The sequence below is a fragment of the Rhodococcus sp. 05-2254-6 genome (assembly GCF_002258565.1).
In the GTDB taxonomy this organism is placed as follows: domain Bacteria; phylum Actinomycetota; class Actinomycetes; order Mycobacteriales; family Mycobacteriaceae; genus Rhodococcoides.
In genome coordinates this window covers 57,187-108,257 of record NZ_NOZF01000159.1, presented here as the reverse complement: position 1 = coordinate 108,257, position 51,071 = coordinate 57,187, and the positions used below count along the sequence as shown (strand labels likewise).

The 51,071-nt window shown below is 65.8% G+C and carries 48 protein-coding genes, 1 tRNA gene and 1 pseudogene (1 of these 50 running past the window's edge); 18 read left to right on the top strand and 32 right to left on the bottom strand.

Features of this window, described 5'->3' with window-relative positions; all coding sequences use genetic code 11:
* Positions 1-143: 143 nt before the first annotated feature.
* From CH256_RS22535 to CH256_RS22525, 3 genes are read left to right on the top strand one after another with little or no spacing between them, the layout of a single operon-like run.
* Entirely contained in the window at positions 144-1,271 is a 1,128-nt protein-coding gene (locus CH256_RS22535; RefSeq protein ID WP_094670596.1) for a LolA family protein, read from the top strand.
* On the top strand, positions 1,268-2,230 hold the full coding sequence (locus tag CH256_RS22530; protein ID WP_094670595.1) for an ABC transporter ATP-binding protein: 963 nt from the start codon (positions 1,268-1,270) through the stop codon (positions 2,228-2,230). The genes CH256_RS22535 and CH256_RS22530 overlap by 4 nt, the downstream gene beginning before the upstream one ends.
* Positions 2,227-3,039 (top strand): ABC transporter permease, encoded by an 813-nt coding sequence (locus tag CH256_RS22525; protein ID WP_068054172.1) that lies wholly within the window; start codon positions 2,227-2,229, stop codon positions 3,037-3,039. The genes CH256_RS22530 and CH256_RS22525 overlap by 4 nt, the downstream gene beginning before the upstream one ends.
* Here CH256_RS22525 and CH256_RS22520 read toward each other — a convergent pair.
* The 8 genes and pseudogenes from CH256_RS22520 to CH256_RS22490 all read right to left on the bottom strand — a co-directional run bounded on the left by CH256_RS22520 (position 3,029) and on the right by CH256_RS22490 (position 10,511).
* Entirely contained in the window at positions 3,029-3,838 is an 810-nt protein-coding gene (locus tag CH256_RS22520) for an esterase/lipase family protein (RefSeq protein WP_094670594.1), read from the bottom strand. The genes CH256_RS22525 and CH256_RS22520 overlap by 11 nt on opposite strands.
* A gap of 21 nt (positions 3,839-3,859) precedes the next feature.
* On the bottom strand, positions 3,860-4,903 hold the full coding sequence (locus CH256_RS22515) for a zinc-binding dehydrogenase (protein ID WP_218829151.1): 1,044 nt from the start codon (positions 4,901-4,903) through the stop codon (positions 3,860-3,862).
* Positions 4,904-5,005: 102 nt separating this feature from the next.
* Positions 5,006-5,081, bottom strand: a tRNA-Thr gene (locus CH256_RS22510).
* 85 nt (positions 5,082-5,166) lie between these two features.
* Complete coding sequence (locus CH256_RS22505; RefSeq protein WP_373454862.1) at positions 5,167-6,303, bottom strand: DNA polymerase III subunit delta'; 1,137 nt, start codon at positions 6,301-6,303, stop codon at positions 5,167-5,169.
* Positions 6,300-6,338, bottom strand: a pseudogene (locus tag CH256_RS29040) (hypothetical protein). The gene CH256_RS22505 and the pseudogene CH256_RS29040 overlap by 4 nt, the downstream one beginning before the upstream one ends.
* Before the next feature lie 116 nt (positions 6,339-6,454).
* Positions 6,455-9,463, bottom strand: a complete 3,009-nt coding sequence (gene topA, locus CH256_RS22500; RefSeq protein ID WP_094670593.1) for a type I DNA topoisomerase — start codon at positions 9,461-9,463, stop codon at positions 6,455-6,457.
* Positions 9,464-9,572: 109 nt separating this feature from the next.
* Complete coding sequence (locus tag CH256_RS22495; protein ID WP_037187885.1) at positions 9,573-10,160, bottom strand: hypothetical protein; 588 nt, start codon at positions 10,158-10,160, stop codon at positions 9,573-9,575.
* A gap of 147 nt (positions 10,161-10,307) precedes the next feature.
* Complete coding sequence (locus CH256_RS22490; protein ID WP_005248460.1) at positions 10,308-10,511, bottom strand: cold-shock protein; 204 nt, start codon at positions 10,509-10,511, stop codon at positions 10,308-10,310.
* A gap of 391 nt (positions 10,512-10,902) precedes the next feature.
* On the opposite strand from CH256_RS22490, the gene CH256_RS22485 reads away from it, so the two are divergent.
* Positions 10,903-13,272 carry a DEAD/DEAH box helicase gene (locus CH256_RS22485; RefSeq protein ID WP_179272183.1) on the top strand — a complete coding sequence of 790 codons (2,370 nt, stop codon included), beginning with the start codon at positions 10,903-10,905 and terminating at the stop codon, positions 13,270-13,272.
* A gap of 266 nt (positions 13,273-13,538) precedes the next feature.
* Here CH256_RS22485 and CH256_RS22480 read toward each other — a convergent pair whose 3' ends face one another.
* On the bottom strand, positions 13,539-14,306 hold the full coding sequence (locus CH256_RS22480; protein WP_094670592.1) for a FadR/GntR family transcriptional regulator: 768 nt from the start codon (positions 14,304-14,306) through the stop codon (positions 13,539-13,541).
* Between the two features lie 157 nt (positions 14,307-14,463).
* Here CH256_RS22480 and CH256_RS22475 point away from each other — a divergent pair, with 157 nt between their 5' ends.
* Positions 14,464-16,113 carry an L-lactate permease gene (locus tag CH256_RS22475; protein WP_218829152.1) on the top strand — a complete coding sequence of 550 codons (1,650 nt, stop codon included), beginning with the start codon at positions 14,464-14,466 and terminating at the stop codon, positions 16,111-16,113.
* 52 nt (positions 16,114-16,165) lie between these two features.
* The gene (locus CH256_RS22470) at positions 16,166-17,428 is read left to right on the top strand and encodes an alpha-hydroxy acid oxidase (protein WP_094670590.1); all 1,263 of its coding nucleotides are present in this window, start codon (positions 16,166-16,168) and stop codon (positions 17,426-17,428) included.
* 180 nt (positions 17,429-17,608) lie between these two features.
* Here CH256_RS22470 and CH256_RS22465 read toward each other — a convergent pair whose 3' ends face one another.
* The 7 genes from CH256_RS22465 to ssd all read right to left on the bottom strand — a co-directional run bounded on the left by CH256_RS22465 (position 17,609) and on the right by ssd (position 22,214).
* Entirely contained in the window at positions 17,609-17,974 is a 366-nt protein-coding gene (locus CH256_RS22465) for an Rv3654c family TadE-like protein (RefSeq protein WP_094670589.1), read from the bottom strand.
* Positions 17,971-18,282, bottom strand: coding sequence for a TadE family type IV pilus minor pilin (locus CH256_RS22460; protein ID WP_068054152.1), 312 nt, complete (start codon positions 18,280-18,282; stop codon positions 17,971-17,973). Before CH256_RS22460 ends, CH256_RS22465 begins: the two co-directional genes overlap by 4 nt.
* Positions 18,283-18,305: 23 nt before the next feature.
* Positions 18,306-18,509: a DUF4244 domain-containing protein gene (locus CH256_RS22455; RefSeq protein ID WP_068054150.1), complete on the bottom strand. Its 204-nt coding sequence runs from the start codon at positions 18,507-18,509 to the stop codon at positions 18,306-18,308.
* Between the two features lie 63 nt (positions 18,510-18,572).
* A complete protein-coding gene (locus CH256_RS22450; RefSeq protein WP_256989514.1) occupies positions 18,573-19,145 on the bottom strand; it encodes a type II secretion system F family protein in 573 nt (190 codons plus the stop codon).
* Complete coding sequence (locus CH256_RS22445) at positions 19,142-19,921, bottom strand: type II secretion system F family protein (RefSeq protein WP_094670587.1); 780 nt, start codon at positions 19,919-19,921, stop codon at positions 19,142-19,144. Before CH256_RS22445 ends, CH256_RS22450 begins: the two co-directional genes overlap by 4 nt.
* Positions 19,918-21,102 (bottom strand): TadA family conjugal transfer-associated ATPase, encoded by a 1,185-nt coding sequence (locus tag CH256_RS22440; RefSeq protein ID WP_094670608.1) that lies wholly within the window; start codon positions 21,100-21,102, stop codon positions 19,918-19,920. Before CH256_RS22440 ends, CH256_RS22445 begins: the two co-directional genes overlap by 4 nt.
* Positions 21,099-22,214: a septum site-determining protein Ssd gene (ssd, locus tag CH256_RS22435; RefSeq protein ID WP_094670586.1), complete on the bottom strand. Its 1,116-nt coding sequence runs from the start codon at positions 22,212-22,214 to the stop codon at positions 21,099-21,101. Before ssd ends, CH256_RS22440 begins: the two co-directional genes overlap by 4 nt.
* Before the next feature lie 334 nt (positions 22,215-22,548).
* Between ssd and CH256_RS22430 the strand changes: the two genes are divergently transcribed.
* Complete coding sequence (locus tag CH256_RS22430) at positions 22,549-23,394, top strand: HAD family hydrolase (RefSeq protein WP_373454860.1); 846 nt, start codon at positions 22,549-22,551, stop codon at positions 23,392-23,394.
* Positions 23,395-23,791: 397 nt separating this feature from the next.
* Here the strand turns inward: CH256_RS22430 and CH256_RS22425 are convergent, their stop codons facing one another.
* From CH256_RS22425 to CH256_RS22405, 5 genes are all read right to left on the bottom strand, one after another.
* The gene (locus CH256_RS22425; protein WP_068054137.1) at positions 23,792-24,538 is read right to left on the bottom strand and encodes an oxidoreductase; all 747 of its coding nucleotides are present in this window, start codon (positions 24,536-24,538) and stop codon (positions 23,792-23,794) included.
* Positions 24,539-24,567: 29 nt separating this feature from the next.
* The gene (locus tag CH256_RS22420; RefSeq protein ID WP_094638622.1) at positions 24,568-26,241 is read right to left on the bottom strand and encodes an ABC transporter ATP-binding protein; all 1,674 of its coding nucleotides are present in this window, start codon (positions 26,239-26,241) and stop codon (positions 24,568-24,570) included.
* A 1-nt stretch (position 26,242) separates the two neighbouring features.
* The gene (locus CH256_RS22415; protein ID WP_094670585.1) at positions 26,243-27,181 is read right to left on the bottom strand and encodes an ABC transporter permease; all 939 of its coding nucleotides are present in this window, start codon (positions 27,179-27,181) and stop codon (positions 26,243-26,245) included.
* Positions 27,174-28,097 carry an ABC transporter permease gene (locus tag CH256_RS22410; RefSeq protein ID WP_094638620.1) on the bottom strand — a complete coding sequence of 308 codons (924 nt, stop codon included), beginning with the start codon at positions 28,095-28,097 and terminating at the stop codon, positions 27,174-27,176. The genes CH256_RS22415 and CH256_RS22410 overlap by 8 nt, the downstream gene beginning before the upstream one ends.
* A gap of 147 nt (positions 28,098-28,244) precedes the next feature.
* Entirely contained in the window at positions 28,245-29,867 is a 1,623-nt protein-coding gene (locus CH256_RS22405) for a peptide ABC transporter substrate-binding protein (RefSeq protein ID WP_094670584.1), read from the bottom strand.
* Positions 29,868-30,311: 444 nt separating this feature from the next.
* Here CH256_RS22405 and acs point away from each other — a divergent pair, with 444 nt between their 5' ends.
* Positions 30,312-32,282 carry an acetate--CoA ligase gene (gene acs / locus CH256_RS22400; protein WP_094670607.1) on the top strand — a complete coding sequence of 657 codons (1,971 nt, stop codon included), beginning with the start codon at positions 30,312-30,314 and terminating at the stop codon, positions 32,280-32,282.
* 67 nt (positions 32,283-32,349) lie between these two features.
* Here the strand turns inward: acs and CH256_RS22395 are convergent, their stop codons facing one another.
* The gene (locus CH256_RS22395) at positions 32,350-33,720 is read right to left on the bottom strand and encodes an MFS transporter (RefSeq protein WP_179272182.1); all 1,371 of its coding nucleotides are present in this window, start codon (positions 33,718-33,720) and stop codon (positions 32,350-32,352) included.
* 250 nt (positions 33,721-33,970) lie between these two features.
* Between CH256_RS22395 and CH256_RS22390 the strand changes: the two genes are divergently transcribed.
* Positions 33,971-34,465, top strand: a complete 495-nt coding sequence (locus CH256_RS22390) for a phage holin family protein (protein ID WP_068054119.1) — start codon at positions 33,971-33,973, stop codon at positions 34,463-34,465.
* A 22-nt stretch (positions 34,466-34,487) separates the two neighbouring features.
* Positions 34,488-35,420, top strand: coding sequence for an alpha/beta fold hydrolase (locus CH256_RS22385; protein ID WP_068054113.1), 933 nt, complete (start codon positions 34,488-34,490; stop codon positions 35,418-35,420).
* Positions 35,421-35,447: 27 nt separating this feature from the next.
* Here CH256_RS22385 and CH256_RS22380 read toward each other — a convergent pair whose 3' ends face one another.
* Positions 35,448-36,359: an NADP-dependent oxidoreductase gene (locus CH256_RS22380; protein ID WP_094670583.1), complete on the bottom strand. Its 912-nt coding sequence runs from the start codon at positions 36,357-36,359 to the stop codon at positions 35,448-35,450.
* Between the two features lie 99 nt (positions 36,360-36,458).
* On the opposite strand from CH256_RS22380, the gene CH256_RS22375 reads away from it, so the two are divergent.
* Positions 36,459-36,962 (top strand): MarR family winged helix-turn-helix transcriptional regulator, encoded by a 504-nt coding sequence (locus CH256_RS22375; RefSeq protein WP_217901101.1) that lies wholly within the window; start codon positions 36,459-36,461, stop codon positions 36,960-36,962.
* Here CH256_RS22375 and marP read toward each other — a convergent pair.
* Genes marP through nth form a run of 4 tightly spaced genes read right to left on the bottom strand, consistent with a single transcriptional unit; the run spans position 36,959 to position 40,201 of the window.
* A complete protein-coding gene (gene marP, locus CH256_RS22370; RefSeq protein WP_094670582.1) occupies positions 36,959-38,149 on the bottom strand; it encodes an acid resistance serine protease MarP in 1,191 nt (396 codons plus the stop codon). The two genes, CH256_RS22375 and marP, sit on opposite strands and share 4 nt — an antisense overlap.
* Positions 38,146-38,832, bottom strand: coding sequence for an NUDIX hydrolase (locus tag CH256_RS22365; RefSeq protein WP_094670605.1), 687 nt, complete (start codon positions 38,830-38,832; stop codon positions 38,146-38,148). The genes marP and CH256_RS22365 overlap by 4 nt, the downstream gene beginning before the upstream one ends.
* A 23-nt stretch (positions 38,833-38,855) precedes the next feature.
* The gene (locus CH256_RS22360; protein ID WP_094670604.1) at positions 38,856-39,464 is read right to left on the bottom strand and encodes a TlpA family protein disulfide reductase; all 609 of its coding nucleotides are present in this window, start codon (positions 39,462-39,464) and stop codon (positions 38,856-38,858) included.
* 50 nt (positions 39,465-39,514) lie between these two features.
* Positions 39,515-40,201 carry an endonuclease III gene (nth, locus tag CH256_RS22355; protein WP_256989516.1) on the bottom strand — a complete coding sequence of 229 codons (687 nt, stop codon included), beginning with the start codon at positions 40,199-40,201 and terminating at the stop codon, positions 39,515-39,517.
* 173 nt (positions 40,202-40,374) lie between these two features.
* Between nth and CH256_RS22350 the strand changes: the two genes are divergently transcribed.
* Positions 40,375-40,644 (top strand): hypothetical protein, encoded by a 270-nt coding sequence (locus CH256_RS22350; protein ID WP_068054099.1) that lies wholly within the window; start codon positions 40,375-40,377, stop codon positions 40,642-40,644.
* Positions 40,645-40,911: 267 nt separating this feature from the next.
* Positions 40,912-41,586, top strand: coding sequence for a Crp/Fnr family transcriptional regulator (locus CH256_RS22345; RefSeq protein WP_027494494.1), 675 nt, complete (start codon positions 40,912-40,914; stop codon positions 41,584-41,586).
* A gap of 27 nt (positions 41,587-41,613) precedes the next feature.
* Here the strand turns inward: CH256_RS22345 and CH256_RS22340 are convergent, their stop codons facing one another.
* Positions 41,614-42,405: an MBL fold metallo-hydrolase gene (locus CH256_RS22340; protein ID WP_094670603.1), complete on the bottom strand. Its 792-nt coding sequence runs from the start codon at positions 42,403-42,405 to the stop codon at positions 41,614-41,616.
* A gap of 58 nt (positions 42,406-42,463) precedes the next feature.
* Here CH256_RS22340 and CH256_RS22335 point away from each other — a divergent pair, with 58 nt between their 5' ends.
* Positions 42,464-43,318: a Gfo/Idh/MocA family protein gene (locus CH256_RS22335; RefSeq protein WP_094670580.1), complete on the top strand. Its 855-nt coding sequence runs from the start codon at positions 42,464-42,466 to the stop codon at positions 43,316-43,318.
* A 136-nt stretch (positions 43,319-43,454) separates the two neighbouring features.
* Here CH256_RS22335 and CH256_RS22330 read toward each other — a convergent pair whose 3' ends face one another.
* Together CH256_RS22330 and CH256_RS22325 are read right to left on the bottom strand one after the other, a co-directional pair.
* Positions 43,455-43,913, bottom strand: a complete 459-nt coding sequence (locus tag CH256_RS22330) for a RidA family protein (protein ID WP_068054093.1) — start codon at positions 43,911-43,913, stop codon at positions 43,455-43,457.
* Positions 43,914-43,919: 6 nt separating this feature from the next.
* The gene (locus tag CH256_RS22325; protein ID WP_094638696.1) at positions 43,920-44,087 is read right to left on the bottom strand and encodes a DUF4177 domain-containing protein; all 168 of its coding nucleotides are present in this window, start codon (positions 44,085-44,087) and stop codon (positions 43,920-43,922) included.
* Positions 44,088-44,144: 57 nt separating this feature from the next.
* Between CH256_RS22325 and CH256_RS22320 the strand changes: the two genes are divergently transcribed.
* The 3 genes from CH256_RS22320 to CH256_RS22310 are packed head-to-tail and all read left to right on the top strand — an operon-like array spanning position 44,145 to position 47,692.
* Positions 44,145-45,512 carry a wax ester/triacylglycerol synthase domain-containing protein gene (locus tag CH256_RS22320; RefSeq protein WP_179272181.1) on the top strand — a complete coding sequence of 456 codons (1,368 nt, stop codon included), beginning with the start codon at positions 44,145-44,147 and terminating at the stop codon, positions 45,510-45,512.
* A 45-nt stretch (positions 45,513-45,557) separates the two neighbouring features.
* A complete protein-coding gene (locus tag CH256_RS22315) occupies positions 45,558-46,565 on the top strand; it encodes an ArsA family ATPase (RefSeq protein ID WP_068054088.1) in 1,008 nt (335 codons plus the stop codon).
* Positions 46,562-47,692, top strand: a complete 1,131-nt coding sequence (locus CH256_RS22310; RefSeq protein WP_094670578.1) for an ArsA family ATPase — start codon at positions 46,562-46,564, stop codon at positions 47,690-47,692. The genes CH256_RS22315 and CH256_RS22310 overlap by 4 nt, the downstream gene beginning before the upstream one ends.
* A gap of 22 nt (positions 47,693-47,714) precedes the next feature.
* On the opposite strand, the gene CH256_RS22305 is transcribed toward CH256_RS22310, so the two are convergent.
* Complete coding sequence (locus tag CH256_RS22305; RefSeq protein ID WP_008712729.1) at positions 47,715-48,038, bottom strand: WhiB family transcriptional regulator; 324 nt, start codon at positions 48,036-48,038, stop codon at positions 47,715-47,717.
* A 294-nt stretch (positions 48,039-48,332) separates the two neighbouring features.
* Between CH256_RS22305 and CH256_RS22300 the strand changes: the two genes are divergently transcribed.
* Entirely contained in the window at positions 48,333-50,681 is a 2,349-nt protein-coding gene (locus CH256_RS22300) for a penicillin-binding protein (protein WP_094638699.1), read from the top strand.
* Between the two features lie 63 nt (positions 50,682-50,744).
* On the opposite strand, the gene CH256_RS22295 is transcribed toward CH256_RS22300, so the two are convergent.
* Positions 50,745-51,071 carry the 3' portion of a GatB/YqeY domain-containing protein gene (locus CH256_RS22295; RefSeq protein ID WP_094670577.1) on the bottom strand. Its footprint extends 138 nt past the window's final position, so 327 of the gene's 465 nt are visible here — the last part of the coding sequence; the start codon falls outside the window, past its right edge — the gene reads right to left on this strand; the stop codon is at positions 50,745-50,747.

Below are 51,071 nucleotides of genomic sequence, written 5' to 3'. Positions count from 1 at the left end.
GCGGCGGCAGCATTCGTTCAAGCCGCTGACCACACGGAAGTACTACCCCGGCCCACACTCCATCGAGCTCCAGATCAACGGTGTGAGTTACGGTCGCGCGGAGTTCTCGCTCGGGGGCTAGCGGCGAGCGTCGTGCAGCTCACATGCAGCACCTCGGGTACGTCCGTACGGTCGAAGAGGTGCGCAAGAAGTGGCGGTGGCTGGCGGTGGTGCTCGGCATCGCCGTGCTCGTCGCAACTCCCTCGGTGATCTCGCGCTTGCCCGTCGACCCGTCCGACATCGGCGCGACCGAACTGCTCGAACAGGTCATGTCCTCCACCGAGACGCCGTACTCGGGCTACGCCCAGGCGGTCGGCGGTGTCATCATTCCGGTGACCGAGGGGCTCGGCGGCCTGCCGGATCTGCTCGGCGACACCACCTCTCTGCGTGCCTGGTATCGCGCCCCGGACAGCTGGCGCGTCGACACCGTGCGTCTGGCCGGTGAGCGCGGTCTCTACCGGAGCCCGACGCGGCTGTGGAGATGGGACTACGAGCAGAACACGGCCGTGGTGACCCCGGTCCCCGAACCGAGCCTGCGCCTGCCACGCGAGGCCGACCTGCTCCCCCCGGAGCTGGGCCGGCGGTTGCTGAGCGAGGCGACCGCGGATGAGGTCACCCGGCTTCCGGCACGCCGGATCGCCGGTCGCGACGCCCCTGGCCTGAGGCTCGTCCCCAGCCAGCCGCAGAGCACCGTCACCGGAGTCGACGTCTGGGTCGACCCCGACAGCGGGCTCCCGCTGCAGGTCGACGTGCTGGGAGCCGGGGCCACCCGTCCGGTCGTCAGCACCGCGTTCCTCGACTTCTCCTCCGAGATTCCCGATGCCGACACCGTCCGTTTCGTTCCCCCGCCCGGTACCGACGTGCAGCAGCAGGACGGTGGCGACATCGCCTCGTTCGCCGACCGGCTCGACACCTCAGGCCTGCCGTCGACCCTGTCCGGCCTCGATCTGCGCCCCCGCGAAGGCCAGGGTTCGGTGGGAATCTACGGCCGCGGCGTGACCGAACTGTTCGCCGTTCCCCTGCCGCGACGCGCCGCGGGCGGACTCGTCGAACAGTTGCAGTCCGCCCCCGGGGCAATCGTCACCGACGACAGCGTCGCGGTGTCGATCGGACCACTCAACGTCCTCGTCACCGGACCCACCGACGACCGGCGTCGCTATCTGCTGTCCGGCACCGTCACCGCGGAGACCCTGACGACCGCCGCCCAACAGCTCGGAGGAGCAGCCACATGATCCGCACGACCGGCCTGACCAAGAGCTACGGATCGGTGCGGGCAGTCGACGGTGTCGACCTCGACGTGCGCGCCGGCGACATCTACGGCTTCGTGGGCGCAAACGGCTCCGGCAAGACGACGACCGTGCGCATGCTGCTCGGCCTGGTGCTGGCGACCTCCGGGCAGATACAGGTGCTCGGCGAGGAGATGCCCCGGCGACGCCGAAGCGTGCTGCCACGGGTGGGGGCGCTGATCGAGAACCCCGCCGCCTACCCCAACCTGTCCGGACGCAGAAACCTCACGCTGCTCGACGCGGCCGGTCCGGGTGGGTCCCGGCGGACCCGGAAAACCAGGGTCGGTGAAGCCCTCGAGCAGGTGGGCCTCGCCGGAGTGGGACGCAGACCGGTCAAGCAGTACTCGCTCGGCATGCGGCAGCGTCTCGGGCTGGCGGCGGCGCTGATGCGTACCCCCGAACTGCTGATCCTCGACGAGCCGACCAACGGACTCGACCCACAGGGAATCCTCGAGATTCGAGAGTTGCTGCTGGGCTTGCACTCTCAGGGCACCACGGTGTTCCTCTCCAGCCATCTGCTGGCCGAGGTGGAACAACTGTGCGACCGAGTGGGAGTGCTCGACCGAGGTCGACTCGTCCTACAGGACCAGCTGTCCTCGATGCAGCGGTCCACCGGCCGGGTGTCGGTGCGCACCGCCGATCCCGCCCACGCGGTCTCCGTGCTCTCCGGCGTCGACGGGGCCACGGTGCTCGAACGTGTGGGTCAGCAACTCGTCGTCGAGCACCGGGACCCAGCCGAGCTGAACCGGCTCCTCGTCGAGGGAGGTGTCCGGGTGAGTGAGCTGAGCGAGCAGCGGATGAGCCTCGAACAGTCCGTGCTTGCTGTCACCGGGGCCAGTTCCGACAGAGTCGACGCCCCCGGCGCACTTCGAGACAGCGCCACCCGGACCGAGGTGACCGCATGATCGGCGTCGAACTGCGCGCAATGCTGAGCCGACCCCGCACCTGGGTCGTCATCCTTCTGCTCAATCTGCTGCCGACCATCGTCGCGGGCCTCCTCGCCCTCACCGACGTCGGTCCGCGTCCCGGCGAAGGCCCCGCCTTCCTCTCTGCGGTGACCACCAACGGCCAGCTGTTTCCGCTCGCAGCTCTCGCCATCGTGCTCCCGCTGTTCCTGCCCGTCGCCGTGTCGGTGATCGCAGGCGATGCCGTCGCCGGGGAGGCCCAGGCCGGCACGCTGCGCTACCTGCTCGCCCGCCCGGTGGGACGAACCAAACTACTGGTGGCGAAGCTGGTCTCGGTTGCCGCCTTCGTGCTGCTGGCCGTCGTCGTCGTGGCCGTCATCGCATACTTCGTCGGCACGACGCTGTTCGACGTCACGACCCTGGGGGGCGTCTCCAGCGTGTCCGGCACAGTGCTGACCGACGAACAGGTCGCCACGCGCACCGTCATCGCCGTGCTCTACGTGACCATGTCCATGCTCGGAGTCGCCGCCATGGGCCTGTTCCTCTCGACCCTGACCGACTCCCCGCTCGCCGCGACATTGGGCGCGTTGGCGTTCCTCATCGCGAGCTCGCTGCTGCTGACGCTGGACGCCGCCGACGCCATCGCGCCGTACCTGCCGACGCGATACTGGTTGGCTTTCGTCGACCTGTTCCGCGACCCGGTGCCGACGCGGGACCTGATGCGCGGCGTCGGTGTGCAGGGCGTCTACGTCGTCGTTCTTCTCGGCGCGGCGTGGGCGAACTTCACCACCAAGGACATCACGAGCTGAGACGGCTGCAATCAGCTGCGCCGAGCTCGGTGGTGGAGTCGCCGTCCAACTGGGCAGAGACCATCGCACCGACCAGAGGATCGCGCGGCAGGTTCCCGTGATCGACGGTCGAGTCCGCGCACACGCTCTGAACGGGGATGTTGACCGCCCCGTCGAGTTCGGCCGACGTCGGCGGGGTCACCACCTGATCCAACTCGGTCCAGATCGACACCCACTGCGGCCCATCCGGGGTCTCGTCCCCGGAGTTCAGGGCGGCGAACACGGAACTGTCCGGGGCGAGCTGCTGACAAGCGGTGGCGCACTGGTCGGGCACGAACTGGGCCGCCAGCGCCGCCACCTGAGTGCCGTGGTGCGGGGAGCCGAGAGTGACGATGCGTCGGGCCTGCTCGGCACCGCCCAGGTCGGCGGCCCAGAGCCGGGCCACCACCCCACCGGCGGAATACCCGACGACGTCGACCGAAGTCGCTCCCGTCCGAGCCAGAGCCGCGTCGACGGCGTCGCGCAGGGTCTGCGCCTGCACGGTCAGATCGCCGACGCCACCGTCGGGCAGGGCCACCACTGTGGCGTCGCGACCGTCCTCCCGTAGTTCGGCGGCGAGCACCTCCAGCGAGTCGGTGGATCCGCCGAACCCGGGGATCAGCAGCACCGGGCCGGGAACGGACTGGTCGACGCTCGCGACGGGGTCGCTCGCGGGGCGTGATGCGACGAAGGCCGCCACAGCCGCGACGACCGCGACCAATACGAGGGCGAGCACGACATACAAGAGTCGACGGCGAGCCGGGGCGAGGGAGGCGAACACTCTGTCCAGTGTGCCTGCAGATCACGCCTGATCGCGGACCACCGGAGGAACGAGCACGAACTTCCCCACGTGGTCCCTCTCCAGGAAGCGCTGCTGGGCGGCCGCGATCTGCTCGAGCGGAAACGACTCGGCCAACAAAGGACGAATCTCACCGGCCTCGATGTACGACACGAGGTTCGGAAACACGTCCTCGTCCCACGCTGTACAGCCGAGGAGCGTCAGGTCGTTCAGGTACATCGTCCGTAGATCCAACGCGACGATGGGTCCTGCGATCGCACCCGAGGACACGTATGTTCCCCCACGAACGAGGACGTCGAGCAACGGACCGAAACCGTCGCCTGCGACGTTGTCGATCACCACATCGACGCTGTGCTTGCCGAGGGCGTCCACCACGTCGACATCGCGCCCGTAGACCTCGTGGACGCCGAGTTCGCGAAGCTGGTCGTGCTTGGCCCGGCTGGCGACGCCGATCACGCGGGCACCGCGCCGAGCGGCGAGTTGCACTGCGGCAGAACCGACTCCGCCCGACGCGCCGGTGATGAGCACTGTCGACCCTCGATGCACCCCCGCGCGAGCGATCATGTTCTCCGCCGTGCCGTAGGCACACGGAATCGTCGCCAACTCCGCATCGGTCCACCCACAGTCGACCGGAAAGATCTCGCTCGCCGGAACGACGACGAACTGCGCGAACGCGCCGTCCATGTCCGAACCCAACCACCGCGTCTCGCCCGACGAGAAGCCGTCGACGCGCATGCACGATCGAACCAGGACACGGCGGCCGACGATGGATTCGTCCGTCCCCGGACTCGCACACACGAGACCGCAGCAGTCCGTGCCCTGAATCAGCGGAAAAGGCGTCGCGTCGTTCCACCCGCCGTCCGCGTACCAGCCCACGCGTGTGTTGATTTCGGTGTTGTTCATCCCCGCGGCCAACACTCGAACGAGCACCTCCCCGGGGCCCGGCACGGGTATCGGCACCTCGGACACGACGAGGTTGTCGTACCCACCGTTGCCGGTGGTGACGATGGCTGTCATCAGATCACCGCGGGTGCTATCGGTTCGCATGAAGTCATCTTGCAGGACCGACGTCACGAACAGGCCGATGCAGCGCTGGATCGACAACCAAAAAGGCCCCCGACGCGCTGGTGCGTATCGAGGGCCTGCTGGTGGAGCCGCCTAAGAGAATCGAACTCTTGACCTTTTCATTACGAGTGAAATGCTCTACCGACTGAGCTAAGGCGGCGTGCCTTTCGGCGTTGGTGAGTCTAACGGAGCATCACGTCGAAACGAAAATCGCCCTCCCTCGAGCGGCGAGGCGGGCTCGGCCCCTAACGCAGCACGTCGCCCAGCGTCGCCACCATCGCATAGATCGCGAACTTGGGTTTTGCATTGACTGCCAACGACTCTCGGCATTCGAGGATCGCCTCGATACTTTTCAGCAGCGCCTCGGGAGACACCGCTTTTGCCATCCGTTCGACCTGCTCGGCCATGTCGGGGTGAGTGGCCGTAGCGGTCGATCCGTACGAGCGCGCGAGCGCATCTCGATACAGGCCCACCAGATCCATCAGCGCGCGATCGAGTGAATCACGCCCGGTTCTGGTGGCCCTCGACTTCTGCCGCTTCTCGAGGTCCTTGAGCACCCCGGCCGAGCCGCGCAGCGCACCCGCCGCACCCTTGCCGGTACCGCCCGCACCCAGAGCGGTCCGCAATTCCTCGGTCTCGGCCTCGTCGCGGGAGGCACTCATTTCCTTGGCCTCGTCCTCGGCGGCCTTCACCAACTCCTCGGCCGCGAGGTAAGCCTGATTGGGCCGAGCTGCAGCCGACGCCAGAGCCAGTGCGCGCTTACGACGCGCTCGGGCGTCCTCATCGGTGGCGAGGCGGCGCGCTCTGCCCACGTGGCCGCCGCTGATCGACGCGGCCCACTCTGCCGTCTCGGCGTCGAGCTTGTCGCGGGTCTGCAGCACCTGCGCGATCGCCGGCACCGTGGGCGTGACCAGCGAGACGTGCCGGCACCGCGAGCGCAGTGTCACCGAGATGTCCTGCGGATCGACCGACGGCGCGCACAGCAGGAACACCGTCTTGGCCGGCGGCTCCTCGACGACCTTGAGCAGCACGTTTCCGGCACCCTCGGTGAGCCGATCGGCGTCCTCGACCACCACCACCTGCCACAACCCAGTGCTGGGGCGACGCGAGGCGATGGAGACGATGTCTCGCATCTCCTTGGTGCTGATGCTCAATCCCTCGGGCACGACGCGTCGCACATCGCCGTGGGTACCGGCCATGGTCGTCGAGCACGCCTGGCAGTGCCCACACCCGGGAGTGCCCTCGGTGGTGCACTGCAATGCCGCAGCGAAGCACAGGGCAGCGATGGAACGACCCGATCCGGGTGGGCCGGTGAACAGCCACGAATGCGTCATCGCCGACGAGTCGACGCCTGTGCGAGCGGCTACCGCAGCGGCCGTCAGATCGGCCTCGACATCTTCCTGACCGACCAATCGATCGAACACACCCGCCATGCACGCAACCCTAGTGGTTGGGGCCGACAACCCGAACCCGCGAACTCGAAGTTGTGGATGGATACGGCACGGAAAACGTCCATAACTTCGAGCTCGGCGGTTACTCGGTGTCGGTCTTCTTCGCCGGGGCCTTCTTGGCCGGGGCCTTCTTCGCGGCAGTGGTCTTGGAGGCAGTGGCCTTGGTGGCCGTCTTCTTGGCAGCAGCTTTCTTTGCCGGAGCCTTCTTCGCTGCGGCCTTCTTGGCCGGAGCCTTCTTGGCGGCGGCCTTCTTCGCCGGTGCCTTCTTCTTCACCGGACCACGAGCGCGCCTGTCCGCCAACAACTCCGACGCACGATCGTCGGTGATCGACTCGACCTCGTCGTCCTTGCGCAGGCTGGCGTTGGTCTCGCCGTCGGTGACGTACGGCCCGAAGCGACCGTCCTTGATCACCATCGGCTTCTCACTGATCGGGTCGACGCCCAGCTCACGCAGCGGTGGCTTGGCTTCGCCTTGACGACCCCGACGCTTGGGCTCGGCGTAGATCTTCAACGCCTCTTCCAGGGTGACGGTGAACATCTGATCCTCGTCGGCGAGCGAGCGAGAGTCGGTGCCCTTCTTCAGGTACGGGCCGTATCGACCGTTCTGCGCGAGGATCTCTTCCTTGGACTCCGGATCGACTCCGACGACGCGGGGCAGCGAAAGCAGCTTGAGCGCATCCTCGAGCGTGATGGTCGCCAGGTCCATGGACTTGAGCAGAGAACCGGTGCGCGGCTTGGGGCCGGTTGCCTTCTTCGCAGCCGCCTTCTTGGCCGGAGCTTTCTTGGCCGCCGCCTTCTTCACCGCGGTCTTGACGCCACCGCCACCGTCACCGTCGTTGCCGGACGGCACCGGGACGATATCGGGCTCGGGGGGCGTGGGTTCGGGTTCCGGCTCGGGCAGGATTTCGGTGACGTAGGGACCGAAACGGCCTTCCTTCGCGACGATGTCGTGACCGGTCAGCGGATCGACACCCAGCTTGCGCCCCTCTTGCGGTGTGGCGAAAAGCTTTTCGGCGAAGTCGATCGTCAACTCGTCCGGCGGAAGATCGTCGGGCAGGTTGGCGCGCTGGCTGATCGGATCGCCGTCGGGATCATCGTCGTTCTTGACCATGCGCTCGAGATACGGACCGTAACGGCCCACGCGCACATGGATTTCGCGACCCTCGGAGTCGTCGAACAGACGGATGGAGTTGATGGTGCGGGCGTCGATCTCTTCGAGATTCTGGCCGACCATCTTCTTCAGTCCACCGGAGCGAGCCACCGAACCCTCGGCACCGGTGTCGCCGCCGAAGTAGAAGCTCTGCAGCCAATTGCCGCGTCGCTCACGGCCTCCCGCGATGGCGTCGAGGTCGTCCTCCATGCCTGCGGTGAAGTCGAAGTCCACCAGACGCCCGAAGTGAGCCTCCAGCAACGCAACCACCGAGAACGCCACCCACGACGGCACCAGTGCACTGCCGCGCTTGTAGACGTAACCGCGGTCGAGAATGGTCTTGATGATCGACGAATACGTCGACGGCCGACCGATGCCCAGCTCCTCGAGCGTCTTGATGAGCGACGCCTCGGTGAACCGCGCGGGCGGGTTGGTGGTGTGACCGTCGGGATCGAGCTGGGTGGCGGTGACGGCCTGGCCCTGAACCAGTGCGGGCAAACGGGATTCGGCATCGTCGGACTGTCCGCCGGCCTGATCGTCGACGCTCTCCACGTAGGCCTTGAGGAAGCCGGCGAACGTGATGGTGCGCCCCGAAGCGGAGAACGTGCACTCCTCGCCGGTTCCGGCCGTTCCGGTGATGCGCAGTGTCAGCGTGGTGCCGCGCACGTCGGCCATCTGCGACGCGACCGTGCGCTGCCAGATCAGCTCGTACAGGCGGAATTCGTCGGTCTGCAGGGCCGAGTGCAACTGACCGGGCGTCTGGAAGACATCACCGGACGGGCGGATGGCCTCGTGGGCCTCCTGCGCGTTCTTGACCTTGCGGGTGTACTGACGCGGCGACGGATGGACGTACTCCGGTCCGTAGAGCTCGGTCGCCTGGGTACGTGCCGCCGAGATCGCCGACGCGGACAGCGTCGTCGAGTCGGTACGCATATAGGTGATGTAGCCGTTCTCGTACAGTCGCTGCGCGACACGCATGGTGCGCTCGGAGCTGAAGCGCAACTTGCGGGCGGCTTCCTGCTGCAGCGTCGACGTCATGAACGGCGGGTACGGCTTGCGGGTGTACGGCTTGTCCTCCGCGGACGCGACCGTCAGGTCGACGCCTTCGAGAGCCTCGGCGAGGCGTCGGGCACGCGGTTCGTCGAGGACGGTCACCGCATCGGACTTGAGCTTGCCGTCGGCCCCGAAGTCGCGACCGGCGGCGACGCGATTGCCGTCGACATTGACCAGGCGGGCTCCGAAACTGCGCGGGGTGGCGTCGGCTCCGGCGTCGAGCGTGGCGGAGATGTCCCAGTACTCGGCACTGCGGAACGCCATCCGCTCGCGCTCGCGCTGGACGACGATGCGGGTGGCCACGGACTGCACTCGGCCTGCCGAGAGCTTCGGCATGACCTTCTTCCACAGCACCGGGCTGACCTCGTAGCCGTAGAGACGGTCGAGGATACGACGCGTCTCCTGGGCGTCGACCAGGTCTTGGTCCAGGTCGCGGGTATCGGCCGCTGCGGCGAGGATGGCCGGCTTGGTGATCTCGTGGAACACCATGCGTCGAACGGGGATCTTGGGGTTCAGGGTCTCGAGGAGATGCCAGGCGATGGCCTCACCCTCGCGGTCGGGGTCAGTGGCGAGATAGAGCTCGTCGGCATCCTTGAGCAGGCTCTTGAGCTCGGCGACCTTGCCCTTCTTCTCCGGCGAGACGACGTAGAGGGCCTCGAAGTCGTGGTCGACGTCCACGCCGAGACGCGCCCAGGGCTCACCCTTGTACTTCGCGGGAACATCCGCGGCACCGCGGGGAAGGTCGCGAATGTGGCCGACGGAGGCCTCGACGACGTAGTTGCTCCCGAGGTACGGGGCGATCTTCTTTGCCTTGGTCGGAGACTCGACGATGACCAGACGACGTGGCTCGGCGGAGCTGTCCCCCGTGCCGTTGTTACGTGCTGCCACCTTGCTGCCGAACCTTCCCTAGTGCGTTTTCACAGGCAGATTTGCCTGTCCCACTACTAACAGACTGACATACGTCGGCCAAATACTCGCAGATCAGTCACAGATCGTTCTACTCGGCGTGGGGCCAATTGGTACGTGCGTCCACGTTCTGTGGAGCCTCGCCGACGTTCTCGGTCAGTCGCAACAGCCGACGTCGACCGGTGATTCGGAGGCCAGGATTGGATCCGCGCGTGCCGATGAGCGTCGGCGCGATACCCGCGCGCATCAGTGACTGAGCCAGGACGGCGTGCGTCTCCGGCGCATGGGGATCGAGGCCGAGCACGTAGCGCTCCCCCTCGGCCTCGGGACGACCCGATGCGAGCACCCAGGCGCGCAGTTCACGGGAACCCGGTACCCAACCGGGCGGGACGGCCTTGACAGCGCCCTTGGTCCACAGAGACGCCAATGCAGACAGTTCGGGCACCGACGCGGTACGCACCAGTGGTCTGTCCTCTTCCGACCGACCGAGCTCCGGCGTCAGACCGCATTGCTCGATGAGTTCGGCGATGGCATCCGCGCGCCACTGCGCGTCGACCACGACGGAGATACGGGCCGCACCCGCCGAGGTGACGACATGCCCGGTGGCAGCCAGCAGCCCGCTGAGATCGGTCACCGCGGGCGGTAACGACTCGGCAGAGAAGAAGGACAGCTGGTTCACAGCATGGACATTAGGACATCGGCGTCCGCGCTCACGGCTTTCGACGCTCCCCGGTGGTTCGCCCGAACGAAACATCCCCCTTTCCCATCGCCTGTAGTAGGCCGATGGGAAAGGGGGATGAGTATCTCGACTCCGAAGAGAAGAGAATCAGACTGCGCGAACGCCCGTGGCCTGAGGACCCTTGGTGCCCTGTCCGACCTCGAACTCGACGCGCTGGTTCTCCTCGAGGGTGCGGAAGCCGCTGCCCTGGATCTCGGAGTAGTGAACGAAAACGTCAGCGGAGCCGTCTTCTGGTGCGATGAATCCAAAGCCCTTTTCGGCGTTGAACCACTTCACAGTTCCCTGTGCCATGCTTTTCCTTCTCTTTCTAACACCGGATTCGATGGAGCGCACTTTCGGTCCATCGGGCCGGTTCCGACCGCTGCACTTTCTACGAATCCCCCTCAGGATTCCCCCTGACGGACGAGCTCTTCCAGTACCGCGCCCGCAACATTAGATCCTGCGAGCGTAGAACGAACACAGAAGCTGCGACCGCGTCAAGTGAACCATGAACTCCGCGTTCGCAACAGTCGAAAGTCGACCGTTTTCGAACATTTTGTCCGTGTTGTAGAAACGGACAACATCCGACAAGCGAATTGCTGCTCCCACCAGGGCGCGAAGGAGCTGAGCAGGTCCCCGCTAGCATGGGGTTGTCGCGAACAGCCCGACGGCGCTTGTAGATCGAACGAATGCATGGAGGCCCGTGAGCGAGAAGAATCCGCTGGGCGGTGCGGAGGCCGGGAGCTACGGGCAGCGGTTGCTGGATCGAGTATTGGCGGGATCGCCTGCGAGCGAGAGCCCGTTGACCCACGTCGCCGAACTGCCGGCACGCGCCTCCCAGTTCTCCTCCTGGCCGTCGTGGGTGGGCCCGGAAGTGGTGCAGGTGATCACCTCTCGTGGGATCTCACAACCCTGGACGCATCAGGCAAGTGCGGCAACACTCGCCGCCGAGGGCAGTCATGTGGTGCTCTCGACCAGCACCGCGTCGGGTAAGTCGCTGGCGTATCAACTCCCCATCCTCACGACGCTGTCCGCCGACGCCCGGGCCACCGCGCTGTATCTGGCCCCCACCAAGGCCCTCGGTGCCGATCAGCTGCGCACCACGATCTCGATCACCGACGAGTTGCGTTCGGTGTCAGACGAACTCGCCGAGGTGTTCCCGAGTGCGTACGACGGCGATACACCGATCGAGATTCGTCAGTGGGCCCGCGCGAATGCGCGCTGGATCTTCACCAATCCCGACATGCTGCATCTCGGCATCCTCGGCTCGCATGAGCGGTGGTCGCGATTCCTCCGCAACCTCCGCTACGTGGTGGTGGACGAATGCCATTACTACCGTGGCGTTTTCGGATCCAATGTCGCGCTCGTGCTCCGCAGGCTACGACGCCTGTGCGCACGGTACGGAGCATCGCCGGTGTTCGTTCTCGCCAGCGCCACGACCTCCGAACCCGGACGCGCCGCAAGTCGACTCATCGGAGCGCCGTGCGCGGAAGTCACCGAAGACGGATCCCCGCACGGAGCCCGCACCGTCGCACTGTGGGAACCACCACTACTCAAAGAGATCACCGGCGAAAACGGAGCTCCGGTAAGGAAATCCGCAGGTGCGGAAGCGTCGCGCATCATGGCCGACCTACTGGTGGAGGGCGCGCGAACTCTGGCATTCGTGCGGTCCCGGCGCGGAGCCGAGGTGACCGCGCTGGGGACCCAGAGAATTCTCGCCGACGTCGATCCGCAATTGATACGACGCGTCGCCGCCTATCGCGCAGGGTATTTGGCCGAGGATCGGCGCAAACTCGAATCCGATCTGTCCGACGGCACGTTGCTCGGCGTCGCCACCACCAATGCGCTCGAACTGGGCGTCGACATCGCCGGTTTGGACGCGGTGATCGTCGCCGGCTTTCCCGGCACCGTCGCGTCGTTCTGGCAGCAGGGCGGCCGGGCCGGTCGACGCGGGGAGGGCTCGCTACTGGTGCTCGTTGCGCGCGACGATCCACTCGACACATATCTGGTGCATCACCCGGCGGCTCTGTTGGACAAGCCCGTCGAGGCGACCGTCACCGACCCCACCAACCCGTACATCCTGGCTCCGCAATTGCTCTGCGCTGCAGTCGAACTACCGATCACCCTCGTCGAGGCCGAGGAGCTGAGCGCGGAATCGGTGCTCGAGGAACTCGAACTGAAAGGCTATGTGCGCAAGCGTCCGCACGGGTGGTTCATCACTCCCGAGGGGCAGCAGTTGTCGCCGCACGGTGCGGTGAACATTCGCGGCGGCACCGGGGTGCAGGTGGCCATCGTCGACGGCGAGTCCGGTCGCATGCTCGGCACCGTCGACGGCGGCAGAGCGCCCGCCACCGCCCACCCGGGTGCCGTCCACATTCACCAGGGTGAGTCGTTCGTGGTCGACGACCTCGATCTCGATGCCGGCCTCGCACTGGTGCACGCCGAGCAGCCCGAGTGGAACACCTCGGCCCGCGAGATCACCGACATCTCGATCACCGCGGTGCACGAATCCGTCGACTACGGCGAAGTACGCGTCGCACTGGTGCAGGTCAACGTCACCCATCAGGTCGTCGGATATCTGCGACGCCTCCTCTCCGGCGAGGTACTCGACTCCATCGAACTCGACATGCCCGCACAGACACTCGACACCAGAGCCGTCATGTACACCATCACCCCGGAGTTGCTCGAGCACAGCGGAGTTCCGTACGAACGATTCCCCGGATCACTGCACGCGGCCGAGCACGCCGCCATCGGGCTGCTGCCCCTGGTGGCGACGTGCGATCGCTGGGACATCGGCGGAGTGTCGACGGCTCTGCACCCCGACACCGGCCTGCCTACAGTGTTCGTCTACGACGGATACGACGGCGGAGCAGGCTTCGCCGACCGCGGTCACGTGGCCATCGCCGATTGGCTCACGGCCACCAAAGACGCCATCGTCTCCTGCGAATGCCAGACTGGTTGCCCCTCCTGTGTGCAATCACCCAAATGCGGAAACGGCAACGATCCATTGGACAAAGACGGTGCTGTTCGAGTGTTGACGGCGGTACTGGCGGCCATCACTCGGGAGGGTTGAGTCCGGGGATTCCGATTCAGCGCCGGTCCAGTGATGGTCCAGCGCCGGTCCAGTGACGGTCCAGCGATGGGCGCAAACGCGCGCGCATTCGCTGAACGCGTGCAAAATCGGCTGCTGAACGGGGCTATATCGCGCGCACCTGACAAACGCGCGCGCATTCGCGGTCGCTGGGCGCAAGGCGCGAACTCACGGGCGTACAGCGGAATCCGTTACCTGCACAACGACATTCGTAGATCCGCGGGTACGCGAACCTGCGACAGCCGATGCTACGTCGGTTCCGGGCTGTTGCGAATGAACAGGGACGCAGCGGACGACCGGATGTGTTGTTCGGCCGACTTCATTGCGAGCTCTGCGTCACCGGCTTCGACGGCCGCCAGAATCTGCCGGTGTTCGGTATTCAGCTTGTCGGCCAACGAGTCCCAATCCTCGATCTCCAACAGCGCGGCGAGGATGGGCGCACGCATCGACTCCCGGATTGCTGCGGTGAGGGACGCGACGAAGTCGTTACCCGAGGCCTCGGCCAAGGCGATGTGAAAGTTCGTGTCGGCGTCGTTGAAGACCTCTCGGGTGACACCCCGCGCTGCCATGATTTCCACGGCGGCCCTCGCCTGCGCAAGCTTGTTCTGATCGGGGGCCACCGCGGCAAGGTGAACACTTGCCCGCTCGAGCGCAACTCGCGTGCTGATCAAGTCATCGATCCGAAAGTTGGTCAGCGCGACGTGCAGGCGAAGGAGACGTGTGAGTGCCGGCCGCGGCAGTGCCGCAACGAAGGTGCCGGCTCCGGGACCGGAACCCGGTGACGACCGCAGAATTCCACTGCTCTCGAGGACGCGCACGGCTTCACGGACCCCAGCCCGGCTGACGTCGAGCTGAGCTGCGAACTCCCGCTCGGGCGGCAGCGGATCCCCGACGCGGAGATCACCAGCCATGATGCGCTCCTCGATTGCGTCGATGACCAGCTCGTGCGCGCGGGCGCGCCGGACCGGCTTCCACGAAAGCGTTTCGTTATGCGTCCGTCCAGCGTCGTCTGCCATAGCGATCATCCAACCAGAAGTTGGTCTGTGCCTCGAGCCTCTTGACCCCATTGAGTGTGATCCATATCATTCTCTGTGTGGTCAGACCTCACACACCTTGAAGGTCTTGAATGGAGTAGCTGTGTACACACCCGATCTCGCACCGCTCGCGGACAGCATGGGATTGTCCGCAGCGGTGGCTTGCCTGCCGCTGTTGACGGTCTTCGTCACGCTCGGACTTCTTCGGTGGAAAGCCCACTTCGCCGGTCTGGCCGGGCTCGTCGTCGCATTGGCGGTGGCGGTTCTGGCCTACGACATGCCGGTGAACCTGGCCGGACTGTCGGCAACACAAGGCTTCGCCTTCGGGTTATTTCCCATCGTGTGGATCGTGATCTGTGCGATCTGGTTGTACGAGTTGACCGTGACGAGCGGACGATTCGACGACCTGCGCCGCATCATCGATGCCATCTCCGACGATCCGCGTATCCAGGCGATCATCATCGCGTTCGGCTTCGGCGGGCTACTCGAAGCCCTCGCCGGATTCGGTGCTCCCGTCGCCATCACCGGTGTCATGCTTCTGGCCATCGGTTTCGCTCCGATGCGCGCAGCCGTCGTCGTGTTGCTCGCCAACACCGCGCCGGTTGCCTTCGGTGCCATCGGCATTCCGATCCTCACCGCCGGAAACTTGACGGGAATCGACTACCACGAGATCGGCGCGTACGTGGGTCACCAGACCCCGTTCATCGCCCTGTTCGTACCGCTGTTCATCGCGTTCCTCACCGATGGTCGACGCGGCGTCGCCCAGACGTGGCCGGTCGCACTGGCCGTCGGTGTCGTGTTCGCCGTCGCGCAGTGGGTCAGCGCAACCTGGATCTCGGTCGAGTTGACCGACATCATCGCCTCACTGGCGGGCATCGCCGCAGCAGTCGTGGTTCTGCGGTTCTGGAAGCCGACCGGATCCGATGAGGCGCGCGAACGCATCCTCCTGGCCAGAGATGCCGACCTCGATTCGGGGAGCTCCGGCACTGCGCCGATCACGCCTGCGCCGGTCGCCACCCGCACCATCGAGGCCGCGCCGCTGACGACCCAACGAGTGTGGCTCGCACTGTTCCCGTACCTGCTCGTCATCGCGGTGTTCTCCATGGCCAAGCTGTGGTCCCCGGTCGCCGGGTTCCTCGCCTCGACCGACATCGCCGTACCGTGGCCCGGTCTCGACGGCAACATCCTCACCGCCGCCGGTTCCCCCGCCACCACCACCATCTACAAGTTCACCTGGCTGTCCACGCCGGGAACACTGCTCCTGATCTGCGGTGTCATCGTCGCCGCCGTCTACCGCGTCAGCGCTCCCGACGCCGCCCGGCTGTTCGGAAGCACTCTGATCAAACTCCGATTCTCCGCACTCACGGTGGGCGCGGTTCTGGCGCTCGCCTACGTGATGAACCAGTCGGGGCAGACCATCACCATCGGAACCTGGATTGCCGGCACCGGCGCATTCTTCGCCTACCTCTCCCCGATTCTCGGGTGGCTGGGAACCGCGGTCACCGGCTCGGACACCAGCGCGAACGCGTTGTTCGCGACGCTGCAGCAGACTGCAGCGATCAACGCCGGCATCGACCCCACCCTGCTGGTCGCCGCCAACACCTCGGGTGGTGTGGTGGGAAAGATGATCAGCCCGCAGAATCTCGCCATCGCTGCTTCCGCGGTGGGGTTGGTCGGGCGGGAGTCCGAGATCTTCCGAAAAGTCATCGGGTGGAGCCTCGGCCTGCTGCTTGCGATCTGTCTCCTGGTCGGACTCCAGAGTTCGGTACTGGCCTGGATGCTCCCCTGACCCGTCGTCCCCACCACTCACCACAATCAGCCCACAGAATCGAGAACGTGACATGCCCATCACCCGGCAGATGCCCAAAGCTACCGATTTGCGCGAGGTCCTCTCGTTCAAAAAGCCCGATCTGAACCTGCGTCGCCGACGCCTCAGCGCCGCACTCACCATCGACGATCTCCGCACCATCGCACGTCGACGCACCCCACGCGCAGCATTCGATTACACCGACGGTGCCGCCGACGCCGAGATCTCGCTCTCGCGGGCTCGACAGGCCTTCCGTGACGTCGAATTCCACCCCTCGATTCTGCGGGACGTCTCCCACGTCGACACCTCGACGACGGTGTTCGGCGGACCGTCCGCGCTCCCGTTCGGCATCGCACCGACGGGATTCACTCGCCTGATGCAGACCGAGGGCGAATACGCCGGTTCTGCCGCAGCCGGAGCTGCCGGAATCCCGTTCTGCCTCTCGACCCTGGGCACCACGTCGATCGAGGACGTCAAGGCCACCAATCCGAACGGACGAAACTGGTTCCAGCTCTACGTCATGCGCAACCGCGACATCTCGTTCGGGCTGGTCGAACGCGCCGCGAAGGCAGGCTTCGACACCCTCCTGTTCACGGTCGACACGCCCGTCGCCGGGTCACGACTGCGCGACAAGCGCAACGGATTCTCCATCCCGCCGCAGTTGACCGCGTCGACGATCGCCAACGCCATCCCGCGGCCCTGGTGGTGGTGGGACTTCCTCACCACGGCCAAGCTCGAGTTCGCATCGCTGTCCTCTACCGGCGGCACGGTAGGAGAGCTGCTCAATTCAGCGATGGATCCATCGATCTCGTTCGAGGATCTCGACGTCATCCGAGGGATCTGGCCTGGCAAGCTGGTCGTCAAAGGTGTTCAGTCGGTGGCGGATTCGGTCCGTCTCGCCGAACTGGGAGTCGACGGAATCATCCTGTCGAACCACGGAGGCCGACAACTCGATCGGGCCCCCGTTCCCTTCCACCTGCTGCCTCAGGTGGTGAGCGAAGTCGGCTCCGATTTCGAGGTCGCCGTCGACACGGGAATCATGCACGGTGCCGATATCGTCGCCTCCATCGCGATGGGAGCGTCGTTCACGCTCGTCGGCCGGGCCTACCTGTACGGCCTGATGGCCGGAGGGCGAGCCGGCGTCGACCGCATGATCGAGATCCTGCGCGAAGAGGTAGTGCGCACCATGCAACTGCTGCAGGTCAATTCACTCGCGGAGCTCACACCGGAGCACGTCACCCAACTCACTCGATTCGCTCCTCTACATTCCGGGGCCCGCACCTTCACGACGCGCTGACCGCTGTAGGCCGGGGTTCGTGGCCAGGGTTCGACGCAAACGCGCGCGCATTCGCTGAACGCTCGCGAAATCGCTGGCCAGACGAGGCGAATCCCCGCGCACCTGACCAACGCGCGCGCATTTGCGAATTCGGCCAGCGGGCGAGGCGGACCGGGGCGGGCAAGCGGGCCGACCCGCCCGTCACCCCGGACCCGCCCGCGCCGAGGCGATGGCGTCGGACATTCCGAAGCGACCGAGGAACACCGGTTGGCCCACCGTCACGATCACGTCCCAGTCGGCGATCGTGCACTCTCGCAACACGGTCCCCATTCGCCCCGCCAAACCCCGCGCCGTCTCACACGCATCGGCCACTCCACGATCGAGGGCCCCCGCCCCGGCCAGCGCCGCGAGATCGGCCGCCGACTGCGCCTGATGCCGAGCACCCACCGCCGAGCCGACGTGCATCACCATCACCACGACAACGATCAAGGCCGACATCGCCAGCGCCGCCAACACCGTCGCGCCACCTTCGTCATCACGCAGCACCCTCCCGAAAGCGAGCCTCATTCCGCGGCAATCGGTTCCGCAGCAGCAACCGCCTCAGCAGACAACGTCAACCCAGGCAGCGGACTCGCCACTTCCACCCGCGCGACGAAGAACTCCCCGTCCTCGGTCACCGTGATGCGAGCCCCCTCCGGCGCGACCCTCTCCCCCACCGAGACAGCCCGGTTCGTATCCCCTCTGGCCGCCAACCGCGCTGCCTCCCTGGCCGCATCGACGCAGCCGATGTGCATCGTCACCGACACGATCGCCCCGATACACACCACGATCACCGCGACGATGGACGCGATCGCGAACGCCGCCTCCACCGTCACGGCACCGTCGTCATCGGTCAGGCTCAGACGGCTGTGTTCAGCGCTCGATCGATGATCCCCGTCAACGCCGTGACGATGCTGTCGCCGGTCACCACCGTGTACAGCACCGCCCCGAACGCCGCGGCCGCGATGGTCCCGATCGCGTACTCCGCGGTCGACATGCCATCGTCCTCCACTCCGAACAGAACGATTCGAGTCTTCAACTCCTGCAGTGCGTTCTCGATCATCTCGATTCCCCTCCCTGATCTCCGACGCGGCATCTCCGCATCGGAATTCTGTGTGCGCGGCGGTCACAGCAGACCGCCGCCCAGTACGTTGCCCGCCAGGCCGATCACCACGGGGATGATGCCGAGGCAGATGAAGGCCGGCAGAAAGCACAGACCCAACGGCCCGCTGATCAGCACACCCGCGCGTTCGGCCGCAGCGGCCGACGCGTCCTCGGCGCGAGTTCGTTGTGTCGCAGCGAGTTCCGTCATCGCCGACGCCATGGACGACCCGGCCCGGGCAGATCGGCGGGCCATCCTGGCCAGCGCCTCGGTCTCTGGATCCTGCGCGACGGCGTCCCACGCGGTCGCGGCGTCGGCACCGAGTTCGAGCAGATCGGCTGCCTTGCGGAGCGCGATACCGAACGAGGTCGGAGCGGAATGTGCCGCTGCCGCAGCGGCGGTCGATATCGGCAAGCCCGACCGCAGACAGGCGGCGAGCAGATCGAAGGTCGTGGCCACCGCGAGCGGGTCGGGTGTCGGCGTATCGACGGTGTCGGTGTCCGCCCGGCGCTCGGATGCCAGCCTGTGCAACCCACCCGAGACCGAGGGCAGCGTGATCGATGCCGTGGCCAGACACAGAACCGCCACCCACATCACGTCGTCACCTTGCCGGTGATCGCATCGGTCCACAGCAGTCCCGCACAGCCCAGCGCCGTGCCGATGAGCAGCAGCATTCCGCCGAGCCCACCGCCGAGCAGAATGTGCAGCGGATCGGCTCCCATCAGCTGACCGAGAGCCACTCCGAGAATCGGCAAACCAGCCAGCACCAGCGCGGTGGCACGGGCACCGGCGAGCGATGCGTCGGTTCGTTCGCGAAACCGTCGGCGTCCCAGCATGTCCTCGCGGACGGCATCGAGCAGTTCGGCGAGCGCGAGCCCGTGCTCGTCTGCCACTCTCCACGCGGCGGCCAGCCGGCCGAGCTCGGCGTCCAACAACGAATCGGACGAGGCGATACCGTCCGCAGCCATGCCGCCCAGTCCGGAGCGCGATGCCGCACCGCGCAGTGCCGTCGACGCGATGCCGCCGCACTCGTCGGCCGCGACCGCGCTGGCCGTGGCCGGATGGGATCCGACGCGCAGCTCGCCGATGACCACCTCGACTCCGGTTGCGAGCCAGTTCAATTCGTCGGCACGCCGGTCACGTTCGAGTCGCCGGCGATTACGACGCCATCCGGTACCGCCCGCCACCGCTGCTGCGCTCACGGCCCAGATTCCGCCGAACCACCACGCCGCCCCTGCCGCAAGCAGAACGCAGCAGGCCGGCACCAGCCATCGCGGCGCGGAGGAAGCCGCCCGTTCTTCACCAGACAACCGACGGAAACTGCTCGGCCACAGGGCAACCGCGAGGGCGAGGACCATCACCGACGCCGTCATCGCGCGTCACCGCAACGGCGGTCGAGCAGTTCGAGGAGCCGACCTTCGCCCGGCGTCGCGTCGGCAGTCACCGACCAGGCCGCCGCGATGTGCACTCGGCCGGTGGGATCGACGTCGACCACTCCGATCTCACGTAGCCGTCGAGTACCGTCGGAGCTGCGGTGGACGTGCAACACCACTTGGACCGCAGCGGCGAGTTGGCTGTGTAGCGCGTCTCTGCCCATTCCGCCCAGTGCCGCAAGGGCTTCGAGTCTGGCCGGTACCTCGGCCGGGGAATTCGCGTGAATGGTTCCGGCTCCGCCGTCGTGACCTGTATTGAGTGCCGTCATCAAGTCGATGACCTCGGCACCGCGCACTTCACCGACCACGAGACGATCGGGTCGCATTCGCAGGGCCTGACGCACCAGCTGCCGCACCGATACTTCACCCACGCCTTCGACATTGGGTGCGCGGGCCACCAGTCGGACCACGTGCGGATGAGCCGGGGCCAACTCGGCGGCGTCCTCGACGCAGACGATCCGTTCGGCCGGATCCACCTCGCCCAACAGTGCGGCCAAGAGCGTAGTTTTTCCCGCGCCGGTACCGCCGACAACGAGAAATGCCAGGCGGCCGAACATGATTCGACGCAGCAGCTCGTACCCGTCTGCGGTCACGGCTCCCGATGCACGGAGCGCAGCGAGTCCCTGCGTCGCGGGTCGCAGCACCCGAAGCGAGACACACGTTCCTCCGCTCGCCACCGGTGCCAGTACCGCGTGCAGGCGGACGCCGAAGGCCCCCTGCCCGACGCCCGGCAATCGACCGTCGACCCAGGGCTGCGCGTCGTCCAAGCGGCGGCCGGCCGACAACGCGAGTCGCTGCGCCAAACGACGTACGGCAGCCTCGTCGGCGAAGCGGATACCGGTGCGCTTGAGTCCGCGACCACGATCGATCCACACCTGATCCGGTGCGGTGACCAGCACATCGGTCACTCCGGGCTCGGACAGCAGCGGCTCCAACGGCCCCGCACCGGTCAGCTCGGTCTGCAGAACACGAAGGGCCGCAAGCATATCGGTGTCGCCGATCACCCCGCCTGCTTCCGCTCGAATCGCCGCGGCGACGGTCGCGGGAACCGGAGCATCGGCCGATGCCGCCAGGCGATCACGGACGCGGTCGAGCAGATCCGCGGTGACGACGGCGCTCATGCCGCCCACCGCTGACCACCGGGCTTGTGCGCGAACGTATCGAGCACAGCGTCGGCTGCCGCGGCCAGCGGCGAACGTCGGCCCAGCACAAGTCCTCCTCGTTCGAGGCGCTCGGCCAACGCGGGCTCGGCGCGCATCGAGGTCAGCAGCGGAAGACCGAGGGCGACGGCGATGTCGTCTGCCCTCAGCCCACCCGGCGCAGGCCCACGAACGACCAGGCCGACGTTGGCGTTTCGATCCACGACCTGCGCTGCCACCGCCTCAGCCGACGTCACGGCTCGCAGTTCGGCCGGAAGTACCAGCACGACGAGATCCGCCGCGGCGTACAGGGCGTCGGAGACGTCGCTCGGATGGCGCGGAGCGTCGGACACCACCAGATCTCCCGCTGCGCGTCCTGCATCGACCACAGCCGCCACTGCAACGGCCGAGAGTCCGGCACCCCGGTCCTCGGATCGGCCGAGCGCCAGCACCGACAACCCGCCGCGGGAAGGCAGCGCCCCGTGCAGAGCGTCGCCGGAGACTCGGCCGCCTTCGACGACCAAGCCGGACCATCGCAGACCCGGAGCGTTCTCCCAGCCGAGTAACAGGTCGAGGCCGCTGCCGTACCGATCACCCTCGACGAGGAGGGCACGTCGGTCCGAGCGGCTGCTGCGGAGTCCGAGTGCGGCAGCGAATGTCGATGCGCCCGCGCCGCCGCGAGCGCCGACCACGGCGATCACTCCACCGTCTCCCGACGGCACCGATGCGGGTTCGCCGAGTATGCGCACGAGTGCGTCTTCGTCCTGCGGCAGGGAGATCACATGCTCGGCACCGACGGATGTGGCGATGCGCCAGTCGTCGAGTGTCGGTTGCTCGTCCGTGACCAGAATGACGCCCGAGCGTCGCGGAAATCCGGACGCCAATGCCGTCTCTGCGGACTCGAAATCGACCAAAATTGTTCCGAGTCGGTCCCACATCGACCGAGCCGAACCGATACCGACCAGTAAGTTCTGCTCTTCCACAACACAATCCGCGGCCGCGGCTATTCGATAGACGTCCTCGCGGAGTCCGCGAAGTTCGATCGACATCGCCACAGTCGGGTGCGCGATTCGCTGTCGCGGGTCCGTTTCCATGCGCCAAGCCTGCGTGAGAATCTGCTCGAGGTGCGCGCGACTTGGGAAAATGTGGATAGATCGGGGCCTGTGGATGAATACCGGTACTGCTGTACCAGTTTTTGCCCCGACCCGGAAAAGAGGACGACCCTCGCCAGGGGGGGAGGAGGCGAGGGTCGTCTGGTTCAGCCCCGGGGGGTCGGGCTGAACACCGCCCGGAATGAACCGGGCTCATAGCAAATACTACACCCGTGGACTTCCTTGTTTGCAAGTTCAACCGTCGCTTTTTCTCGACGGTTTCGGACCGAGTCCGCCAGTGGCGCCGCGCAACATCCACCGGTCACCACCGGCCACTATGGTGACAAACGTGACCCAGAGCGCGAGCACCGACGACGCCCCGGCCGGCCGACGCGCAGCGCGCGTCGCGGCATTCTTCGACCTCGACAAGACGATCATCGCCAAGTCCAGCACGTTGGCATTCAGCAGACCGTTCTTCGACCAAGGACTCATCAACCGGCGCGCCGTTCTCAAGAGCAGCTACGCCCAGTTCCTGTTCCTGCTCTCCGGAGCCGATCACGACCAGATGGAGCGCATGCGCGCACACATCGCGAGCATGACCGCCGGCTGGGACGTCGAACAGGTACGAGCAGTCGTCGCCGAAACCCTGCACGACATCGTCGACCCCCTCGTGTTCGCCGAAGCCGCCGACCTGATCGCAGACCACAAGCTCCGCGGCCACGATGTGGTGATCGTGTCGGCGTCCGGCGACGAGATCGTGCACCCCATCGCAGAACTCCTGGGTGCCGATCACAGCATGGCCACCACGATGGTGACCGTGGACGGCAAGTACATCGGCAAAGTCGACTTCTACTGCTACGGCGAGGGCAAGGTCGACGCCATGAACTCCCTGGCCGCGCAACATGATTACGACTTGGCGTCGAGCTACGCGTACTCGGACTCGATCACCGACGTGCCGATGCTGCGCGCCGTCGGGCATCCCACGGCCGTCAACCCCGACCGAGCGCTGCGCAAGGAAGCCGCGTCCCGCGGCTGGCCGATCCTCACGTTCTCCAACCCGGTCTCGCTGCGATCACGGATCCAGACCCCGTCCGGCAAGACCGTAGCGGCAAGTGCGGCAGCAGGTTTCAGCGCTCTTGCGGCCGGCGCGATCACCTACGGACTGCTCCGAAGAAAAAGATGACGCTCAACCCCTTGATGTGAGGCGCGTCACGGGGTACAAATGACGTACGGAAGAACGGAAGGCCAAGAACGAATCGGAAGAGAAGATTCGCTCTCCCGACCGGGATTCCCAGCACGGACACCAGGCACCCACGCGGAGCGGCCACCTAATGGCAGAAGCGCTGTGGGCCTGCGAGATTCGTCGATGATCAGCAAGAACCCTGCACCGGTTGCAGGGATGACCTCATCACCGTCGAACCCTCGCCGAGGCCACGTGGTTTTCCATCACAGCCCACCTGAGCACGCTTGGTAACCAGGCGCTCCGTGCTAACGGGCGGCGAAGTCGACGCAAGTCGGCATCGCCGCCCTTTTATGTGCTCGCTGCTGCAGGCTCCGCTCGCGGCCCTTTTATGCGCTCGCTACACCGCGGCTTCGGCAATCGAAGTCGCCTCTGCCGCACCGGCTTCGAAGGCTCCACAGCACAGGATCACCCAACTCCCGACGCCCGTCGCGGTGCCCTCGGCGAATCCGGTCGCGCCGTCCCGGTAGGCATTTGCTCGACGCATCCAGCTCACTTCCGGCACTCCAAGGTTGTGGGGGTCGAAGCCCGACGACGCCGCCACCAGTCTCGATGCAGCCCGCGCAACGATGCCGTCGGCCGATCCGAAAGCTTTGAGCGTCAACAACTCACCGTGCACCACCGCCGCGATCACCGGAGCGGGTGCAGAGGTTCCACCGGTCACGAGCTGAGCGAGCAGATCGAGTCGCTCGCCGACCCCCGAATCACCGCGCGGACGACCGAGCGCGGAGGCGTCGTCGACGAGATCTGCAGCTGCCAACAAGTGGAGTCGAGCCAGGGTCTGCAGCGGAGCGCGCTTCCACGTCGAGAGCGTGTTCTGCAGGGCGTCGCCATCGAGGGCGGCCGCGACTCTAAGCGCGCCCGCGAGCACGGGGTCACCTTCTTCGCCCTCGCGGGGGAAATCCATCGACCCGCCCTCGAGTGACGAGGACGAGCGGGCCGCACGGACCGCGGCCTCGGCCGCGGTGGCCGGCCAGCCACGACGGTTGGCCTTGTGTCGATGCACCGCGCCGAGAGCGTCACGCGCCCGTTCGGCGGAGTCGACAACTCCGGGCAGTTCCAGCAGCGGGGCGAGGGGGTCCGTCACGACAGACGACGGTACCCCCTCCCCCACCCCTACTTTGCCCCTGCCGCCAACAGCTCGGCGCGGGCCTGGCGACGCTTGGCCTGTTCGGCCGGATCGGGCACCGGGACGGCCGCGAGCAACCGCTTGGTGTACTCGTTGGTCGGACGACGCAGAATCTGATCCGTCGTACCGAACTCGGCGAGTTTGCCCTTGTTCAGCACCGCTATGCGCTTGGCCAGTACCTCCACCACAGCGAGATCGTGGCTGATGAACAGGCACGCGAAGCCGTACTCACGCTGTAGTTCCTTGAACAGCTCGAGCACCTTGGCCTGCACCGACACGTCGAGTGCGGACGTCGGTTCGTCGGCCACCAGCAGCGTCGGCTCCAGCGCGAGCGCCCGGGCGATACCGACGCGCTGACGCTGCCCACCGGACAACTGGTGGGGGTAGCGGTTGCGCATGGTCCGCGACAGGTGAACCCGGTCGAGCAGTTCCTCGACCTTTCGATTTCGGTCTGCAGCACTGTGCTCGGTGTGCAGCAGCATCGGCTCGGCAATGGACTGTCCGATCGGCCAGCGCGGGTTCAACGACGAACCCGGATCCTGGAACACGATGCCGACCTTGCTTCGCACCGACCGCAGTTCGCGATTCGACAGGTTGGTGATGTCGACGCCTGCGATCGACAACGAGCCGCCGGTGAGCTTGTTCAGTCCCACCACGGCCTTGCCGATCGTCGACTTGCCCGAGCCGGACTCGCCGACGAGGCCGACCACCTCACCCATCTCGATGTCGAGGCTGACCCCGTCGACGGCCCGGAACACGGTGCGGCCCGGGTACTCGATGACACCGTCGACGATGCTCAGTGCCCGGGTCTCCTCGACGGCACTGGGCTCGGCGATCTTCCCGGCGGTCACGGCCTCGATGCTGCTACCCAGGTGCGGAACCGAGGCGAGCAACTGCTGCGTGTACGGATGCGATGCGTTCTTGAATATGGTTTGCGCAGCGTCTGTTTCGACGATGACGCCGTCCTTCATCACCGCGATGCGGTCGGCCATGTCGGCCACCACACCCATGTCGTGGGTGATCAGGACGATCGACGCGTCGATGCGGTTACGGAGATCGCGCATCAGGTCGAGGATCTCGGCCTGCACCGTCACGTCAAGCGCCGTGGTCGGCTCGTCCGCGATCAGCAGCGACGGATCCGAGGACAGCGCCTGGGCGATCATGGCACGCTGACGCTGACCACCGGAGAGCTGGTGCGGGTAGAAGTTGACCCGCGTCTCCGGATCCGGCATCTCCACGAGCTTGAGCAGCTCGACGGCCCGCGCTTTCGCTTCCTTCTTCGACAGCGAGGTGTGCGCGCGGATGGCCTCGGTGATCTGCCAGCCGATCGAGTACACCGGATTGAGCGCCGTCATGGGCTCCTGGAAGATTACAGCGACGTTCTTGCCGCGGATGGGTGCGAGCTGCTTCTCGGGCAGCCCGACCAGCTCTTTCTCGCCCAGCTTGATACTGCCGGACACCCGCGAATTATCGGCCAGCAGGCCCGGGACGGCCATCGCCGTCGTCGACTTACCGGATCCGGATTCACCGACGATGGCGAGAACTTCACCGGAGGCGACCGTGAACGAGACGGTATCGACCGCCTTGCGCCAGACCTTCTCGACCTCGAACTCGACCGTCAGATCGGTGACGCTCAGAACCGTGTCCTTCTGAATACTCATGTCAGTTCCGTTTCGGATCGAGTGCGTCACGGAGTGCGTCGCCGAGCATGATGAACGCCAGCACCGTGACGGAGAGGAACGCGGCCGGGAACAGCACCAGGTGCGGTGACGTGAGGAACCTGGCTTGACCGAGGTTGATCTGTAGGCCCCAGGAGATCTCGGGGGCTTGCAATCCGATTCCGAGGAACGTCAATGTCGCCTCGGCCGCGATGAACGTACCCACCGAGATCGTGGCGTAGATGATCACCGGGGCCAGCGCGTTGGGAAGGATGTGTCGCACCAGAATGCGGTAGGTCGACGCTCCCAATGCCTGTGCCGCCTGGACGTATTCACTGTTCTTGATGGAGATCACCGACGATCGCACCAGGCGCATCGCCGTCATCCAACCGAAGGCCACCAGGGCCAACGACACGGTGAAGATGGTGCGCTGGGCGGTGACGGTGAGCAGGATCAGAGCACCGAGCAGCAGCGGAATCCCGAAGAACACGTCGGTGAAGCGCGCCAGGATGCTGTCGATCGCACCGCCGAAGTAGCCGGCGAGAGCACCGATGAGGACGCCGATGATCAGCACGCCGATCACCGAGAGCACACCGATCGACAGCGAGATCCGCGTACCGTAGATGACGTTGGCGTAGTAGTCGCAGCCCTGGATGTCGGTGCCGAACCAGTGTGCTGCACTGGGTTTTTGACCGGAATCGGACAGCGAGCACACTCGCGGATCGATGCCGCGGGCGAACAGCTGCGGGAACACCGCCATGACCAACAGCACCAACAGCAGGAACGTGCCGATGATGAAGAACGGGCTCTTGCGCAGGTACTTCCACGCGTTGCCCCACAGGCTGGCCTGACCGACCAGCTCGACGGCCTCGCCGGTGACGACGTTTCCGGGCTGGCCCTCGTCCGCGGCGTGCTGAGCTGCGCTCGAATCTTCTTTATTCATAGCGAATCCTTGGATCGAGAACCGCGTAGAGAACGTCCACCACGAGGTTGAAGAAGATGTAGAAGAACACGAAGAGCGTCACGATGCCGACGACGACCGCACCTTCCTGACGGGCGAGACCGTCGTAGATGGCGCGGCCGAGCCCGGGCAGGTTGAACACCGTTTCGGTCACGATGGCACCGCCCAGCAGACCACCGACGTCGGCACCGATGAAGGTGACAACAGGAATCAGCGAGTTGCGCAACGCATGTCGAACGATGATGCGCCGGTTGCTGATTCCCTTCGACTTCGCGGTGCGGATGTAATCCGCGGCCATCGACTCGGCCACCGAGGTGCGGGTCAGACGAGCCACGTACGCCATCGACAGCGATGCGAGCACCAGGCCGGGAAGCAGGTAACTCGACCAGCCGTCGTTGATGCCGGAGATCGGGAAGAGCCCCAACTTGAGACCGAGGGTGAACTGGGCGATGAAGCCGAGAACGAACACCGGCACCGACACCAGCAGCGTCGTCGAGATGAGCACGAGGTTGTCGAAGAAGGATCCGCGCTTGAGGGCGGCGAGCACGCCTGCAGCGATGCCCATGATCGTTTCGATGACGACGGCCACGATGGTCAACCGGACTGTCACCGGGAGCGCCCGCTCGATGGTGTCGAGAACGGGGCGTCCGGAGAAGTCGGTACCGAAATCGCCCTGGAAGAAGCCGGCGATGTACTTGAAGTACTGCACGAACAGGTTGTCGTCGAGGTTGAACTCGTCTCGCAACTGGGCGACGACGCCCGGGGCGAGGGGGCGATCTCCGGCGAGGGCGCGGATGGGATCACCCGGCAGCGCGTAGACCATCGCGAAGATCAAGAACGAGGAGCCGATCAGGACGGGAATCGTCAGCAGTAATCGGCGAGTGATGTAGCGACCCACTGTGTGTCTTCTCCTTGAACAAGGGACGAACCTGCGCCTCGGGTCTTGCCGGCGCAGGTCGGTGTGGGGCGGATGTGCCCCACGGTTGAACGAGACCCGGTGGGTGACAGCCCATCACGCTCGGCTGACACCCACCTGGGTGTGTCGTCAGCTGACTACGACGTCCTCGAGGATGATGTTGCCTCGGTTGTCGATCTTGACGTCGGAGACGCGATCGGACCACACAGCCTGGTTCAGGCCGTAGAACAGCGGAGTAGCGGGCATCTGGTCGATCAGGATGTCCTCTGCCTTCTGGTAGTCCGCGGTTGCAGCGTCGATGTCTGCAGCGTTGTTGCCTTCGGCAAGCGCGGCGTCGAATGCCGGATCGTTGAAGAAGACGTAGTTGCTACCTGCAGGCGGGGTTGCGGCTGCCGAGTACAACGGGGAGAGGAAGTTGTAGATCGACGGGTAGTCCATGATCCAGCCCGAACGGAACGGGCCGGTCATGCCCTGAGCGTCCTGCAGCGGCAGGTACTGCGCGAACTGGAGGTCACCGCGCAGTGCGTAGTTCACGCCCAGGTTGTCACGCAGCTGGTTGCCCACGGCGGTCATCCACGAGTCGTGGCCCGCACCGGCGTTGAACCACAGATCCACCGGCTGGCTGCGGTCGAATCCGGCCTCGTCGAGCAGACGGTTGGCCTCGTCCGCGTTGAGCTCGCAGTTGGCACCGCAGGCGTCCTCGCGGTAGCCGTCGACGACGGGCGATGCGAAAGATCCTGCCGGAGTGCGGGTATCGGTGAAGATCGCGGTCGCGATGGCCTGGCGATCGATGGCCATCGAGAATGCCTTACGCACGTTCGGATCCTGGAATCGCGGATCGTACGTCGGGAAGCCGAGCGAGGTGATATCGGGACGTGCGCGCTCGCCGTACCGGTCACCGAACGTGTCGCGGGCAGTGGCCCATGCGTCCTCGGGGAGGTCGAGCATGACGTCGAGTCCGCCACCCTGAACGTCGTTGTAGCCGGTGCTCACCTCGGTGTAGACCTTGAAGTTGACGCCTGCGGACTGTGCCGCATTGTCGCCTGCGTAATCGTCGTACTTGGTGACGGTGAATCCCTGTCCGGGAACGAAGTCCTCGTCGGCCTTGAACGGGCCGTTACCGATCGGGCGAGCGCCGTAGGCGTCGGGGTCGGCATAGAACGCCTCGGGCAGCGGGTCGAATGCGGTGTATCCCAGCGTGAGCGGGAAGATCGCGAACGGTCCGTTGAGCTTGACGGTGAAGGTCGTGTCGTCGACGACGTTCAGTCCGCTCAGTTCGGTCGCGACGGGCTCGGCGGTGTCGCTGCCCTGCAGGTCTGCGTAGCCTTCGATGTTCTCGAAGAAGTAGGAGGCACCGAAAGCGTTGGTACTCAACGCGTTGTAGCTCCAGGCTTTGGTGTAGGACTCGGCCGTGACGGGGGTGCCGTCGTGGAAGGTCCAGCCGTCCTTGAGCTTGACGGTCCAGGTGGTGTTGTCCTCGGACTCGACGGACTCGGCAACTCCGTTGTACTCGACGCTGTTGTCCTCGTCGTTGAACGTGACCAACGGAGTGAAGAGCGCCTCGAGAACCTGGCTGCCCTCGCTCTCGGTGGTGTTGCCCGGAATCAGCGGGTTCTCGGGCTCGCCGATGTAGATGCTGTAGATACCGTCGGCGCTACCGCCGGAGCTCGAGCCTCCGCCGCCACAGGCGGCGAGCAGGCTCGCACTCATCAGCACAGCCGTGGTGACTACCGCGGCACGTTTGATACGCAAGAAAATCCTCCATCCAGATGTGAACACGGGGTCGTCCGTGCTCAGTTCCTCGGGCGCGACGCCCGGGGATTCGTGGGCGACCGCATGGCACGGCAGGTGGGCCGTTCCAACGATCTGATGGGATGGACTTTAGACACATCCTGAAACGAACATGTGAACTCCCCCAGATTTTGCTGACCCGTGAGTAAGCCGGAAACATGATCGAAACGTTTCGGCAAGTCGATTTCTCACAGTTCGGACATCGGCGTCGCCCGGGGTGCACGCCGGCGGTCCCGATTACCGCCCAGCGTGCAGAAACTACCGATCACCGCAGATCAGGGGGTTGCAGGCGATTGCAACGGTGCGATTGCCATCACATGTGACTACCCTCACAAGGGGCTCGAGACAGGCACGGAAGTGCAGTTTCATGAGCGAAATGCACCGGACGAAAGTGAGCTATTCGAGATGACGACCAGTACCTCCGGAACCGACGAGACCGCGGTTGCCTCCTACGCGCCCTCGGCCGAGTTCGCCGCTCAGGCCAACGCCGGAGCCGACCTCTACGCCGCCGCGGAGAACGATCGACTCGGCTTCTGGGCCGAGCAGGCTCGCCGACTCCACTGGCACACCCCGTTCACCGAGGTACTCGACTGGTCCGACGCCCCCGTCGCCAAGTGGTTCGCCGACGGCGAGCTCAACGTCGCCTACAACTGCGTCGACCGCCACGTGATCGATGGTCACGGCGACCAGGTGGCCATCCACTGGGAAGGCGAGCCCGGCGACAGCCGCGACGTCACCTACTCCGATCTGCTCGCCGACGTCAGCCAGGCCGCCAACACCCTGACCGAACTCGGCCTCGTCTCCGGCGACCGCGTCGCGATCTACATGCCCATGATTCCCGAGGCCATCGTCTCGATGCTCGCGTGCGCCCGCCTCGGACTGACCCACTCCGTCGTCTTCGCCGGCTTCTCGGCCACCGCGCTGCGCTCGCGCATCGACGACGCCGAAGCCAAACTCGTCATCACCACCGACGGTCAGTGGCGACGCGGCAAGCCCGCTCCCATCAAGGACACCGTCGACGAGGCCGTGGACGGGGCCGCCGGCAGTGCATTCGAGAACGCTGCCGCGTCAGTCGAACACGTGCTCGTCGTCAAGCGCACCGACTCCGAGGTCTCGTGGACCGACGGACGCGACCTGTGGTGGCACGAGACCGTCGCGAAGGCGTCGAAAGAGCATGAGGCACAGCCCTTCCCGGCCGAGCACCCGCTGTTCATCCTGTACACCTCCGGTACGACGGGTAAGCCGAAAGGCATCATCCACACCTCCGGCGGCTACCTGACGCAGACCTCGTACACCCACCACAACGTCTTCGACCACAAGGCAGGCACAGACGTCTACTGGTGCACCGCCGACATCGGCTGGGTCACCGGACACTCCTACATCGTCTACGGCCCGCTCTCGAACCGCGCCACCCAGGTCGTCTACGAGGGCACGCCCAATTCGCCCGACGAGCACCGGCATTGGAACGTCATCGAGAAGTACAAGGTCTCGATCTACTACACCTCCCCCACCCTCGTTCGCACATTCATGAAGTGGGGCAAGGAGATTCCCGACGCCCACGACCTGAGCTCGATCCGCCTGCTCGGCTCCGTCGGCGAACCCATCAACCCCGAGGCGTGGCGCTGGTTCCGCGACGTCGTCGGCGGCGGCACCGCACCGATCGTCGACACCTGGTGGCAGACCGAGACCGGCGCGATCATGATCTCCCCACTGCCCGGCGTCACCTCCACCAAGCCCGGCTCCGCAATGACCCCGCTACCGGGCATCTGCGCCAAGATCGTCGACGACGACGCCAAGCCACTCGGCAACGGCGGCAACGGATATCTCGTCCTCGACGAGCCCTGGCCGTCGATGCTGCGCGGCATCTGGGGCGACATGGACCGCTACAAGGACACCTACTGGTCCCGCTACGCCGAAGAAGGCTGGTACTTCGCCGGTGACGGTGCCAAGTACGACGAGGACGGCGCACTCTGGGTCCTCGGCCGCGTCGACGACGTCATGAACGTCTCGGGCCACCGCATCTCCACCTCCGAGGTGGAATCGGCACTGGTCACTCATCACAGTGTCGCCGAGGCCGCGGTGGTCGGTGCCGCCGACGACACCACCGGTCAGGGCATCGTCGCATTCGTCATCCTGCGGGCCGGCGAGGAGAACACCGGCGACGCGTTGATCGCGGAGCTCAAAGCTCAGGTCTCCAAGGAGATCTCACCGATCGCCCGACCACGCGAGATCTCCATCGTGCCCGAGCTGCCGAAGACGCGATCCGGCAAGATCATGCGTCGCCTACTGCGCGACGTGGCCGAGGGCCGCGAACTCGGCGACGTCTCCACCCTCGTCGACCCCAAGGTGTTCGAGGCGATCAAGAAAGGCCGCTAGCGCTCAGCGCAGGTGAGCGGAAACTCGACCCCTGCTCCGAGTTTCCGCTCACGTGCGGCGCAGCCGCTCACACGCTGTCGAGCGACTGATCCCGTGTTTCTTTCATGATGATCAACGAGATCAGCGTCAACGCCGCGGCGATGGCGAGGTAGACGCCCACCCAGCCGACGCCGTAGCTGCTCACCAGCCAGGTGGCGATGAACGGGGCGACTGCGGCCCCGAGGATCGACGCGGTGTTGTACGAGATTCCCGAGCCCGTGTAGCGCACGTTGGTCGGAAACAGTTCGGGCAGAACGGCACTCATCGGTCCGAAAGTCAGACCCATCAGGCCGAGGCCGACGCACATGAACACCAACATCTTGCCTGCCGACGCGGACGCCGGATCTGCGAACCAGTGGAACGACAGTCCGAACATTACGATCGCCGTGGTGATGACGATGAGCGTGGGACGGCGGCCGTACTTGTCGGCGAGCAGTCCGGCGACCGGAATCAGAGCCGCGAAGAACAGCACGGCGATGAGCTGCAATTCCAGGAAGTCGGTGTACGGAATGGCCAGCTTGGGCCCGTTGACGTCGGAGACCTTGCCCGTTCCGTAGCTGACCACCCACGTGGTCATGATGTAGAAGAGCGTGTAGGTGGCGAGCATGACGAAAGTACCGATGATCAGCTGACGCCAGCTGGTCTTGAACACCTGAGCCAGCGGAGTCTTGACCTTCTGCCCACGCTCGACGGCCAACTTGAACACCGGCGTTTCCTCCAGCTTGAGCCGGACGTACAGCCCGATGATGACCATGATCGCGCTGAGCAGGAACGGGATTCGCCAGCCCCACGTCAGGAACGCGTGGTCGGTGCCGGAGTTCGCAGAATCGTAGCCCGTCGCGATGACGATGAGCAGGAAGATGCCGTTGGCGAAGAAGAAGCCGATGGGCGCGCCCAGCTGCGGGTACATCGCGGCCCAGGCTCGCTTGCCCGGCTTCGCGGTTTCCGTCGCCAGCAATGCTGCACCGCTCCACTCACCACCGAGACCGACGCCCTGGGTGAAGCGCATGATCGCCAGCAGGGCCGGTGCCCACAGACCCACCGCGGCGTACGTCGGCAACAAGCCGATCGCGAACGTCGCGACGCCCATCGTGAGCAGGGAGCCGACGAGGGTCGCCTTGCGTCCGATGCGATCACCGAAGTGGCCGAACAGAATCGACCCGACGGGCCGCGCGATGAACGCCAGACCGAAGGTCGCGAACGACGCCAGCAGCGCCGTGGTGTCGTTGCCCGCGGGGAAGAACAGACGCGGAAAGACGAGTACAGCGGCGGTGGCATAGATGTAGAAGTCGAAGAATTCGATGGACGTGCCGACCATCGAGGCGATCACGATGCGTGACCGCGGCACCTGAGGTGCGGGAATTGCGCCGTCGGGCGCGACGGCGTGTGCTGAACTCACGGATGCTCCTGAAAGGGGGAAGTTCCCTGCAAATTACCTGATGAACACCTGAGAATTTCACGACCCGGGCGTGTCCGGTGCCCGATCGCGCAAGATCGGCGAGTTTGCGGGAGGCGGTACCGAGGTACGCGTCCAAACGAGGGCCGAGCGTCGCTCGCCCTTCGCGGAACAGTTAATCTGCTACCCAGGCACTACTGTCGATACGATCTTCCGCACAACACCGAGCAGAGCGATTACAAGGGGTCGAGAGTTGAGCGTCAGCAATGACAAGGGATACGGAAACGGCGTCCCGAACACGATTTCATCGATACCTCTGACCGATGTCGATGCCCGCACCCCTGGTAGCGCCAGCATCGGAAACCTCGTCAAGGACGCCACCACCCAGGTCTCGACGCTCGTGCGCGCCGAAGTCGCCCTCGCCAAGGCCGAGGTCACCGGTGAGGTCAAGAAGGGTCTGCAGGGCAGCGTCTTCTTCATCATCGCCCTGACGGTTCTGCTGTTCAGCACCTTCTTCTTCTTCTTCTTCGCGGCCGAGCTGCTCGACGTGTGGCTCTACCGTTGGGCCGCATTCCTCATCGTGTTCGCGTTCATGGTGTTGGCTGCGGCGCTGTTCGGATTCCTCGGCTACCGCAGGGTCAAGAAACTGCGCAAGCCCGAGAAGACCATCGACTCGCTCAAGCAGGCGTCGACGGTGCTGCCGAACCAGCACGATTCCATCCCCGGGGTTCCCGGCTACAAGAAGTAGTAGCCCGGGCGAATCGAGCAGTATGAATCAGCCCGATCCGTCCACGGTCCGGTATCCGGGACAGTGGATCCATCGCGACATCCACGCCAACGGAATCCGGTTCCACGTCGTCGAGGTCGGCGAACATGCACCGGACGCACCGCTGGTGGTCCTGCTGCACGGCTTCGCCGACTTCTGGTATTCGTGGCGACACCAACTTGCCGCACTCGCTCGGTCCGGCGTCCGGGCAATCGCCGTCGACCTGCGCGGTTACGGTGACTCCGACAAGCCCCCACGCGGATACGACGGGTGGACACTGGCCGGCGATATCGTCGGACTGGTTCGCGCTCTGGGATACCCGCACGCCACCTTCGTCGGTCACGCCGACGGCGGTCTCGTCTGCTGGGCCAGTGCGGCGTTGCACCCCCGCTTGGTGAGCTCGATGGTGCTGATCAACGCACCGCACCCCATCTCGCTGCGGCGAGCGGTGTTGAAGGATTCGGCGCAACGCGCTGCGTTGCTACCGCATTTCGTTCGCTACCAGGTTCCGCTGCGCCCGGAGAGGCTGCTGACGCGCCGAGGCGGAGCTGCGGTGGGCGAGTTGATGAGCAGCCGCGCCGGGTCCGCGTGGAAGAACACCGAGGACTACGCCGACACCGCAGCCAAGATGAGCTCGGCCATCCGGATTCCGGGTGCTGCGCACTGCGCGCTCGAATATCAGCGCTGGGCATTCCGCAGCCAGTTCCGCGCCGAGGGACGCCGCTTCATGGCCGCCGTGGACGTACGTACCTCGATTCCCGTCGCGCAGATCAGCGGCGACCTCGACCCGTACGTGCTGCCCACCACCCTCGATCGCGATCGGCACTGGGCACCGGGACTGACGCGTCGAACAGTGCGTGACGTGGGGCATTACGTCCACCAGGAAGCACCCGACGTGGTGTCCGAGGAGATCCTGCGAGTCGTGCACGAAATCTGAACGCGCTCGATTACGCGCGGCGGTGGGTCACCGCATGGTGACGACGACCTTGCCGCTTCCCCGCTCGGCCACGGCGTGGGCGTCGGCGATCTGGGCGAACGGCAGAGTGTGGTCGACCCGGGGCAGATAGATTCCGCGTCGGCCCAGCTCGGAAGCGCGCTCCAACAACTGAGACTCGTTGCGAGCGTCGATCTTTCGCGCACCCAGACGTTCGGCACCCTCGGCGTCCAGGACGGTCACGACGCGGGCGGGGTCGCCCACCAACGTGATCAGGTCCTCCGGCAGAGATGACGGCGCCGTGTGCACAGCCGCGTCCACCCCGCCCGGCGCGAGGAGGGCGACCCGTTCGGCAAGCCCCGGACCATAGGTGGTCGGCCGTACGCCGAGGCCGATCAGATAGTCGTGATTGCGCGGGCTTCCGGTTCCGATCACCTCGGCCCCCGAATCCCTCGCGAGAACACTCAGGGCGGTGCCCACTGCTCCGGAAGCGCCGTCGATCAGTACGGTCTTCCCTTCCAGACTCCCGAAGACCTCGAGAGCCTCGATGACCGCGGATGCCGTGCTCGAAGCGAGCCCGGCGGCCGCAGCGTGCTCGATGCTCCAATCCGAGGGTGCACTGCTCCACGCGGTGAGTACTGCGTACTGCGCGGTGGTGTCACTGATCCCACCGACGCCGAACACGACGTCTCCGATCTGCGTACCCACAACCCCCGGTCCTACCTCGTCGACCACTCCGGCCGCGTCACGGCCGGGGATGGCGGGCAGATCGAGCGGCACCACATCACTCAACCGACCGGAGCGCAGCAGATAGTCGATGGGGTTGATGCTCGCGGCTCCGACCTCGATGCGAACGGTGTTCGCCTCCGCGTGAGGTTCCGGTGCGTCCTCGACCACGAGTATTTCGGGGCCACCGTAACGGTGGTATCGCGCTGCCTGCATCTGCTTCTCCGTACTACGCATCGGGTGCGAGATTACTTCCCGCGGAAAGCAATCTACCCGAGAATACTTTCCGTAGCAAGCAACGGTATCGTGTAACCCGTGTCCGATGCCCCGCACCTCTCGCCTCAGGAAGACCGAACCTGGTCTCTGCTCGTGGGAGTGATGATGTGGCTACCGGGCGCCCTCGATGCGTACCTCGGCCACGAGCACGGGCTCACACACGCGGAGTATCAGGTCCTGCGTTGGTTGTCGACGAGCGAGGAAAGCGACGTTCACATGACGCAGCTGGCCGCGGGCGCAGGCGTCACGCCCTCACACCTGTCGCGCATCGTGACCAGGATGGAAAAGAAGCTGTGGGTCACTCGACGAAGCGATTCCGAGGACGCACGACGAACATTGGCACGATTGACCGATGCCGGCTCGCAGGCGGTGGACCGCATCGAGCCCGGGTACGTGCAGCAAGTGCGCCGACGGGTGTTCGAGCACCTCGGCCCCGGCCGGATCGACCAGCTCGAGCAGCTGGCCGAGGCGATCCTGACCCCACTCAGACAAGATTGTGTACATCTGTTGCCCAGCCGGACTTCGCCAGGCCCTGACGACTAGACGACGCAGTCTCCGGTGCCGACCGGCACCGGGGCAGCGAAGCTCTGTGCAAGTTCGTCGGCGATCTCCGACGCGGTCAACACGAATCCGGTGTCGGGGTCGTCGACGGCAGCGCCGAACACGACTCCGAGTACTTCTCCGGACGAGTTGACCAGGGGTCCACCGGAATTGCCCTGCCGCACCGATCCGCGCACGGTGTAGACCTCACGCTGGATGGTTCCGGTGCGGTAGATGTCCGGCCCGCTGAGGTTGATGATCTCGCGGATTCGCGCCGGGCTCGCCGTGTACGGACCGCCGCCGGGGTAACCGAGCACGATGGCGTCGGTACCGGATTCGGCTGGCGTCGGGGCGAAGGTCAGCACCGGTGCCTGCAGCTGTGGAACACGAAGCACGGCAACGTCTTCCTCGGGGTCGAACAGCACGACGTCTGCGTCGAGCGGTCCGTTGGGCGAATCGACGGTCACCTCGGAGGTGCCGGCGACGACGTGCGCGTTGGTCATCACCAGATCGGATCCGACGACGAAACCGGAGCCTTCGAGAGCCTTCTGGCAGCTCGGTGCGATGCCGTTGATCTTGATGACACTCGATTGCAGTTGCACCGGAACAGGTCCCGCTGCGATACCGGAATCGGGCGCGGCGACCTCGGCGACCGGGGTGCGACCGAACGGTCCGATGACGTCCGGCAATCCGGAGGTGTCGAGCAACGCCGAGAATTCCTCGGGTACCTGCCGCAGCCAGTCGGGTGCCACCTGATCGACCTGACCGAGCACCGACGACCCGCGCACCGCACTGGCCACCTCGGGCTGCGAGGACGACGTCAGTGGAATGGCGAGCAGCCACGCAGCGGCGAGCACCGCCACCGCCTGCAGCCCGGCTCCGACCGTACTGTCGACGGATCGTGCTGCGCGCGAATGTATTCCGCTGCGCAAGGCCCGCCCTAGGACCATTCCGGCGACTTCACCGACGATCACCAACACCACGATCAGTGCGATACCGACGAACACCCGCGTCCGCGAACCGTCGACGTGTTCGAGCACGTGCGGTGCCACCAGAATGCCGGCAACGGCACCGAGGACGACCCCCAGAAACGCCAGCGCCGACGCCACCGCCCCCTGCCGCCATCCCGACGACGCCGCCAGCAGTGCGATGGCGATCACCGCGATATCGACCCACCCTGAACCTGTCACCGATCGAGCCTCGCTCCTACCGCAGTCAAGCTGGCCTCCAGATCGCGTATGTCCCCCGTGTCCCACTCGGGCTCCCAGCCCGATACAGCCAGCAGACCCGCCAGGATACCGCCCGTGAATCCCCACACCAGCATTCCCTGCACAGCGAACGCTGGGCCCTGGTAGCCCGCAGGGTGGCGCACCTGGAATCGATTGTCCGGATCGAGCAACTCGCGCAACGGAACTCGCACCACTCGCTCGGTCTCGCCGGGATCGACGACACGCACCGGGGTCGGCCGCTCCCAGTACGAGAGCACCGGAACCACATCGAAGCGCGAGGGCGGAACGTAAATTCCGGGCATCGTCGCCAGCGGGACGACGCCTGCCGGATCGAGCCCGGTTTCCTCCTGCGCCTCGCGAAGAGCCGTGCCGACCGGGCCGTCGTCGCCCGGATCGGTGGCTCCGCCGGGGAAGGCGATCTGCCCGCTGTGATCGCGCAGCGTCGACGCGCGCTGCGTCAGCAGGACGTCGGCGTCGGCGGGCAATCCACCGGGCGAGGTGGGATCCGCGGAGGCGGGGCCGCCGAACAGCACCAGCACAGCGGCGGACCGCGGTCGGTCGGACGGCGGTGCCTGACGCTGCAGCACGGGATTGATGCCGGTGGTGTCGGTCAGTCCGCCGGCCCTGCCTGCCACGTCGAGCATGCGTCCGAGCCAGTCGGGTGCGCTCACGAGTCGACTCCGAGGTTCACGCGTACGGCGTCGGCGATCTCGTCGACGCTACGGAAAGGTTGTGGCAGCACCTTGGCGACAGTGCCATCCGCAGATATCAAAACGGAAACGGGCAGCACGTTGGGTGCTCCGACGGCGGCGACGACGCGGCCGCCGCCGTCCTGAACGCCGGGCAGGGTGACGCCGTAATCGGTCAACCGAGTCAGGCCGTTGGCCTCGTTGGCGTCGTTGTGGACGGTCAGGACCTCGATCTTCTCGCCCGCCCGGTCGGCGTACTGCTGCAGATAGGGCAGCTCTTCGGCGCACGGGCCACACCAGTACGCCCAGATGTTGAGCAAAGCAGGGCGGCCCGCGAGTACCTGCCCGAGGTCGACGTACGAGCCGTCACCGATGCATTCGAGGGTGATGCCCGTCAACGGGCCCGCGGCGTTGCCCGACGCCGTGGGGCACGCGGCGAGACCGGCGTCCTGACGCAGTGGTGCGAGCGCCTCGGGAGTGTCGACTGCACGACGCTCGTCCGTGCTCGGTGTTCGCTGCCCGAGGCCGGGCGAATCCATGGGCTGCGCGGTCGGCTCTTCGCTCCGGGGCCACAGCGCGTAGACCATCCCGACCACCAGGATCAGAGCGACCAGTGACCACCGCAGGGCAGATTTGTTCACGGCACGATTCCGACGAGAGCGAGAAGGTGATCGGTTTCCGGGCCCTTCACCAACGCAGCTGCGGTTGCGGGGTCGGTCGGACCGGTCCCGAACGAGGGGCAGTCCTTGGCGAGGACGCACACCCCGCATGCGGGTGTACGGGCGTGGCAAACGCGTCGACCGTGAAAGATGACTCGATGCGAGAGCAGCGTCCACTCCTTGCGCTCGATGAGTGCGCCGACGGCGTGCTCGACCTTGACCGGGTCCTGTTCCTCGGTCCACTGCCAGCGCCGTACGAGCCGTCCGAAATGGGTGTCGACAGTGATTCCCGGAACATCGAAGGCATTACCGAGAACCACGTTGGCCGTCTTGCGGCCGATCCCGGGGAGTGTGACGAGGTCCTTCAGCGTCGCGGGCACCTCGCCGTCGAAGTTCTCCAGCAACTTCTGCCCGAGACCGATCAGCGAGTTGGCCTTGTTCCGATAGAAGCCCGTGGTGCGGATGAACTCCTCGAGTTCGGTCCGGTCGGCCTCGGGGTAATCACGGGCTGTGCGGTATCTCACGAACAGCGCTGGGGTGACCATGTTGACGCGCTTGTCGGTGCACTGCGCGGACAGGATGGTCGCGACGGCCAGTTCCAGCGGCGTGGTGAAGTCGAGTTCGCAGTACACATGCGGGAAGGCAGTGTTCAACGTCCGGTTCATTCGCCGAGCTCGACGCACCAGCCCGAGGTGCGTCTCCTCGCGTTTGCGCACGTCGGGGCGTTTCGGAGCTGTCGAATCCACTCCACAACTGTACGGACAAGAATGCGTAACGTTCCTCGCGGCAGCAGCGGACCGTGTTTGTATCGAGATCTTTTCGGTGTTAACTGGCCGGTATGCAAGGACTCGCCGTGGTGCTCTTTCCGGTACTACTCATGCTCTTCGCACTCGCGATGGAACGCGTCGAGTTTCGTCTGAGCAAGCTCGGCGTCCGGGAGCAAGAAGTACAGGAATTCCTCGATCAGGCGAGCAAGTCCGAGGTCGCCACTCTGGCGAACGAGGGCTTCCCGCACGCATTGGCCCGGTTCAACACCCGCAAACGCCGCCAGACCCCGCCGCGGACCATCGACACGCGCGACGGCCTGGCCGACCAACGAGCCAGTTGAGCGCGCGTTTCGTCCCATTGGTCGTAATTTGGATGAATTTCGGGTGAACGGGAACACACGCCCGAGTCCTCTGGCAACCTGTGGTGGCGTCGATCACTCGGTTTTCACCGACTCGAAGTAGACTCCCCTGAGGTAATTGTTGTGTTTGATCATCGGATCGGCGTCGACGCCTGAACTGCACCGCAGTTCGGTGCATGGCACGAACTGAGTACAAACGCTTTCGGTGGTGCGGGTTTCCGCGACACCGACATCCCAAAAGGAGCGCAAGTGGACGACGTCCTGGCACGGGCCGGCATCTTCCAAGGAGTCGAACCCTCTGCGGTTGCGGCACTGACGAAGCAGCTGCAGCCTGTCGATTTCCCCCGTGGGCACGTGGTGTTCAACGAGGGTGAGCCCGGAGACCGGCTCTACATCATCGTTTCGGGCAAGATCAAGCTCGGGCGACGCTCCCCCGACGGCCGCGAGAACCTGCTGACGATCATGGGACCGTCGGACATGTTCGGTGAGCTGTCGATCTTCGACCCCGGCCCCCGTACGTCCTCGGCCACCACGGTCACCGAGGTCCGCGCGGTCAGCATGGACCGTGCTGCGCTCAAGGACTGGATCGATCAGCGCCCCGAGATCGCCGAGCAGCTGCTGCGCGTACTGGCTCGCCGGTTGCGTCGCACCAACAACAACCTGGCCGACCTCATCTTCACCGACGTTCCCGGACGTGTCGCGAAGGCGCTGCTCCAGCTGGCCCAGCGCTTCGGCACCCAGGAAGCGGGATCGCTGCGCGTGACCCACGACCTGACGCAGGAAGAGATCGCTCAGCTCGTCGGTGCCTCTCGCGAGACCGTCAACAAGGCACTGGCCGACTTCGCGCACCGCGGCTGGCTGCGTCTCGAAGGCAAGTCCGTGCTGATCTCGGACTCCGAGCGGCTGGCACGCAGAGCTCGCTAGGCCGAGTTCCGTCGAGACAGCTGCTCGCTAGCTCTCGCGGAGGTAGGCCAGCTGCGTCTTGACCGACATCCGCGCAGCCGGCCACAACTTCTTGTCCACGTCGGAATAGACGTGCCGTACCACCTGCATCGGTTTCGCGTTCTCGCCGATCTCGGCGAGCGCCGAGCGAACCTGATCCAGCCGCTGCCGACGGTGGGCGCGATACGCTCGCGCCACCTCGGCGGTGTCCGGCAACTCCGGCCCGTGCCCGGGAAGTACCGTCTTCCCCGCACCGGCCGCCTCGAGCCGGTCCAACGACTGCAGATAGTCCGCGAGCGAACCGTCCTTCGGGTCCAGCACCGTCGTGCCGCGACCCAAGACGGTATCTCCCGTCAGGATCGCGTCGTCCAACACGAAACACACCGAATCCGCGGTGTGACCTGGCGTGTGCAGAACCTCGATACGCAGCCCGGCAGCCTCGATGACCTCGCCGTGGGCCAACGTTGCGCCGCCCCCGTGCAGGAACTTCTCCCCTACCGCACGCACCGGCGCCGCCGTCTTGCGGTGGAACCGCTTCAGTCCGCCGGTGTGATCCGCATGTCGATGAGTGACGAGCGTCAGCACCACCGTGCCCGACGCGGCGACGGCGTCGAGATGAGCTTTGTCCTTCGGCCCGGGATCGACGACGATGCATTCGTCCGACCCCGGTGCCTGCAGAATCCAGGTGTTCGTCCCGTCGAGCGTCATCTTGCCCGGGTTGTCGGCGAGCAGAACCGACGCGGTGGGCGTCACCTGCCGGAGAAGTCCGTACGCGGGATGCTGGGGGTTCGAGTCGGCCATGAAAGTACTGTAGGTCGCCTGCTCCACGCCGTGTCCAGGAGGACTACCGTCGATATTCATGAAGGTCGGACTCGTCGGAGCTGGGCCCTGGGCCCGTAAGACTCAAGCCCCCTCGCTACTCGCCCATCCCGCCATCGACTTCGCCGGAGTATGGGCACGCAGACCCGAAGCGGCAGCCGAGCTGGGGGCACCGGTCTTCGACTCGTTCGACGCCCTGCTGGGTGCCGTCGATGCGGTGGCGTTCGCGGTACCGCCGGCCGTGCAGGCCGGGTACGCCATCCGCGCGGTGCAGGCAGGCAAACATGTGTTGCTGGACAAGCCGATTGCCGCAACAGTGGCCGAGGCCGAGGAACTGGCCGCGGCAGTGACGGCCGCAGGCGTCCGCTCGATGGTGACGCTGACGCTCCGGTTCGCCCCGGAGACAAGGCAATTCCTCGACGCGGTCGCCGGGCGACCGTGGGCAGCGGGTTCGGGTACCTGGTTCTCCGGTGCCGTCCTCGGCGGGGCGTACGCGAACTCGCAGTGGCGACACGACGACGGGGCGATCCTCGACATCGGCCCACACGTGTTCGATCTGCTCGACGCCGCACTGGGAACCATTGCACGCGTTGCCTACTCGCACCGTGAGGTGGCGTCGGACAGTTGGACCGTGGTGCTCGAGCACGAGGGCGGTGCAACGAGCACCGTGCAGTTGTCGCTGCGGACGCCGATCATGCCGTCCCTGATGCGGATCGAGCTCAGCGGCACCGACGGAGTCGAGACCCTCACCGACCGCTCGACCTCGTCGACCGACTGCTTCGCCGTCCTGCTGGACGAATTCCTCGAGTCGGTCGACAAGGGTGTCGATCACGAATGCTCGGTACACCGAGGCCTACACCTGCAGAAAGTGATCAGTGCGGCTGCGCCCCAGTGACATGTGCGGCTGCGCCCCAGTGACATGTGCGGCTGCGCCCCAGTGACATGTGCGGCTGCGCCCCAGTGACATGTGCGGCTGCGCCCCAGTGGCGTGGTTGAGTGCCCCACAGGGCACCTAGCCACACCACTGCGCGTCAGCGCAGTTCGACGATGAGCTCCACTTCCACCGAAGCACCGAGTGGCAGTTCGGCGACACCCACGGCCGAGCGCGCATGCTTGCCCGCATCGCCGAAGATCTCACCGATGACGTTCGACGCCCCGTTGATCACCCCGGGCTGGCCGGTGAATCCCGGAGCGGAGGCCACGAAGCCGACCGCCTTGATCACTCGGGCCACCGAATCGATGCCGACGAGCGCGTGCACGGCGGCGAGCGCATTCAGGGCGCAGAGGCGCGCCGCTGCGGTGGCGTCCTCAGCGGTGACGTCGCCGCCGACCTTGCCCACCGACGTCAGGTTTCCGTCCACGATCGGCAACTGGCCGGAGGTGTGGACGAGCGAGCCCACCTGCACCGCCGGGACGTACGCCGCCAGCGGCGGGACGACGTCGGGCAGCTCGATGCCCAGCTCGGACAGTCGTTCGCTCCAATTCGCCACGCGCGCTCAGACCTTCGGGCGCTTGAAGTACGCGACCAACGTGTCTCCGCCGTTGGGTCCCGCCATGATCGTGACGAGCTCCCAGCCCTCGGAGCCGTAGTTGTCGAGAATCTGCTTGGTGGCGTGAATCAGGACCGGCGCGGTGAAGTACTCCCAGATGATCTTTTCGCTCATGACTGTTGAGCCTATCGTTCGGTTCCACCGATGCGGTGCCGGAACTACAGTCGTCGCATGGATCGGCTCGATATCAAGGACGCCATCTATCACTTCGCGCGTGACCGCGGTGATTCTCGGGACCAGTTCTCCCTGACGGCGTTCGACTCGGTCGAACGCCCCGCGCCCTCGTTCGACGAGATCGTCGCCCACGTGGAGGCCCGCGCACCGCTGGTCCCCGGCCTGGGACTGCGGCTCCGGGAGGCGCCACTGAATCTGGACTACCCGCGATGGGTACCCGATACGTCCCCGCTGTCCGAGCGGATGTCGGATCACGACCTCGGCGGTGCGCCCTGGGCCGACTTCGAGATCTTGATGGGCGACCTGCTCCGCACTCGTCTCGATCTCCGAGAGCACTCCTGGCACCTGCACGTGGTCCGTGGAATCGGTTCTGCTCCGCTGATGCAGGGTGCGGTGACGGTGGTGATACTGCAGGTCGGGCACGCCCTGACCGATGGGCTGGGCGTATCGAGGATGGTTCGAGCACTGTTCGAGCCAGTGTCCGCGACAGGTGCGGCTCTATCACCGGAGACCGAGCCCAAGCGAGAGAACGCCGTCGTCAGCACTCTCGGTGCGGTGGTGCGCGCACCGGTCGATCTCGTTCGATCGCGGTGGGAGGCCCGTCGAGCTGTTCGCGCGTACCGGGGGTCGCAGCCCGGCCCGCCCTCGGTGCCGGCCACGGCGCTGAACCAGGCCGTGGGGCCGTATCGAGTCGTTCGCATAGTGCCGATGCAGAAGACGGAAGTCCGCGCGGGTGCCGCGTCGGTCACGGTGTCCGCTCTGTGTGCCGTCGGCTCGTGCCTCGACCAATATCTCGGCGACGGCGACGGCGACGGCGACGAGCCGCTGTCCGCGACCGGAGGCACCGTCGCGGCGTTCGTCCCGATGGCCCTACCGCGCGACGTGGAGTGGCCGGCAGCGAATCGAGCGGTGGTCGGAACGGTCGACCTCCACGTCGGAGAACCCGATATCGCGAAGCGAGCCGAGCTGATCACTCGGTCGCTCGCGGCCGAACGAGCCAGGGTGACGGCTGCACCGTTGCTCCGCGTCGCGCGCGCGGACGAGCGAGTGCCTGCACCGATCGTCCGGTTCGTGCAGGGACGCCGATTCCGACAACACGACCGCTCTCCGTCGCACGTCGGTGCCCAGACGACCGTCGTCAGTGTCGACCGTGGCCGCGCGGACCTCGAGCTGTATGGTGCCGTCGCGCGTTTCTCGGCAGGCTTTCCGTTCCTCGAAGACGGCCGGTGTCTCAATCACGGAATCTTCGGCCTGGGCGACGTGGTGACGATCGCGATGGTCGCCTGTCCCGACGCAGTACCGAATCTCGACGCGTACACCCAGGGATTGGTCGACCGACTCCGCCGACACTCCGAGCAGAGTTAGACACTTCGGTCGGACGCCCGGGGACGACCTCTATATGGTCGGGGTGTGGGCATAGCGAACGAAGAGGGATGGCCGGCGAAGGCAGATGCCGCGCGGCTGCATTTCGTATCCGGTAAGGGCGGGACCGGCAAGACGACGGTCGCTGCCGCATTGGCACTGGCGCTCGCAGCCGGTGGTCGACGGGTGTTGCTGGTAGAGGTCGAGGGCAGGCAGGGCATCGCGCAGCTGTTCGACGTGCCGCAGCTTCCGCCCAAGGAGACACGCGTCGCCTCGGCGGACGGCGGCGGCGAGGTCTACGCACTGGCCATCGACATCGAAACCGCGTTCCTCGAATACCTCGAGATGTTCTACAACCTCGGCTTCGCCGGCCGCGCGATGCGCAAGATCGGCGCCATCGAGTTCGCTACGACCATCGCACCGGGTCTGCGCGACGTGTTGCTGACCGGCAAGGTCAAGGAATGTGTGGTGCGGACCGACAAGAAGGGCAACCGGGCCTACGACGAGATCGTCGTCGACTCGCCGCCGACCGGACGCATCGGAAACTTCCTCGACGTCACCAAGGCCATGGCCGACCTGGCCAAGGGCGGACCGGTTCGTTCGCAGAGCGAGGGCGTGGTGCGGTTGCTGCACTCGGCCGACACCGTCGTGCACTTGGTGACACTGCTCGAGGCGCTGCCGGTGCAGGAGACGGCCGACGCGGTGCGTGAGCTAGAGGCGGCAGATCTTCGACTCGGCGCGGTCATCGTCAATCGCACCGAACCGACCTACCTACCGGCCGAGTCGCTCGAGGCCATCGCCGAGGGCGAGATCGATGCCGTCGCCATTCAGGACGGTCTCGCCAAGACCGGAATCACGTTGTCCGAGGCGGACTTCGCGGGGTTGCTCACCGAATCGATCGAGCACGCGGCAACGCTCTCGGCTCAGGTGGAGAGCGCAACCACGCTCGACGAACTCGACGTCGCGCGGATGTCGCTGCCGATGTTGGCCGATGGTGTCGATCTCGGCGGGTTGTACGAGCTCGCCGCCAAGCTTGCAGAACAGGGTGTCCGATGACTCGATCAGTAGCAACCGAACTCGATGTCGACCGCATCCTGACCGATCCCACGTCGCGGATCGTCGTCGTCTGCGGGGCCGGCGGAGTCGGCAAGACCACCACCGCGGCTGCGATGGCGCTGCGCGCTGCCGAGCAGGGTAGGCGGGTGGTGGTGCTGACGATCGATCCGGCCCGTCGCCTGGCTCAGGCTCTCGGTCTCGGCGATCTCGACAACAGCCCGCAGCCGGTGAAGTTGGGTGCCGGTGCCAAGGGTGAACTGCACGCGATGATGCTGAACATGCGACGCACGTTCGACGAGATGGTCATCGAGCACTCGACGCCGGAGAAGGCCGAGCAGGTGCTGGCCAATCCGTTCTATCAGACTGTGGCGTCGTCGTTTTCGGGCACGCAGGAGTACATGGCGATGGAGAAGTTGGGGCAGTTGTCCCTGGACTCGTCGTGGGATCTGATCGTGGTGGACACTCCGCCGTCGCGCAATGCACTGGACTTCCTCGATGCACCGCAGCGACTCGGCTCGTTCCTCGACGGCCGGTTCATCCGGCTGCTCACCGCTCCCGGCCGCGGCATCACCCGCGTGGTCACCAGCGCGATGAGTTTGGCCATGCGCGGCGTCTCCACCGTGATCGGTAGCCAAATGCTGTCCGACGCATCAGCTTTCGTGCAATCACTGGATTCCATGTTCGGCGGGTTCCGCGAGCGGGCGACGCGTACCTACCAGCTGCTTCGCGAGGACGGCACCAGCTTCCTCGTCGTCGCTGCCGCAGAACCCGACGCGCTGCGCGAGGCGGCCTTCTTCGTGGAGCGCTTGTCTGCGGAGAAGATGCCCCTGGCCGGGTTGGTGGTGAACCGAACGCACCCGACGCTGTCGTCGGTGCAGGCGGATCACGCCGCGACGGCGGCCGATCTACTCGATCGGATCGACGACCCGGGTGCGGATCTGACCGCCGCTGTCCTCCGGATCCACGCTCAGCGCGCCGTCACGGCAGCGCGTGAGGTGCGGTTGCTTCGCCGGTTCACCGGTGCGCACCCCCGCGTGCCCATCGTCGGTGTTCCGTCACTGCCGTTCGAGGTCTCCGACCTCGCCGCGCTGCGTGCAGTGGCCGATCAGCTGACTCGCAAAGGCTGAATCGGCCCTGCCCGGCAGGCGACTAGATGGCTGCTTGCTGCTGACGCTGGGTCTCGAAGAACTCGGACCAGGAGTCGACCTCGGGGTGCTGCTTGAGCAGCGCCCTGCGCTGGCGTTCCGTCATGCCGCCCCAAACACCGAACTCGACTCGATTGTCGAGGGCATCCGCACCGCACTGCATGAGTACCGGGCAGTGCCGGCAGATGGTTGCGGCCTTGCGCTGCGCTGCACCCCGGACGAAGAGCTGGTCCGGGTCAGTGCCCTTGCAACGGGCGTGCGACACCCAGGCGATGCGTGCCTCGGCTTCTTCTACATCGAGTCGCGTCGGCGCGGTTGTCGTGTGCATGCGGATACCCCTTTGCGTTGCGGACGTCCTCGCTGGACGTCCCGGAGGCTCGAAGCAGTTTGTACCTCGTCAGGCGAAGCACAAATTCTAGGAGCTGCCCCACATTCATTATCAAGTGTTATGCGAATCACACCGTGCTCATAATTTAGGTAAAGCGAGCCCCGAATGCAAGACGGCGGGGTCACATTTCTGGTACGGCCGTCCCGAGCAGGGGCGCAGCACACGGCGCATGCAGGCCTCTGCCGGTCCGAGCCACACCCACGTACGCTGTGCTCTGTGTCAGTTGGAAAAACCGTGGCGAAGCTCGCCGGATGTTCAGCACTCGCCGGTGCATTGCTCGCCGGCGTGATGTTCCCCTTGGCCGGTGGGTTCGGGTACGCCTCCAACCGCGCCGCCGATACCGTCGACAACGTCTCGGCCGAGTTGGTGGAGGGCGCAGTGCCTGCCGTCTCGACGATGACGGACGTCAACGGCAATCCCATCGCCTGGCTGTACGAGCAGCGTCGATTCGAAGTGCCGAGCGACCAGATCTCCAACGAGATGAAGCTCGCCATCGTCTCGATCGAGGACCGCCGCTTCGCCGAACACCAGGGCGTGGACTGGCAGGGCACGCTCCGTGCGTTCCTGACCAACACCACCAGCGGGCAGGTCGAGCAGGGCGCATCCACCATCGATCAGCAGTACGTGAAGAACTACCAGCTGCTCGTGGTGGCCAAGACCGACGCCGAGCGCCGAGCGGCCATCGAGACGACGCCCGCTCGCAAGATCCGCGAGATCCGCATGGCGTTGACGCTCGACAAGGAACTGACCAAGGACGAGATCCTCACCCGGTACCTCAACCTCGTTCCGTTCGGCAACGCGTCCTTCGGCATCCAGGACGCCGCCCAGACCTACTTCGGTATCGATGCGAGCCAGCTCAGCGCCGTCCAGGCCGCGATGCTCGCAGGCATGGTGCAGTCCAGCTCCGCACTCAACCCGTACACCAACGAGGAGGGCGTGCTCGAGCGCCGGAACACCGTGCTCGACACGATGATCCAGAACCTCCCCGAACGCGCCGACGAGCTCGCCGCGCTCAAGTCCGAGCCGCTCGGTGTGCTGCCCGTTCCCCAGACCCTGCCCCGCGGATGCATCGCGGCAGGCGACCGCGGATTCTTCTGCGACTACGCACTGCAGTACCTGGCCGAGGCGGGAATCAGCCAGGAACAGATCGACAAGGGCGGGTACCTCATCCGCACGACGCTCGACCCCGCGGTACAGAACTCCACCAAGGCCGCTCTGGTGGAGAACACCAGTCCGAACCTCGACGGCGTCGCCACCGTCATGAACGTCGTCGCGCCGGGCCAGGACCAGCACCGAGTTCTCGCCATGGGCAGCAGCCGCACCTACGGCCTCAATGCCGACGACGACGAGACGGTGCAGCCACAGCCGCACTCGCTGGTCGGCAACGGTGCGGGCTCGATCTTCAAGATCTTCACCACCGCCGCGGCGATGGAGCGCGGACTGGGAACCAGCGCGACGCTGCAGGTGCCCAGGCGCGTCGAGGTCAAGGGCGTCGGCGACGGCGGTGCACGGAACTGCCCGGCAGCGACCTACTGCGTCGAGAACGCGGGCAACTACCCGGCGTCGCTGTCCATCACCGACGCGTTGGCGCAGTCCCCCAACACCGCCTTCGTCAAGCTGATCGAGTCGGTCGGCGTCACCCCGACCGTCGACATGGCCGTTCGCCTGGGCCTGCGGTCGTACAACGACCCCGGCTCGTCGGGCACCGACCAGTCCATGGCCGATTTCCAGAAGGATCAGAATCTCGGCTCGTTCACCCTCGGACCGACCTGGGTGAACCCGCTGGAGCTGTCCAACGTGGCTGCCACCTTGGCCTCGGGTGGCATGTGGTGCCCGCCCACCCCCATCGACTCGATCTTCGACCGCGACGGTAAGCCCGTTCCGGTTGCTCACCAGGCGTGTGAGCAGGTCGTCGAGCCCGGACTGGCGAACACCCTCGCCAATGCCATGAGCAAGGACGATCAGCCGGGCGGCACCTCCGCCGCAGCGGCCGGCTCCGCCGGCTGGACCCTGCCGATGGCAGGCAAGACCGGCACCACCGAGTCGAACAGGTCGTCCGGCTTCCTCGGGTTCACCAACAACTACGCCGCCGCCGTGTACACGTACGGCGACTCACCGACGCCGAGCGAGATCTGCTCGTTCCCGCTGCGGCCATGCAGCTCGGGCAACCTGTACGGCGGTAACGAGCCGGCTCGAACGTGGTTCGACGCCATGACACCGATCGCCACCAACTTCGGACCCGTCGCGTTGCCACCCGTCGACCAGAAGTACGTCCGCGGCTCGGCCAACGGCCAGGTACCCGACGTGACCGGCCAGAGCCAGTCGTCGGCGACATCGACTCTGCAGGGCGCAGGCTTCCAGGTGACGGTGGCCACCACGGCCGACCAGGCGGCTCGCGGCACCGTGGTGTCGACGTCCCCGTCAGGTTCGGCGGTCCCCGGATCGAACATCACGATCTACGTCAGTGACGGTTCGGTTCGACCTGCTCCGGCTCCGGCACCCGCGCTGCCGAACATCCAGATCCCGGACCTACCGCCGGGCATCCAGATTCCGGCGATCCCTGGGATCACGGCACCTCGCTGAGCGGCTCCGCCGCATGTGAGTGGAACCTAGTAGTCCACTACGAGGTTCCACTCACATCGATTGTCACAGGCGGTCTTTGACAGCCTTCGACAGTCGCGATCCGTCGGCCTTGCCTGCGGCGAGTCCCGACGCGATCTTCATGACCTGACCCATCTGCTTCATCGCCGGTCGCTCCCCGAGGTCTTCGGCGACCTGGGCGATCGCGGTGTCGACGATGCTCGCCAATTCCTCGTCGGTCAAGGGCGTGGGCAGGTACTCGTCGATGATCTGCGCTTCGGCGCGCTCGTTCGCAGCGAGTTCGCCGCGGCCGTTCTGCGTGTAGATCTCGGCCGATTCGCCGCGCTTCTTCGCTTCCTTGGCAAGCACTTTGAGAACGTCGTCGTCGGTCAG

Coding starts and splice junctions, on each gene's coding strand:
- CH256_RS22535 (WP_094670596.1), top strand. CDS start 144: ATGCAGCACCTCGGGTACGTCCGTACGGTCGAAGAGGTGCGCAAGAAG.
- CH256_RS22530 (WP_094670595.1), top strand. CDS start 1,268: ATGATCCGCACGACCGGCCTGACCAAGAGCTACGGATCGGTGCGGGCA.
- CH256_RS22525 (WP_068054172.1), top strand. CDS start 2,227: ATGATCGGCGTCGAACTGCGCGCAATGCTGAGCCGACCCCGCACCTGG.
- CH256_RS22515 (WP_218829151.1), bottom strand. CDS start 4,903: ATGCGAACCGATAGCACCCGCGGTGATCTGATGACAGCCATCGTCACC.
- CH256_RS22490 (WP_005248460.1), bottom strand. CDS start 10,511: ATGGCACAGGGAACTGTGAAGTGGTTCAACGCCGAAAAGGGCTTTGGA.
- CH256_RS22480 (WP_094670592.1), bottom strand. CDS start 14,306: ATGGCAGACGACGCTGGACGGACGCATAACGAAACGCTTTCGTGGAAG.
- CH256_RS22475 (WP_218829152.1), top strand. CDS start 14,464: ATGGGATTGTCCGCAGCGGTGGCTTGCCTGCCGCTGTTGACGGTCTTC.
- CH256_RS22470 (WP_094670590.1), top strand. CDS start 16,166: ATGCCCATCACCCGGCAGATGCCCAAAGCTACCGATTTGCGCGAGGTC.
- CH256_RS22465 (WP_094670589.1), bottom strand. CDS start 17,974: ATGAGGCTCGCTTTCGGGAGGGTGCTGCGTGATGACGAAGGTGGCGCG.
- CH256_RS22455 (WP_068054150.1), bottom strand. CDS start 18,509: ATGATCGAGAACGCACTGCAGGAGTTGAAGACTCGAATCGTTCTGTTC.
- CH256_RS22445 (WP_094670587.1), bottom strand. CDS start 19,921: ATGACGGCGTCGGTGATGGTCCTCGCCCTCGCGGTTGCCCTGTGGCCG.
- CH256_RS22440 (WP_094670608.1), bottom strand. CDS start 21,102: ATGAGCGCCGTCGTCACCGCGGATCTGCTCGACCGCGTCCGTGATCGC.
- ssd (WP_094670586.1), bottom strand. CDS start 22,214: ATGGAAACGGACCCGCGACAGCGAATCGCGCACCCGACTGTGGCGATG.
- CH256_RS22430 (WP_373454860.1), top strand. CDS start 22,549: ATGGTGACAAACGTGACCCAGAGCGCGAGCACCGACGACGCCCCGGCC.
- CH256_RS22420 (WP_094638622.1), bottom strand. CDS start 26,241: ATGAGTATTCAGAAGGACACGGTTCTGAGCGTCACCGATCTGACGGTC.
- CH256_RS22415 (WP_094670585.1), bottom strand. CDS start 27,181: ATGAATAAAGAAGATTCGAGCGCAGCTCAGCACGCCGCGGACGAGGGC.
- acs (WP_094670607.1), top strand. CDS start 30,312: ATGACGACCAGTACCTCCGGAACCGACGAGACCGCGGTTGCCTCCTAC.
- CH256_RS22385 (WP_068054113.1), top strand. CDS start 34,488: ATGAATCAGCCCGATCCGTCCACGGTCCGGTATCCGGGACAGTGGATC.
- CH256_RS22380 (WP_094670583.1), bottom strand. CDS start 36,359: ATGCAGGCAGCGCGATACCACCGTTACGGTGGCCCCGAAATACTCGTG.
- CH256_RS22365 (WP_094670605.1), bottom strand. CDS start 38,832: ATGCTCGACGTGGCAGGCAGGGCCGGCGGACTGACCGACACCACCGGC.
- CH256_RS22360 (WP_094670604.1), bottom strand. CDS start 39,464: ATGGTCTACGCGCTGTGGCCCCGGAGCGAAGAGCCGACCGCGCAGCCC.
- nth (WP_256989516.1), bottom strand. CDS start 40,201: ATGAACCGGACGTTGAACACTGCCTTCCCGCATGTGTACTGCGAACTC.
- CH256_RS22350 (WP_068054099.1), top strand. CDS start 40,375: ATGCAAGGACTCGCCGTGGTGCTCTTTCCGGTACTACTCATGCTCTTC.
- CH256_RS22340 (WP_094670603.1), bottom strand. CDS start 42,405: ATGGCCGACTCGAACCCCCAGCATCCCGCGTACGGACTTCTCCGGCAG.
- CH256_RS22335 (WP_094670580.1), top strand. CDS start 42,464: ATGAAGGTCGGACTCGTCGGAGCTGGGCCCTGGGCCCGTAAGACTCAA.
- CH256_RS22325 (WP_094638696.1), bottom strand. CDS start 44,087: ATGAGCGAAAAGATCATCTGGGAGTACTTCACCGCGCCGGTCCTGATT.
- CH256_RS22320 (WP_179272181.1), top strand. CDS start 44,145: ATGGATCGGCTCGATATCAAGGACGCCATCTATCACTTCGCGCGTGAC.
- CH256_RS22310 (WP_094670578.1), top strand. CDS start 46,562: ATGACTCGATCAGTAGCAACCGAACTCGATGTCGACCGCATCCTGACC.
- CH256_RS22305 (WP_008712729.1), bottom strand. CDS start 48,038: ATGCACACGACAACCGCGCCGACGCGACTCGATGTAGAAGAAGCCGAG.